The 43,306-nt window shown below is 65.2% G+C and carries 42 protein-coding genes and 3 tRNA genes; 20 read left to right on the top strand and 25 right to left on the bottom strand.

Annotated elements, in window-relative coordinates; translation table 11 throughout:
- Positions 1–391 precede the first annotated feature (391 nt).
- Positions 392–1,510 (top strand): M48 family metalloprotease, encoded by a 1,119-nt coding sequence (locus Aph01nite_RS31070; RefSeq protein ID WP_204044595.1) that lies wholly within the window; start codon positions 392–394, stop codon positions 1,508–1,510.
- A gap of 492 nt (positions 1,511–2,002) precedes the next feature.
- Here the strand turns inward: Aph01nite_RS31070 and Aph01nite_RS31065 are convergent, their stop codons facing one another.
- Positions 2,003–2,998, bottom strand: a complete 996-nt coding sequence (locus Aph01nite_RS31065; RefSeq protein WP_204044594.1) for a hypothetical protein — start codon at positions 2,996–2,998, stop codon at positions 2,003–2,005.
- Positions 2,999–3,200: 202 nt separating this feature from the next.
- Between Aph01nite_RS31065 and Aph01nite_RS31060 the strand changes: the two genes are divergently transcribed.
- The 4 genes from Aph01nite_RS31060 (at position 3,201) to fxsT (ending at position 11,084) form a co-directional block, all read left to right on the top strand.
- Complete coding sequence (locus Aph01nite_RS31060; protein ID WP_204044593.1) at positions 3,201–3,698, top strand: RNA polymerase sigma factor; 498 nt, start codon at positions 3,201–3,203, stop codon at positions 3,696–3,698.
- Positions 3,699–5,285: 1,587 nt separating this feature from the next.
- Positions 5,286–5,918: a TIR-like protein FxsC gene (locus tag Aph01nite_RS31055; RefSeq protein WP_204044592.1), complete on the top strand. Its 633-nt coding sequence runs from the start codon at positions 5,286–5,288 to the stop codon at positions 5,916–5,918.
- Between the two features lie 47 nt (positions 5,919–5,965).
- Positions 5,966–7,180: an FxsC protein gene (fsxC, locus tag Aph01nite_RS31050; protein ID WP_204044591.1), complete on the top strand. Its 1,215-nt coding sequence runs from the start codon at positions 5,966–5,968 to the stop codon at positions 7,178–7,180.
- On the top strand, positions 7,167–11,084 hold the full coding sequence (gene fxsT / locus Aph01nite_RS31045; RefSeq protein WP_204044590.1) for an FxSxx-COOH system tetratricopeptide repeat protein: 3,918 nt from the start codon (positions 7,167–7,169) through the stop codon (positions 11,082–11,084). The genes fsxC and fxsT overlap by 14 nt, the downstream gene beginning before the upstream one ends.
- Here fxsT and Aph01nite_RS31040 read toward each other — a convergent pair.
- The 3 genes from Aph01nite_RS31040 to Aph01nite_RS31030 form a co-directional block, all read right to left on the bottom strand.
- Positions 11,075–11,995 (bottom strand): alpha/beta fold hydrolase, encoded by a 921-nt coding sequence (locus Aph01nite_RS31040; RefSeq protein ID WP_239162114.1) that lies wholly within the window; start codon positions 11,993–11,995, stop codon positions 11,075–11,077. The two genes, fxsT and Aph01nite_RS31040, sit on opposite strands and share 10 nt — an antisense overlap.
- Positions 11,996–12,553: 558 nt before the next feature.
- Positions 12,554–13,045: a YajQ family cyclic di-GMP-binding protein gene (locus Aph01nite_RS31035; protein ID WP_204044588.1), complete on the bottom strand. Its 492-nt coding sequence runs from the start codon at positions 13,043–13,045 to the stop codon at positions 12,554–12,556.
- Positions 13,046–13,094: 49 nt separating this feature from the next.
- Positions 13,095–13,580, bottom strand: a complete 486-nt coding sequence (locus Aph01nite_RS31030) for a GNAT family N-acetyltransferase (protein WP_204044587.1) — start codon at positions 13,578–13,580, stop codon at positions 13,095–13,097.
- Positions 13,581–13,690: 110 nt separating this feature from the next.
- Between Aph01nite_RS31030 and Aph01nite_RS31025 the strand changes: the two genes are divergently transcribed.
- Positions 13,691–13,775: transfer RNA gene (locus Aph01nite_RS31025), tRNA-Tyr, on the top strand.
- A gap of 74 nt (positions 13,776–13,849) precedes the next feature.
- Here the strand turns inward: Aph01nite_RS31025 and Aph01nite_RS41760 are convergent.
- The 15 genes from Aph01nite_RS41760 to Aph01nite_RS30950 all read right to left on the bottom strand — a co-directional run bounded on the left by Aph01nite_RS41760 (position 13,850) and on the right by Aph01nite_RS30950 (position 25,949).
- Positions 13,850–15,277 (bottom strand): tyrosine-type recombinase/integrase, encoded by a 1,428-nt coding sequence (locus Aph01nite_RS41760; RefSeq protein ID WP_239162113.1) that lies wholly within the window; start codon positions 15,275–15,277, stop codon positions 13,850–13,852.
- Complete coding sequence (locus tag Aph01nite_RS31015) at positions 15,277–15,468, bottom strand: helix-turn-helix transcriptional regulator (RefSeq protein WP_204044586.1); 192 nt, start codon at positions 15,466–15,468, stop codon at positions 15,277–15,279. Before Aph01nite_RS31015 ends, Aph01nite_RS41760 begins: the two co-directional genes overlap by 1 nt.
- Positions 15,469–15,644: 176 nt before the next feature.
- Positions 15,645–16,856: a DUF3631 domain-containing protein gene (locus Aph01nite_RS31010; RefSeq protein ID WP_204044585.1), complete on the bottom strand. Its 1,212-nt coding sequence runs from the start codon at positions 16,854–16,856 to the stop codon at positions 15,645–15,647.
- Between the two features lie 109 nt (positions 16,857–16,965).
- Positions 16,966–17,877 carry a bifunctional DNA primase/polymerase gene (locus Aph01nite_RS31005; protein WP_204044584.1) on the bottom strand — a complete coding sequence of 304 codons (912 nt, stop codon included), beginning with the start codon at positions 17,875–17,877 and terminating at the stop codon, positions 16,966–16,968.
- 87 nt (positions 17,878–17,964) lie between these two features.
- Positions 17,965–18,444: a single-stranded DNA-binding protein gene (locus Aph01nite_RS31000; protein WP_204044583.1), complete on the bottom strand. Its 480-nt coding sequence runs from the start codon at positions 18,442–18,444 to the stop codon at positions 17,965–17,967.
- A gap of 180 nt (positions 18,445–18,624) precedes the next feature.
- Positions 18,625–19,662: a phosphoadenosine phosphosulfate reductase family protein gene (locus Aph01nite_RS30995; RefSeq protein ID WP_204044582.1), complete on the bottom strand. Its 1,038-nt coding sequence runs from the start codon at positions 19,660–19,662 to the stop codon at positions 18,625–18,627.
- A 28-nt stretch (positions 19,663–19,690) separates the two neighbouring features.
- Entirely contained in the window at positions 19,691–20,077 is a 387-nt protein-coding gene (locus Aph01nite_RS30990) for a hypothetical protein (protein ID WP_204044581.1), read from the bottom strand.
- 6 nt (positions 20,078–20,083) lie between these two features.
- Complete coding sequence (locus Aph01nite_RS30985) at positions 20,084–20,419, bottom strand: hypothetical protein (RefSeq protein ID WP_204044580.1); 336 nt, start codon at positions 20,417–20,419, stop codon at positions 20,084–20,086.
- A gap of 194 nt (positions 20,420–20,613) precedes the next feature.
- Positions 20,614–22,824, bottom strand: a complete 2,211-nt coding sequence (locus Aph01nite_RS30980; RefSeq protein WP_204044579.1) for a hypothetical protein — start codon at positions 22,822–22,824, stop codon at positions 20,614–20,616.
- Entirely contained in the window at positions 22,821–23,372 is a 552-nt protein-coding gene (locus tag Aph01nite_RS30975) for a hypothetical protein (RefSeq protein ID WP_204044578.1), read from the bottom strand. Before Aph01nite_RS30975 ends, Aph01nite_RS30980 begins: the two co-directional genes overlap by 4 nt.
- Complete coding sequence (locus Aph01nite_RS30970) at positions 23,369–23,599, bottom strand: hypothetical protein (protein WP_204044577.1); 231 nt, start codon at positions 23,597–23,599, stop codon at positions 23,369–23,371. The genes Aph01nite_RS30975 and Aph01nite_RS30970 overlap by 4 nt, the downstream gene beginning before the upstream one ends.
- 8 nt (positions 23,600–23,607) lie before the next feature.
- Positions 23,608–24,648 (bottom strand): hypothetical protein, encoded by a 1,041-nt coding sequence (locus Aph01nite_RS30965; RefSeq protein WP_204044576.1) that lies wholly within the window; start codon positions 24,646–24,648, stop codon positions 23,608–23,610.
- Positions 24,605–25,033, bottom strand: a complete 429-nt coding sequence (locus Aph01nite_RS30960; RefSeq protein ID WP_204044575.1) for an RRQRL motif-containing zinc-binding protein — start codon at positions 25,031–25,033, stop codon at positions 24,605–24,607. Before Aph01nite_RS30960 ends, Aph01nite_RS30965 begins: the two co-directional genes overlap by 44 nt.
- A complete protein-coding gene (locus tag Aph01nite_RS30955; protein WP_204044574.1) occupies positions 25,030–25,608 on the bottom strand; it encodes a hypothetical protein in 579 nt (192 codons plus the stop codon). Before Aph01nite_RS30955 ends, Aph01nite_RS30960 begins: the two co-directional genes overlap by 4 nt.
- A complete protein-coding gene (locus Aph01nite_RS30950) occupies positions 25,605–25,949 on the bottom strand; it encodes a WhiB family transcriptional regulator (protein WP_204044573.1) in 345 nt (114 codons plus the stop codon). The genes Aph01nite_RS30955 and Aph01nite_RS30950 overlap by 4 nt, the downstream gene beginning before the upstream one ends.
- Before the next feature lie 527 nt (positions 25,950–26,476).
- On the opposite strand from Aph01nite_RS30950, the gene Aph01nite_RS30945 reads away from it, so the two are divergent.
- The gene (locus Aph01nite_RS30945; RefSeq protein WP_204044572.1) at positions 26,477–27,241 is read left to right on the top strand and encodes a GntR family transcriptional regulator; all 765 of its coding nucleotides are present in this window, start codon (positions 26,477–26,479) and stop codon (positions 27,239–27,241) included.
- Between the two features lie 15 nt (positions 27,242–27,256).
- Positions 27,257–27,916, top strand: a complete 660-nt coding sequence (locus tag Aph01nite_RS30940) for a YdcF family protein (protein ID WP_204044571.1) — start codon at positions 27,257–27,259, stop codon at positions 27,914–27,916.
- 17 nt (positions 27,917–27,933) lie between these two features.
- Here the strand turns inward: Aph01nite_RS30940 and Aph01nite_RS30935 are convergent, their stop codons facing one another.
- The 3 genes from Aph01nite_RS30935 to Aph01nite_RS30925 form a co-directional block, all read right to left on the bottom strand.
- Positions 27,934–28,506, bottom strand: coding sequence for a hypothetical protein (locus Aph01nite_RS30935; RefSeq protein ID WP_204044570.1), 573 nt, complete (start codon positions 28,504–28,506; stop codon positions 27,934–27,936).
- A 19-nt stretch (positions 28,507–28,525) separates the two neighbouring features.
- A complete protein-coding gene (locus tag Aph01nite_RS30930; protein ID WP_204044569.1) occupies positions 28,526–29,413 on the bottom strand; it encodes a hypothetical protein in 888 nt (295 codons plus the stop codon).
- Between the two features lie 1,140 nt (positions 29,414–30,553).
- Positions 30,554–31,129, bottom strand: coding sequence for an RICIN domain-containing protein (locus Aph01nite_RS30925; protein ID WP_204044568.1), 576 nt, complete (start codon positions 31,127–31,129; stop codon positions 30,554–30,556).
- Positions 31,130–31,285: 156 nt separating this feature from the next.
- On the opposite strand from Aph01nite_RS30925, the gene Aph01nite_RS30920 reads away from it, so the two are divergent.
- Positions 31,286–31,834: a flavoprotein gene (locus tag Aph01nite_RS30920; RefSeq protein WP_204044567.1), complete on the top strand. Its 549-nt coding sequence runs from the start codon at positions 31,286–31,288 to the stop codon at positions 31,832–31,834.
- A 1-nt stretch (position 31,835) separates the two neighbouring features.
- On the opposite strand, the gene Aph01nite_RS30915 is transcribed toward Aph01nite_RS30920, so the two are convergent.
- Positions 31,836–32,153 carry a VHS/ENTH/ANTH domain-containing protein gene (locus tag Aph01nite_RS30915; protein ID WP_204044566.1) on the bottom strand — a complete coding sequence of 106 codons (318 nt, stop codon included), beginning with the start codon at positions 32,151–32,153 and terminating at the stop codon, positions 31,836–31,838.
- A gap of 40 nt (positions 32,154–32,193) precedes the next feature.
- Complete coding sequence (locus tag Aph01nite_RS30910; RefSeq protein WP_204044565.1) at positions 32,194–32,721, bottom strand: GrpB family protein; 528 nt, start codon at positions 32,719–32,721, stop codon at positions 32,194–32,196.
- A 57-nt stretch (positions 32,722–32,778) separates the two neighbouring features.
- On the opposite strand from Aph01nite_RS30910, the gene Aph01nite_RS30905 reads away from it, so the two are divergent.
- Positions 32,779–33,279, top strand: a complete 501-nt coding sequence (locus tag Aph01nite_RS30905) for a C40 family peptidase (protein ID WP_204044564.1) — start codon at positions 32,779–32,781, stop codon at positions 33,277–33,279.
- A 21-nt stretch (positions 33,280–33,300) separates the two neighbouring features.
- Positions 33,301–36,567, top strand: a complete 3,267-nt coding sequence (locus tag Aph01nite_RS30900) for an ATP-binding protein (protein WP_204044563.1) — start codon at positions 33,301–33,303, stop codon at positions 36,565–36,567.
- 8 nt (positions 36,568–36,575) lie between these two features.
- On the opposite strand, the gene Aph01nite_RS30895 is transcribed toward Aph01nite_RS30900, so the two are convergent.
- Positions 36,576–37,217, bottom strand: coding sequence for a hemerythrin domain-containing protein (locus tag Aph01nite_RS30895; protein ID WP_204044562.1), 642 nt, complete (start codon positions 37,215–37,217; stop codon positions 36,576–36,578).
- Positions 37,218–37,330: 113 nt separating this feature from the next.
- Between Aph01nite_RS30895 and Aph01nite_RS30890 the strand changes: the two genes are divergently transcribed.
- The 9 genes from Aph01nite_RS30890 to Aph01nite_RS30850 all read left to right on the top strand — a co-directional run.
- Positions 37,331–37,540 (top strand): transposase, encoded by a 210-nt coding sequence (locus Aph01nite_RS30890; protein WP_204044561.1) that lies wholly within the window; start codon positions 37,331–37,333, stop codon positions 37,538–37,540.
- A 58-nt stretch (positions 37,541–37,598) separates the two neighbouring features.
- Positions 37,599–38,054 carry a hypothetical protein gene (locus tag Aph01nite_RS30885; RefSeq protein WP_204044560.1) on the top strand — a complete coding sequence of 152 codons (456 nt, stop codon included), beginning with the start codon at positions 37,599–37,601 and terminating at the stop codon, positions 38,052–38,054.
- 110 nt (positions 38,055–38,164) lie between these two features.
- Positions 38,165–38,237: transfer RNA gene (locus Aph01nite_RS30880), tRNA-Thr, on the top strand.
- Positions 38,238–38,771: 534 nt separating this feature from the next.
- Positions 38,772–39,836: a S1 family peptidase gene (locus Aph01nite_RS30875; RefSeq protein ID WP_204044559.1), complete on the top strand. Its 1,065-nt coding sequence runs from the start codon at positions 38,772–38,774 to the stop codon at positions 39,834–39,836.
- Positions 39,837–40,256: 420 nt separating this feature from the next.
- Positions 40,257–40,330, top strand: a tRNA-Met gene (locus Aph01nite_RS30870).
- Positions 40,331–40,407: 77 nt separating this feature from the next.
- Complete coding sequence (gene rpmG / locus Aph01nite_RS30865) at positions 40,408–40,572, top strand: 50S ribosomal protein L33 (RefSeq protein WP_030921771.1); 165 nt, start codon at positions 40,408–40,410, stop codon at positions 40,570–40,572.
- Between the two features lie 537 nt (positions 40,573–41,109).
- Positions 41,110–41,559, top strand: coding sequence for a MaoC family dehydratase N-terminal domain-containing protein (locus Aph01nite_RS30860; RefSeq protein WP_204044558.1), 450 nt, complete (start codon positions 41,110–41,112; stop codon positions 41,557–41,559).
- A gap of 2 nt (positions 41,560–41,561) precedes the next feature.
- Positions 41,562–41,990 (top strand): MaoC family dehydratase, encoded by a 429-nt coding sequence (locus Aph01nite_RS30855; RefSeq protein WP_204044596.1) that lies wholly within the window; start codon positions 41,562–41,564, stop codon positions 41,988–41,990.
- Between the two features lie 510 nt (positions 41,991–42,500).
- The coding region (locus Aph01nite_RS30850) for a CysS/YqeB C-terminal domain-containing protein (RefSeq protein WP_444978695.1) at positions 42,501–43,306 on the top strand (806 nt) is incomplete at its 3' end.

Below are 43,306 nucleotides of genomic sequence, written 5' to 3'. Positions count from 1 at the left end.
GGTAGTTCGTTGAATCAAGGTGGCTGGTAGAGACATAGGCCGTGACCAACGTGAACTGTGTCGATCAATGCTTGCAGGTCAGCGGGTGGGGGCGCTGTTGACCAGGCTCGCCACCAGCGTGTGAGCGTAATGGCCGGGGTCAGCCAGCTGCGGACCGCGCGCAGCGTGTGGGGCCAGCTGGGGGCCGGTGAGAACGGCGGGACGGTTCGCGGCGGCCGTAGGGCACGGCGGTCGTGCCTGGCCGCGCTCCGTGATGTCCTCGGCCGCCCGGGTTGTTCGTCGAGCAGTCGCCGATCCCGTCCGCTCGCTCGCCGCGCGTCTGTCCGGGAACGTTCGGCCTCGGCGCGTGCGTTGGACGGTCGGCGGACCGGGCTGGGCGGGAGGAGGAAGCGTGCGTCGCAACTGTGTGCGTACTGCGGTGCTTCTGGGCGCTCTGTCCGGACTGATCCTGCTGGTGGGGGCGTGGTTCGGTGGCACCACGGGGGCTGGGGTTGCCCTCCTGGTCGCGCTCAGTGCCAGCGGCGTAGCGTTCCTCTTCTCGGATCGGATCGCCTTGGCCGCCATGCACGCGCGACCGGTGGGCGAGGTGGAACAGCCTGACTTGTACGGGATCGTTCGGGAGCTCTCGTGTGATGCCCGGCGTCCAATGCCCCGGTTGTACCTGTCGCCGACCAACCAGCCGAATGCCTTCGCGACCGGCCGCAATCCCCGCGATGCGGCTATCTGCGTCACGCGCGGGCTGCTCAATCTGCTGGATGAGCGGGAGCTGCGTGGGGTGATCGCCCATGAGCTGACGCATATCTACAAGCGAGACATCCTGCTGAACTCCGTCGCGGGTGCTTTGGCCACAATGATCACCTACTTCGGGTACTTAGGTGTGATCTTCCGGGGCAGCGACGGCTTCCGCCGCGGCGGGGGTTATCGCGGCGACGCTGATTTCGGTCGCAGCGACGATTTCGGCAGCGATGAGGGCTTCCGCCGCGGTGACGGGTTTCGCGGCGGTGATGTGTTTCGCGGCGGTGATGGGTTTCGCGACAAAGACGATTTCCATGGCGGCGATGGTCTCCGCGGGAGCGGCGGCATTCACGGCAGTGACGATGTCCGCGACAGCGGCGGTTTCCGCGGGAGCGGCGGTTTCCGCGGGAGCGCCGGGTTTCGCGGGAGGAGCAGAGGCGACGAACCGCCCGGCCTGGCGAGCACGCTCATCCTGCTCACCCTCGGTCCAATCACCGCCACGATGATCCGCCTCGCGGTCGCTCGCTCCCACGAGTTCGCCGCCGACGAGGCCGCAGCCCGGCTCACCGGCGACCCTGGCTCCCTGGCCAGCGCCCTCCGCAAGATCGACGCGGGTGTGCATCACCTGCCACTTCCCAGGAAGGCCCAGATCGTGGCCGCCGGCCACATGATGATCGCCAGCCCGTTCGCCGCCTGCAGCTGGTTCGCCACCCACCCGCCCACCACGGAGCGTGTGGCCCGCCTGGAGCGTATGGCGGGCCGCCAGCAACGCTGACAAACCAGGCCCGGCCCGCCGCCTCCCCTGAAGAGTCTCCGGCTTATGAGGTCGTTCAGCTCCGGGTCGCCTTGTCGTGGGCGGCCTTGTCCTTCTTAAGAATCTCCGCCTACCATTGTCGCCGGCTATCGCCGGTTGTCGCCGGATGGAGCGCGGCAGGCTTTCTCTTAGGAGTCTCTAGGATTCTCCGCGTTTTGGAAGTCTCCACGTCTCTTGGGAGTATCCGCCTCAGGCGCTTCCGCCCATCGAGCGCCTGATCCTGCGAACGGTGGCCGCTACCAAGCGTCCGCCTTCCTTTAGTAGGTCGGCGTCTCTTGGGGAGTTCGCTTCCCTTGGGATCCTCCGCCTCCTTGGGGAATCTTCACCGGACACACGTCCCGTGATCATCCGCGCTGGCGCCCAGCGCAGGTCCGGTAAGGTAGGTCCGCCCGGCAGGGCAAAGGGTGGGCGGGTGGGAACATCCACTCCACAGACAGCCCCCCGAGCGGGACCTCAATCCCCAGGCAACCGATAGTCCCAGACCTTGGACTTGATCGTGAACGAGTCGGTCCGCTTGGTCACCCCGGTCCCGGCCGACACCTCCCACGACGCATTCTGGGTAGCCGTGTAATCCGCCACATCATGGAACGTCCGCAGCGTAAGACGATCCCCCGAATCCCACTGCACGTGCTGCACAACCTCCCGCTTCGGAACCGACACGTCGATCTTTCCCCCCACCGTGTCATTCGCCAGGTCGTACAGCCGCAACGACGTACCCGCAATACCACTCACGACCACCGCCATCGTGGTCCCATCATCAGCCAGCGCCACCGGCGAATTGTTCGCCACAATCTGCGGCACCACCTGACTGTTCACCGCGTTCCCCGCCCTGTCGTACGCGGTATACGTCCACGTGTTCTCACTCGTGTACCGCGACGTGAGCACGTACTCCCCCCGAGCGCTGACCGAATCCACCGACTCGTTCCCCTTGAACGTACGAACGTCCCCGCTCGCCACATCCACGATCAGCGACTCCCGCCGAGCCGCCTCCTCCAGGTAATCGATCACCAACACCGCCCCATCACCCGACAGGAACGTTCCAACATCGGACATGTTCATGCCCGCCGGAACCTTCGCCGCCTTCGCCGGAAGGGCGATCACCTTGTTCGTAGACAGATCCCGAACAACGAGCTGCCGGTCGGCCTTACGGAAGTAGACGGCCCGCCGTCCATCACCACTCAGATGAATCGGCAGCGAAGACTCCTTGTCCACCTTGTTCCCCGTCACCTGGAAAACCTGAGCGTCCTCCAGTACCACCTTCTTGCCATCACGCAGGACCACGGTCCACGACCCGCACGGCACCCGATAATCCTTTTTCGGGCAACTTTGCAGCATCGCATAACGCGCACTCGCCTCCGCATTACGCGCCGTCCCGCTCTCCGCACCCGCAACAGCCGGTGTACCCGTGACGGAAACCACCGCGATCGCCAGAATCGCCAGTCTTTTCATCGCCATTTCCTTTCGTCACTTGAAGTAGATGCGGCCGTACGCCAAAAGGTTGTGTAACGAATCGATAACACAAGCTCGCGTACACACGACGAACGCGATCCGACAGAACCATGAAACCGAGACCAAGCACCCTGACTCTGTGAACACGTCACCACACACCGGACCCAACCAGCCGAACCGTACGACCTCCTGCCGCCGCGGCATGCTGGAACGCTTCCGCGCGGGTGACGAGGCCGCGTTCACCGAGATCGGGGCCCGTTACCGCCCTGCCCTCTTCCGTACCGCCCTGAATCTCCTCGGCGACGCCCACCTGGCCGACGAGGCCGTCCAGGACGCCCTCCTACGAGCCTGGCGCAACGCCTCCAGCTTCGACACCGACCGCGAAATCGCCCCCTGGCTCTACCAGATCGTCCGCCGCTGCGCCTACAGCGTCCACCGCCGCGCCAGCCGCTACCCCACCACCACCGAACTCCCCGACACCCTCCCCGCCCCAACCCCAGACACCGATATCTCCGATTCGGTCCGCCAGGCCGTACAGAATCTCGAACCAGACCACCGTCGGGTGGTCGAACTCATGTATTTCGAGGGCCTGACCCAGCAGGAAGTCGCCGCACGTCTCCGTGTGCCCATCGGCACAGTGAAATCACGCGCGGCACGGGCGCATAATCGCCTCGGCGAAATGCTGACACGCATTTCATGACATAAGTTTCCTGCGTCATCGGCGATTCTGCTGAATGATGGTGCGTCTGACCGAGTATTTGAGAAAGGTGGATAACGGTCCGGACGCCTGATCACCGCGCTGGACCGGTGCGGGGTGAGCATGGTGAGGTGCAGCGCGATCGCCGCTATCCCTCTGATCTGACCGACGCCCAGCAGGCCCTGATCGAGCCGCTGCCACCTGCCCCGAACAGCGGGTGGCCGGTCTGAAGCGCTCCCGCCGTGGCATCGTCGACGCCATCGCGTACGTGGTGCGAACTGGCTGCGCCTGGCGGCAACCATCAATCGACTCCCGCCCTGGCAGACCGTCTACTGATACTTCGCCGTCGGGAGGAGGCCAGGGCCACCGAACAGATCCTCGCTGTGCTACGCCGCCGCGTCCGCGCGCAGCAGGGCCGGGACGGCGAACCCTCGGGGGGATCAACGATTCTCAGAGCGTCAAGGGCGCCGATACCGTCGGCCGGGACTCGCCCGGCTATGGCGCGAACAAGAAGATCACCAGATGGAAGCGGTTCATCGTCACCGAAACCCTGGGCCTGCTGCTCGTGGGCTGCGTGATGGCCGCCTCAGTGCGGGGACCGCGACGGCGCCAAGACCACGCTGCTCTCGCTGTGCCCGGTCACGCTGGTTCGGTTTTGTCTACGCCGACGCAGGCTTCGCCGGACGGCTGGTGGAGCGCATTTGCGGACACACTGCATATCGTCCGCAAAGCGCCAGGACATGTGGGATTCTCCGTGATCGTCCGAGGGTGGCTGGTGGAACACTCGCTGGCCTGGTTGACTGCTCACCGGCGTCTGGCCCGCGACTATGAACACCATCCGGCGACATCCGGGGCGGTGATCCGCTGGGCCGCGATCTCCGGCATGGCACGCCGTCTCACCCCCGATCATTCCGCTAGACGCCAGCAAAAGCTGGCGCTCATCCGCCATCGTGATGTTCTCAAACACTCAGTCGGACGTTTCCTTCGTCGTGCCAATATCGGATTGCTGGTGGAAGCCTTCGATCTTGCGGCCGGCGGCGAAGCTATCGGTGATCATTTATCGACGCCCGTGTGTCCAGCGATGAATGGTCGCAGAGCCGGAGATCCATGCCGGTCTTCGATTATCGGACCCCGGGGCTTCCCTCCTAAAAGAGAGTTTCTCCTCCAGGTGGGGATACCGAGTGCGCGGGATTGACCTGCTGCGGTCAAATCACTTTTTTTGGTACACGTGTGCGAGAAATGGTCAGTCAATCGGAGTGGTGTTCAGCACATCTGCGAAGGTGAACTGAGGACGGCCTTGCCGGGTGATGAACCCATCGGCAGCCCATCTCAAGGGTCGATATCGGTCCGAACAAAACCCCAGCGAACCGAACACGGTTAGAGCTCGACTAGCCTCCAACTGGTCGGCTCATGTCACTATGAAGGGTCGTCTTGCGTCAGTGCTTCGGCGAGGTGCTAGGAGAAGATCATAAAGATGGCCGGGCATTCCCATGGACTCTCCCTACTCATGACATGCGACAGGCTCATCAGAGCGGGCGTCCGCGTTGCCGGAAGGGCACAGTCTTGAGCGGGGAAGTTGATCCTGTCGAGGTGATCAGGAAGTCCGACCCATACTTTTTCATCACCTACCCGAATCCAGGGCAGTTCCCTGGCCTTGAGGTGCGCCAGCATCTGGATGACGTCTTCAGCAGGCTCTGCGAACATCTTATGAATATGACGAGTTTTCCCAAAGGCCAGAAGGATCCCCCGGGGTACATCGACAAGATCTCGATCCCGTCGGGTCACGACTGGTGGAAAAACATTCTCTCCAAACTCGCGAGATGTCGGATTCTGCTGCCCCTGTACTCCGAGCGATATTTCACCAGCACCACCTGTGGGAAAGAATGGCATGCCTTCTCCATACGGCAGAGACTGCACGAAAAAGCAACCGGCGGCACTCCACACGCCATCCTGCCCATTTTGTGGACACCGATGGCCCCGGAAGACATGCCTAGGGTCGCGCAAGAGATCCAGTCGCACACCCTGGGCATGCCCGCGCTCTATCACAGCGAAGGGCTCTACGGGCTAGCCGTCAACCGTGCCTATCGAGACGAATATGAACTCGCACTGTGGGGGATTGCGAAAACCATAGTCAACAAAGCAAGAAGTACACAACTCCGCGCATGCGATCCGGAGATTTTCCAGGACCTGGAGAACATCTTTGACGAGGAGGACCCAAAGTGACCGCGATCGCGCGAACGATGGATCAGATCTGAGGAGCTGCTTGAGCGATGATCAGAACTGACCCTCGCCCGTTTTTCTTCATCAGCCACTCGACTGTCGACCCGTCTGTGCTCTTCCGCGTCTCTCGCGATCTCACTTCCCGCGTCGCCCAGGTGATCAGGAGTACGCAGGAGGCGGCACGGGGCTTCATCGAGTTCAGCACGGATGACCATGCGGACACCGCCTCCCTCCAGGCGGTCTCGGCCTGCCGCGTCCTCGTGCCGTTGCTTTCCCCTCGTTACCTCGAAGACAGACGATGCGCCATGGAATGGGGTGTCTTCAATCGCCGGCTCAACGACCTCCCCGTACGGACCGCCCCACCCATCGTCCCGGCGATGTGGGTCCCCATATGGCCGAGCGAGATACCGGAGGAGATTCTTGAGGTTCCGTTCGACCCTCTCGACGTCGGCGGCGCGTACGCGGAATTCGGCTTGTACGGGCTGGCGACTATGACACAGTATAAGAAGGACTACCGAAACGCGATAGACAATCTGGGAGAACGCATCGGCGCCGCCTCGCGGATCGATTTACCCGTGGGAGCCGATCAGCCCACGGGACTGCCCAGTTCTTTCTCCCGGTCGCCCGACCGGACTCCCTTCCGTATCTTCGTCGCCGCCTGGACGGCCGAAACCGCGCCGCCCGGCGTGGACTACGGCCAATATGGCGAATCGCCGTTGAACTGGGCTCCGTACGCCGACCAGTCCGCCAAACCGATCGGTGAATCGACCGCGCAGATCGTCGAGAACCTCAGGTACGAAGCACAGGTCATTTCCTTCGAGGACTCGCTGGACCAGATCATGGCCGAAGAGAGTCCGGCCGGGCCGGGGATCCTGTTATTGGACCCGGCGATGCTTTCCGATCCCGAAATGGCTGGAAAGCTTAAGCGACTGGACGCGCTACCCCGTCCCTGGATCCGCCTGGTGATCCCTTTACCGTCACGCGGCGCGGGCGCTTCCGATAGCGTGGTCGCGCTTGGGCGATGCATCGAAGAGGTGTTTCCCCAGCGGTCCAGGGAACAGCGCGCACGTGTCCAGGAAGCACTCACCGGAATCCGGGACATCGCAGACTTCGAAGTTATCCTCACTGCCCTGATCGATATCGCCGGCAGGCAGTACTTGAAGGCTCGGTCCCAAGCTTCTGGGCAGCCCCAACGGGAGCGATTCGAGCGCCCGCCACTGTTTGGTTCCGCGCATGATGATGGAGGTAGCAGTGGGCGACCATGACGGGCAAATCGTAACGTTCTACTCGTTCAATGGCGGAACGGGTCGAACCATGTCACTCGCGAACACGGCCTGGATCCTCGCGAGCAATGGCAAGCGTGTGCTCGTAGTGGACTGGGACCTCGACTCGCCTGGCCTCAATCGCTTCTTCCAGCCCTTCGTGGATCCAGAGGAAGTCGAATACGCGGATGGCGTCAGTGAGATGCTCGCGGACTACGCACGGGACGTCATCCGCAACTCGGATCCGCTGCCGCAGTTCCTCAGCGCCCAACTCGCCAAACTGAGTGTCCCTGTGCGCATTAACTGGGACCATTTTCCGGGGGCGGGATATCTTGATCTCATGTCCGCGGGACGGCAGAACCGCGCCTACACCTCCCAAGTCTCCAATTACCAGTGGGACGAGTTCTATTCTGACTGGTCCGGAGGTCAGTTCCTCAAGGCGCTGCGTGAACATTGGAAGTCCGCCTACGACTACGTCCTCATAGACAGCCGCACCGGTCTGAGTGATCTATCCGAAATCTGTACCGTAGATCTCCCGGACACGATCGTCGTCTGTTTTACCTTGAGCAACCAGAGCATCGAAGGCGCCGCACAACGGGCCAACGTGATCGACGATCGATTCACCAGAATCCGGGACATTCGCATCCTACCGGTCCCGATGCGCGTCGAAGAGAACGAGAAGGAGAAGGCCGACATAGGGCGGGCGTTCGCACAGAGCCGGTTCAGCCGATTCCCCCGTGGCGCCAACCCTCAGGAGGTCCGGAACTACTGGGGGTCTGTCCAGATTCCCTACCGGCCCTTCTACGCCTTCGAAGAGATCCTCGCTCCCTTCGGGGACCCGCCCGGTCAGCAGTACTCGATGCTCTCGGCCTTCGAAAGACTCACGGCGGAGATCACCCATCAGGAGATCACGTCACTGCCGCCAATGAAGGAGGAACTTCGCCTGCGTTACCGGCGGCAGTTCGTCCGGCACCCGGTGACGCACTCGACCAGCGTCGCGATCAGTTACGTGCCGGAGGACCGGCTCTGGGCCGAGTGGACCAAGGTCGTCTTGCAGAACGCGAACATGCAGGTCGAACTGCTCAACATCGAGCGGCTGGCCGACGACGAGATCGGGGTCGCCATGAGGGCCGTCGATCACACCGTGGCGATGGTGTCACCGGCCTACCTGCGATCGCAGAACGCACAGCACGTCGTCGATCTCGGCCGGGACCTTGATCCTACTGGTACCAAACGCTTCTTCACTTCCATCAGGATCAGCGACGTCGCGATCAGGAAAGGTCACACCGAACACGCCGTCGTCGACATCTTCAGGATCAGCGAAGCTCAGGCGGAATCGACCTTGTTGGACCTCTTCGGGCGGAACAACCTCCTGTTGTCCAGCGGACCGCGCCACAGCAGCCTTCCCCGCTACCCCGACAAGGCGCCCGACGTCTGGGAAGTGCCGACCCGGAACGCCTCCTTCACCGGCCGTGCCGACCTTCTGGAAACGATCAGAGATGAACTGACCGGCAACTCAGCCGGAAGGCCGCTGGCCCTGTACGGCCTGGGCGGGGTAGGAAAGACCCAGGTCGCCCTGGAGTACGCACACCGCTTCAAGTCGGACTACGACCTCATCTGCTGGGTCCCAGCCGAGCAGGTCGATGCCATCGCCTCCACCATGGGCGACCTGGTCCAGCACATGGACGCACAATCTCTCGACAACAGCCTGGAGCCCGCCCAGCGCGTCCGCGAGGCGCTGCGCAAGGGAGACACCTTCAAGAGATGGTTGCTGATCTTCGATAACGCCCGGGAGGCCGAGGAGATCGAGCGCTACATCCCGAGCGACAGCGGCCACGTGATCATCACTTCACGGGATCCTTCCTGGAACCAGCTGGCACGTCCGCTGGAAGTGGCCGTGTTCCAGCGCAGGGAGAGCGTGGCTCACCTGATGCGGCGGGCAGGTGAGTCGAACATCACGACCGCGGACGCGGAACTGCTCGCGGACGCCCTCGGGGACCTGCCGATCGCCATCGAACAGGCGGGCGCCTGGCTGCGAGAGACGGGCGCGAAGACCGCCGACTACGTCGACCAGCTGAAGGGGAGAGGGCTGGTCGTCCTCGACCTGAACCCTCCGCGCAACTACCCGACCTCCGTCGCCGCGACGTGGCAGGTCGCCTACGAACTCCTCCGTGAGCGGTCCCCCGCATCCGCACGGCTCCTTGAGCTCCTCAGCTTCTTCGCAGCCGAACCGGTAAACCTGGACCTGGTTAACAGCGCGGCGATGCGCCGTTGCCTGTTGCCGTACGACGAAGCCCTGCAGGAGCCCGTGGTCATGGGGCGGGTGATCCGGGAACTCGGCCGGCTGGCACTGGCGAAGGTCAACCCCAGCCAGAACTCGATCGAGGTGCACCGCCTCGTTCAGGCCGTTGTCCGGGAGACGATGGACAGTCAGCTCCAGAACGACACCATCCACGAAGTGCACCGGGTTCTGGTGGCCGCCCGCCCCAGCGGCGCACAGACCGACTCGCCGGGCAGCCGGGCAGCTTTCAACATGATCTGGCCGCATCTCTGCCCGTCGCAGGCTTGTGGATGTGACGAGGCCGAGACACGGCAGCTCCTCATCGATCGAGTCCGGTACCTGTGGCAACAGGGAGAGTACGAGGTCAGTCTGGAACTCGCCCGATCGGTCAAGAAGAACTGGGACGAGACTCTCGGTGTGGACGATCGGCAGACGTTGCACCTTCAGTCCCAGATGGCCAACGTACTCCGCTCCCAAGGCCATTACCGAGACGCCAGGGACCTCGACACAGTGCTGCTGGAGAAACAACGGGGGTTGGTGGGGAACTCTCATCCCCACACTCTCGCCACCGCCGCGGGACTGGCCGCTGACATCCGCGCGATGGGCGATATCGCAGTCGCCCTGAAAATGGAGATGGACACCTACAATCTATGGAAGGAAAACTACGGCGAGAACAACGCGAAGACCCTCGATGCCGCGAACAATCTGGCCGTCGGTTATCGCCATATGGGTGACTACAAGTCGGCCTACGAGATCGACCTCGACACTCTGGGCCGACGCAGAAACGTTCTGGAGAATTCGCATCCAAACATTCTTTCGTCGATCACCTCTCTGGCCAGAGACGTTCGAGAGCTCGGTGACTTCCGTAGAGCTGTCAAACTACTCCGAGACGGCGTCGCGGAGTACGAGGGGACGCTGACCCTCGACGACCCGTTCTTCCTTCGCGCTTCCAAGAGCCTCGCCGCGGCGCTTCGGGTCGCGGGGGAGTACGCGGAGGCGTACAAGGAAATTCAGAAGACATACCAGCACCTTGAAGGGCGTGTCTCCAAGAGTTCTCCCGACTGGTTGTCCTGCACGCTGGAACTCGCCTGCACGATGGCGACCAACCGGCGTATCAAGGAGGCGGTGCGGCAATGTGAGCAGGTGATGAGGCTGTACACCACGACGTTGGGAGCCGAGCATCCCTCCACGCTCACCGCGACGAACAACCTGGCGATCTACCTCGCCGCGGGGGGCGATGTGGGCGGTGCCCTCCGTATCGCGGATCGCGCTCTGCAGGCATTCCGCCACAACCTTCCGGAGAATCATCCGTTCACTCTGACGTGCGCGGTCAACGTGGGCGCCCTGCTCGTACGGCAGGAACAGCCGGCACAGGCGCGCGAGTTGCTGGCGCAGACGCTGGAGGCGATCAAGCAGACGCTGAGCGAGGACCACCCCGACCATCTGATCTGTGCCAGCAACCTGGCGATCGCGACGGAGCAGGCGGGGGCGTCGAAGGTCGCGCAGAACCTGCGGCAGGATCTACTGAGCCCGGCCGCTGCCGTGTTCGGTGACAGTCATCCCGACTACCTGGCGATCCGAGATGGCGGCCTTTGCAGTCGCCCACTCGAGCCTCATCAGTGGTGACTACCGGCCATCAGCGGTGAGGTTGCATATGTAGGCGGACTGGCGAACTCGGGTCCATCCGCCGTGAGCCAGAGGAGGAGGTCCGGGAGCGCGTCCAAAGCATGGAAATGGGCGGCTCTCGGCTCTCTCCGCACGACGGAATTTCGGATGCGCTGTTTCAGCCAGTTGGTGTGCGTGAGTGGAGAGAAGACATCGTCCATGCCATGCCACAGCATGGTGGGACAATCGATCGTGGAGACCTCGAAACCCCACGGCTGGACAAATGCCATGACGTCGTCGGCCCAGCCCGCCGCCTGCTGTTGTACTGCTTCGACGTAGCTCTTCTCGATGACCGTCCTCAGGGCTCCGTCGCGGAGAACTCTTCGGTCGGCGAGGGGCATTTCCGCGTACAGCGAGTCGATCAGTTTCCACGGATGCTCGGCGATCCTCATCGCTTCCGGCGTGAGTCTCTCCTCGACCACCTCACGCCCATCGGTTGAGGCCACTTTGTACTTCAGCTGATTGGACGCTGACATGTCCTGGTACCAGTCGAGTCCATCGGCGTCGTGGGGCGCCAGGCTGACAATCGCCGCCACGCTGGAGACCCTGTCAGGGAGAAGAGCCGCGCAGGCCAGGGCATGCGGACCGCCACCGGATCGGCCCACAACGGCGAAACGCTTGATGTCCAAGTACGCGGCGATGGTTTCTACGTCAGCTACGCAGTCGGCGACCCGACGACCTTCCCTGCGCGTGGACTTGCCGTAGCCGGGGCGATCGTAAGTGATCAGACGAATGCCGAGACGGTAGAGCAGGCTGTCACGCGGAAGCGGTCCCAGTCGGCCGCCGGGAGTTCCGTGAAACATGAAGACGGGACTCCCGTCCGGCATTCCCCGCTGCTGGAAGGCGAGAGAACGATCGCCATTCTCGATCACCTCGTCCAACGGTTGCCCCCTGCGGCACGACTCCACGCTTGGCCGACCAAGTGGCTGGGAAGGTGCACTCCAAAGAACATCACCAGGCAAGGCGGCTCGCCTACAAAAACCTATCCATAGCATATAGTCCGATACGTGATTATTCAACCATAAGGCCGAATTGCCGTATCGATGGTATTAGTGCTGACACGAAAGGCTTTCTGTTGCCCAATTCTGCTGATTTGAGAGAATATTCAGAAGGGGAGAGAGGGGACCCAATTCCTGGGCGACGAGAGCCTTGGGTGTACGCCTCACCTGGTATGGCCTGGACGAACCCAGGGCACAAGGCTGCCACAAGCATTGGCGGCCGTGTGCCCTGAGTGTGTTCTGTGATCCAAAGCCTGATCTTTAGCCGGCGGAGTAGTGCCCTGTGACCCGTTGGCCTGCCGAAGGTCATCGTAGATGGTCCGGCTTGATCAGCCCGCGGTTCAGTCCCGCAGCGATGTTCAGGGCGCGAATCCCCCAGGTTGAAGGTCGAACTAAGCCGGGACGAGATTGCCCTGTCCGAGCCCTGCGAATTCAGCGGTAGTTCTTGAACTGGAGGGCGATGTCGAGGTCCTTGCCCTTCAGCAGGGCGATGACCTCCTGCAACTCGTCCTTCTTCTTGGAGCTGACCCGCAGTTCCTCACCCTGGATCTGTGCCTTCACACCCTTGGGACCCTCATCCCGGATGAGCTTCGAGATCTTCTTGGCGTTCTCCTGATCGATGCCCTCCTTGAGCGCCACCGCCAGCCGGTACTCCTTACCGGACAGCTTCGGCTCCTCGGCGTCGAGCACCTTGAGCGAAAGCCCGCGCTTCACGAGCTTCTCCTTGAAAACATCGAGAACCGCGTTGGCGCGCTCCTCGCTGTTGGCCTTGATCTCGATCCCCTTCTGCCCCGACCAGGAGATGCTCGCGCCGGTCCCCTTGAAGTCGAACCGATGCCCGACCTCCTTGACGGTCTGGTTCAGGGCGTTGTCGACCTCCTGCCGGTCGATCTCGGAAACCACGTCAAAACTGCTGTCGGCCATCGCTGTCCGTATCCTCTCCTCGTTCTTTCCGACCTTAGTAGCCGCGAGCTCACACGTCCCTGCGCATGACCACACGCGGCGCAACCGCAATCCCCAGCTCCCGCTCATGCGCCACCAACGCGGCCATTTCAGGCCCCCACCGATCCGCTTCCACCACGGCGAACCCCCGCCGCTCGTACCACGGCGCATTCCACGGCACATCCCGGTACGTCGTCAGTGTCACCGCATCCGACACCACCGCCGCATGCTCACACAACGCCTCCACGAGCGCGCTCCCGATCCCCCGCCGCCCATGATCCGGATGTACGGCCAGCTGATCGAGGTGCACCACCCCATCAACCCACGCCAACAGCGCAAACCCCACCGCCGGCCGCCCCGCCACAATCACCCGCTCCGGCTCCGTGCACCCCTCGATCGAGGTCGTCCCCGCCGGAAAGGAGATCCCCACCTCAGCGAACAAGCCATCCGCGGCCAGCTCCACCCCCACCAGCTCCGGAAGCTCCCCCGCCTCAGCCCACCTGATCACGACCCCCATCCTCCCTCATTTCCCCCGCCGCCAGCCTCGTCGATCTTCCGCAAACCGGTGTCACGAGCACCCGCGAAGTCCGCTATTCTTCTACCTGTCACCGCGCAAGCGGAAGACAAGGCAGGTTGCCCGAGCGGCCAAAGGGAGCGGACTGTAAATCCGTCGGCTCAGCCTACCCAGGTTCGAATCCTGGACCTGCCACCAGCAGCAGAAACGGCCCTTGACCAGCGCGTACGCCGGTCAAGGGCCGTTCTCGTTCGTCCGGCTGTCTACGGCTGTCATCGGCCATCCACGGGTGGCCTTTCCCAATGCGTTCCCGTGATCAGTGGCGGGTAGCGTCCCAGATCCGGCGCATGGCTTCCGACTCCTGGCCATGGATGCACTTGGCGTAGACCCGAAGCAGAACGTCCACGCTGTGGCCAGCCCATGCAGCTACCTGGGGCGCCCGGGACTCCCGCGTTGAGCCAGGTGGACACGGCCGCATGCCGAAGTGCGTAGGGCACATCCATGAGCGGGGATGCAGCTTCCTCGGGTGTGAATGCCGCAGCCCTGGCCTCGTGGAACACCTTGAGGTAGGCACGATCGGTCATCTGACCGCCCCGGGGGCCGACGAATACGCGACCTTCCGGGCCGGTACCGAACTTCTCCAGGTGGACGCGAAGTAGGGTTGCCAGATCCGGGTGAATGGGAACGGGTCGCGTCTCACCATCTGCGCGATGTTTGAGGGCGCGACGTTCACGCGGCTTACCGCTGTTGGTCCAGCGACTTCCAGCGCGCGGTTCGGCGTTGGTTAACTGCATTTCCCCCCACCCGTCATCAGGCAGGCTTACCAGGTGTTCACTGCGCAGGTCCACGACTTCCTCCGGGCGTAGAGCAGCGAAGTACATGCACGCGAAGAATGCTTCCATTCGTTCTCCGCGCTGACCGCACTTACGGACGGCCGCGAGAAACCGTCTCGCCTGTTCGATGTTGATGACCGCGCGAGGGTCTACGGTGGTTAGCGTTCGGGGCTTGGTCCACTTGACGCCCTTCAGGGGATTCACCGGCAGGGCGCCAATCTCGCGCGCGTACTCCATCGCGTTGTTGAGTATGGCTCGCTTGCGATTGGCCGTGTTCGCCGCAGCCAAATCACCGGTCTTGGTGCGGCTCACCCTGTCGAGCACAGCACGGGCAACCGTGGCACCCTTCCCCGATTCGCTGAATACTCGAAGCTGAACAGTGTGCTGATCTAGCCAACGAATCGCTTCTTGTAGCTCAGTAGGCGGCTCCTTCTGGTCTCGGATTCGTGTGCTGTAGGACCATCGAAGAGCCGCACGACTTACCTCCCGTGGTGGGGCGCCTGTCTCGGACGTGAAGAGCGCTTCGGTGGCATCGGTTAGGGTTTCGGCTATCCCCCGCCGATGGTTCGGAGAAGCGTACGGCCATTTGGCGTCTGCGTAGGCGAGCGTAAAGGTGTACCAGCCCAGAGACGGCTCTTCCCTATCCCAAGAGACAGGGCGCCCCGTACTCGTGCTAAACGCCTCACCCTCACGGGTGGCGGTGACCAGCTTGGAACGAAATGCGTCAGCCAGAGCCGCCTTACTGAAACTCTCTTTCCAGAGTTCGTCACCTACTTTCCAGAGAACCCGGTACGAGGTGATAACGCCCTTGGCGTTCTTGCGCTTCTCCGTCTTGTAGACGCGGACACGAAACGTGGTTGCAGTCATCAGGCAGCGTCCTGTCGGGCGTCAAGCCAGCGCTCCAGGTCGGTCGGTCGGACGCGGAGCGACCCGTTCGGGAGAGTGATGCACTTGGGCGCCTTCCGCTTGGTGCGCCAGTCATAGAACGTGCTCGGGGAGATGCTGAGTTCGTCGCAGACCTGGCGAACGGTGAGCGGCTTGGAGCGGGGGTTGGTCATGGCGTGGCTGATCCTTCCGCTTCGGGTCGGTGAGGGCGGTCTCCGTGACTCGGCGCACGGCCAAACGGCTGGTGTCGAGCGCGGTTCTTGCACGATTTGAGGGGGGTAGCCGTACCAGCCGTCCCGGGCTCGTTTTGCCTGGTCAGGGCTGGTACGGCTTGTTTTGGTGGTACGGCTTAAGCCGTACCGGGACGGGAAGCCGTACCGTGCTGACCTGCGGAATTGGCGCTGCTACGGCTGGTACGGCTTCCCCTCCCGAACGGGACAACCTGGCCCGGAACAGGGTCGGAACGGGGCTGGATTGCGGGGATGTCGGGGTCGGGGCAGTAACGGCTCCAGGCGTCGGTGAAGTCGTTGCGTGCGTAGCCCTTGGCCTGCTGGCCGCTCGGGAATCGGATGGTGGCCGGTCGGATGTCGAACTCGCGGAGCAAGACGCCCAGTTTCATCGCGGTCAGTCCAGCGGGTCCGTGTTCGGCCCATTCGCCGTCCGGGTCAGCCTTCAGGCGTTCCAGCAGAACAGCGGTGGGGAGCGCGGTGTCGGCGCTGAAAGCGGTGCGGCAGTCGGCAAGCAGGCGCAATCTGGCGCTGGTGTGGGTGTTGTCGTCGGCCTCGCTGGTCAGGGTGAGGGCGGCCGTGCGGGCACGGTCGGGCCAGGGTGCCCCCGCGTAGTCGGCCACGGCTACCAGCGGTTCCCAGGTGTCGGCAGCGCGGTCTTCCAGCGGCATGGCAGGTTCCGCCTGCTCCAGTACCACGAGGTCGGCGCGTAGCCACGCTTGGAGTTCAGTGGCCAGTGTGCGTAGCGGTGGCCGGTCGCGGCGATGCCGGTACGGCGCGACGGTTTCCCCTGGTCCGCGACGTCGCATCCGGATCACCACTGCGCGGTCCTCGATGGTGTCGGGCATCGCGCCGATGCCTGCCAGCGCGGCCATGGCGAAGGTGGGGATGCTCTCGACCCTGTTGCTTGCGGCGTCGTACCGCTTGGCTGGACGGTTGCGCTGATGGCCAGCGTTGAGCAGGCCGCGCAGGTCCTCGTTGCCGTCGGCTTTCGGCCCGAAAATCGTGTCGGCTTCGTCCACGAGCATGGTCGGAGGGTCGTCGGTGATGGATCGGTAGACGGCGGCGGATGAGGAGTTGACGGTGATGAACGGCTGGTGGCAGGTGGCCTCCACTACGTCCAGCAGCCGGGATTTTCCGCAGCGCTTCTCCGGGCCGCGAATGACCAGGCGGGGGGCGTGCGCCCATGCGGGTTGAGCGTGGGTGGCGGCGATCCACAGCGTGACGGCGTCGGCAGCTTGCGGGGTGGGCAGGATGACATACCGGATCAGCGCGGCGTGGAGCCGGTCGAGCAGTGCGGCGCCGTCGATTCGGCGGGCTTGAGGTTGGGTCATCGGCGGTTTCTCCTGCGGGTCGGGTCTGGATAGGAGGGGGATCCGGTGGCTTATGCGGCAGCCTGATTCCGAGCAGGTCAGCCACGCGCACGGCCGTGCCAGCGGGTGGTTACGCGGCGATGGTTCGGGGTCGGCGAGCGCCGTTCCTGAGCCCGGACTTGATCGTGAGACGGGTTTCCGAAGGGGTCAGTCCGGCGTTGGCCCCTCCCTGTCCAAGCAGGTTTGTGACCTCTGATTCGGTCAGCGCGCCACCGGCGACGAGTTGCCCCAGGGCGGTGGCGGCCAGGTAAAGGGTGTGGTTCCGCTGGCCGACCGGCGCGGCGGCCAAGCGCTCCAGTTCGCCCGTGATGGCCGCGTGCAGGAACTTGCCGCGCCTGCCCTCGGGCAGGTTCAGGCGCATTGGTTTCCCCGACATGGGTGGTGGGGTTAAGAGCTGCTTGGACAGCCAGGGGGGCAACGGGGCGGGGGTGGTGTTGTAGATGACCTGGTAGGGGCCGGTGCCGTCCGGCAGGTCCACCCAGCTGCCGGGGCCGACGACGTATCCGCCGTGGGCGCGGGTGTCGATCAGCCAGCCCAGGCCGTTGCCCTTGTCGCCTTCGGTGTTGCGCAGGTGGTGACCGGCGGGGGCGGTGTAGTACAGGTGGAGTCCGCCGCGCCGGGTGCTGACCTGGAAGGTTTCTAGGGTGGGGAACGGGTGGCCGGTCTGTTCGCACAAGGCGGCCAGTACGTCCGCGCCGTCGCTCACCCCGGGCAGCGCCCACCGTGACGGCGGGTGCTCCCCCGGTTTGGGTTTGTCTAGGTCGATGACGACCAGGTTGGACGGGCCGCACGCGATGCCGATGTTGAATGACGCGCGCGCCCACCAGCGGCGGATGACCTGGGGGTCGGTGGTGGCACGGCGCTCCCACTCGGTGCTCCCGCGTGCGGGCTGCTTGTGGCCGGGGTTCAGGGGGAAGACGTGCCAGCCCCGGGCGGCGGCGGCCAGCGCGTAGCGCGCGAGTGTGGAGGCGGGAACGGCCATGAGGCAGCTCCTTTGGACGGCGTCCCAACTGGTGGCCCTGGCTGGGCAGTCGGCGGGGCCACCAGTTGGGGGCGGACGGTTGAGGGGTTAGAACGGGGGCTCGTCGCCGGTGTAGTTGCCGGTGAACGCGCTGTTGGAAGTGCTGGCCCACGGGTCGTTGCCGTCGCCGGACGGGCGGTTTCGGGTTCCCCCGCTATTGGTCCGGCCTGCCTTCTTGGCCTCGCAGTTGGCGAACCGCAGCGACGGACCGATCTCGTCAACGGTGAGTTCGACCACCGTCCGGTTCTCGCCCTCGGAGGTCTCGTAGGTGCGCTGCCGCAGACGGCCGGAAGCGATGACCCGGGACCCGCGCCGCAGCGACTCGCAGACGTGTTCCCCGAGGTCACGCCATGCCGAGCAGCGCAGGAACAGCGCGTCCCCGTCCTCCCACTTCTCGATCTGCTTGTTGTAGGTGCGGGCGGTGGAGGCGATGGTGAACCCCGCGACGGCCACGCCCTGTTGGGTGTAGTGCAGGTCAGGGTCGGCGGTCAGGTTGCCGATGATGGTGATCGTGGTCTCGCCGGACATGGGTGGCCTTCCTTTCAACTGGTTGAGGGGATGAGAGCCGTCCGAGGCGGCCTGAGAGCGCCGTAGGCGGCTTTTGATCTATGTCCTGATGTCATTACAAGCTCTTTGCTCAGACGAGCCCCTGCGGGACTCTCAGACGTTCCGCTGTCTCCCGGAGGGGGGATCAGAGCGGACGGCGCCTCATGCCGCCTTGCACGCCTGAGCGTTGGCGGGCGGCGAGCTGATCAGGCCCTTGCGCTGCCACAGATCCATCAAGTCGGTCTGACCAGGCAGAGGCGCCGGGCAGGAGGAACACAGCCGACCGGCGACGCTGCCTGGCTTGAGCTTGCTGCCAGGCGGGGCCTGTCCCCACTTGCAGGCGCTGATCCCGGCCTGCTTGACCTGCTGCTCCAGGGATCGGATGCGGTAGGCGACCCGGGGATAGAAGAACTCGATCTCGTCGAGTTCGCCGGGCTTGGCGTAGGCGCCGCACAGGCACTCACCGGACATGTGCAGATGGGCGGCCACCTCGTTACGGGGAACCAGGTAGCGACGCCGGTACTCGGCCATCTGCTCGTTGGTCCAATGCACGATCGGGCTGACCCAGATGATGCCGCCCTGCGGGTCGATCTCGCTGGCGTTCCGGAACCGCTGGTCCGACTCTCCCCAGCGCATCCCCGCCAGATACAAGACCTTCCGGGAGCGGCCGTGGGTGCCGATGATGGACGCGCGGTTGCGCTGCAACGGCTCGTCTTTGAGGCGCCGGTACATCACCCCGTGCCCGGCCGGGCCAGGGAAGCCCTTCCAAACCTGGCGCTGTCCGGCGTTCTTGCCGGTCCGGGCGATGATGCGTCCGAGCACCAGGTCTTCGTAGCTGTCGCGGGGGTGCAGTTCCCGCAGGGGCAGGCTCCAGGCGGCGGCCAGGTCACGGACGTACTGGGTGGTCTCGGGGATGCCGGTACCGGTGTTGACGTGCACCACAGAGTCGTGGGCGGAGGAGTCCAGGTAGTCGCGTACCAGGTGGAGAAGAATGGAGGAGTCGTTCCCGCCGGACACCAGCGCTTGCCGGGCAACGATCGGGTACCGGTCCAAGGCTTCGGCGATCAGCTCGTGGGAGCGTGCGATGGCCTGATCAAGCGTGCGCAGCGGCGGACGGCTCGCCGCTTTGGCGGGGCGCCCGTCCACTGCATCGGGCATGCCGGGCAGTACGGGCATGAGGAGGGGTTGGCGTCGGCCCATCACCGCTCCTCGGTCGTGGTTGAAGTGGTCATGCGGCTTCCTCTACGGGGCTGGTGAAGATGTCGGCGGGGTGGGTGGCGGTCAGGAGCTGGGCGGTGACGGCCAGCTCGAAACACCACTTGTGTGTGGGACGGCCGTTGGTGGGGGCCAGGTGGTGAGCGGTCTTGCCGCAGGTCTGGCACAGGTCAGGGCGGGTGCCACGCCAGCGGGGGCCGCAGTTGCCGCAGTCAGCGGGGTGGCGCAGCGGGGCGCCAGGTCGGGAGGCAACGCGGACGGTGCAGCACAGCAGGCAGCCCTGCCTGTGCCGCAGGAACGGCTGCTTCTCCCAGCTGAGGTAGATGTGGCCGTTCCATGGCCGGTAGCGCTCCCCCAGGTAGGTGACGATGTCCGGCAGGTCGCCGGGTGAGGCGGCCATGCCTGGTCACGCCCGTTTGCGCTGATCGGCGGTGAGGGTGTGCAGGTGGTTCCAGATCCGGCGCCCGACTCGGAGCCGGAGGCCGGTGGTGTCGCAGCGGCGGCACCAGGTCGAGCTCTTGGTGAGGGCGAACCGGCGGGGGTGTCTGCCTTCTCCGTTGCAGCGGCGGCACTTGCCGAACGGGAACAGGGCGCACGCGGTGGCGTAGCCGAGCAGCCACACGATCGCGGCCAGCACCAGCAGCGCCAAGGCGGGTCCGGCGATGTCGGCGAAAGCGATGTCCGGAAGTGCGGGCAGGGACGGGTCGGCGGGGGTCGCGGTCGCGGCCAGGTGAGGTCTCATGGGGGCTCCAGGGGTGGTTTTCACCGATGGCGGGCTGATGCCGCGACCCGCGACCGGCGACGATTGGGCCTGTTGGGAGGGTGTTTTCGGGGTCGCGGCAGCGGTTGCGGACGCGCGACCGGTCGCGGGTGATCCGCGACCCGGCGAACCCGGGAAAGGGGGTTCGCCGGGGGTGCCGTGAGGCTTGGCGGGGCCTATCCGGCGGCGTTGTCCCGCCTGTTGATGGCGGCAGTGACGGCGCTCTTCCTCGCGCCCTTGAGTGCCTTGCCGTCGCGCTTAACATCGACGCTGGGCACCCCGAGAGCGCGCAGCTGCGCGGAGATGGCCTCCGGGGCCAGGTCGGCGTAGTGCTGGGGGATACGTTCGGCCAGCCGGGCGGCCAGCAGCGTCCACGGCAACCCGGTGTCGCTCTGGAAGACCGACAGGGCATCGGCCAGCACGTCCCGGGTCTCCCGGACCAGGGTCTGTCCGGCGGCGTAGCCGGTCAACGTCCCGGCGCGTTCCCGCAGGGCGCGGGCGACGGTGAGGATCTTCTCGGCGTCGGCGGCGTCGGCCAGGAAGGTGCGGACGGTGGGGGTGTCGTCGGATGCCCCGTACAGGTAGCCGACGCCCCGGTACTCCTTGCCCACTGGCAGGGAGGATGCGTCGAACCCTTCGGCGTAGGCGTCTCCGCCCAAGATGGCGTCGGAGACGATCCGGTTGCCGCACTTGAGCGCGAACCGTACGGCGTGGTTGTCGCGGTAGCGGTTGAACAGCCGCTGCACGTCACCGGCGCCGACGCCGGACGGCTTCTGGGAGCTGGACAGGATGATGACGCCGGAGGAGGGGCCTACCGCCATGATGAAGCTGAGCAGGGAGGCGATCTCCTTGTTGTTCTCCTGGTCGTCCAGTTCGTAGTAGACCTGGAACTCCTCCATGACCAGCACCCACACCCGCAGGTTGGGGTAGGTGCGCGACAGTTGTTCGGTGAGTTTGCCGTCCGGGCATTCGGTGACCGGCAGCGTGGACAGGAACTGGTTGACCTGCTGGATGTGGGCCTTGATCTCGCGGAGCGCGTCGAGCAGCATCTCGACGGGGTCTCCGTCGCGGTTGGGCACGGTCCCGAACACGATGCGGTGGGCGATCAGGGCGAACTTGCGCCAGTCGGGCGAGTCCTTGCCGTCCACGACGGTCAGCTTCACATACGGGTCCATCGCGGCGTACAAAGCGAGCAGCCGGGCGGCGAAGGTCTTGCCCTTGCGGGGCTGGGCGCCCACCAGGATGGAGTTCCACAGCAGGGTCAGCAGGACCGGGCGGTTGCGTTCGTCCAGGCCGAACGGGGCGGGCTGCCAGATGTTGCGCGGCTTGCCGTCCAGCAGCGGGGTCCGGCCGGCCGGGATGGCCAGGGGGTCGCGGTCGGCGACGAACAGCTTGTGCCGCCGGTTGGAGCTCTTGTCGCGGGTCAGGTACACCTGCTGCTCGGTGAGGTCCAGCCCGGAGGCGATGGCGCCCCGGGCCTTGACCGCGTCGTCGAAGGTCTTGCCGTAAGGCAGATCGATCAGCACCTCCGACCCGGTACCGGCGGCATCACGTGCCATCGCCGAACCGAAGTCCACCCGCTGATGGGGCCGGTCCGGGTTGCCCAGCCCGGCGGCGTAGTAGGCGCGCAGCACGATGTCGTTGGTCAGCAGGCGAAACCGCGGAGTGGTCAGGACCGGCGGCACGATCGCCCGTCCGGCGGGTCGGCCCAGCCGGGCCAGCAGCATCACCGCCACCACGGCGCTGATCGCCCAGACCGGTCCGGGTACACGACCTGACCAGAACAGTGCCGCGACGGCGGCCAGCACGAGCAGCTGACCGAGCAGCGCCCAGAACCGCAGACGGCGGGTGGCCTTGCCCTCCCGGTGCAGCTTGAGCCACATCGCGGGGTCGTTGTCGCGGGCGGCCTGCTGGACCAGCGGGTAGGTTTCGGCCACCCACCACCAGCTGAGCTGACGGCCGATCAGCCGGACCAGCCCGACCAGCGCCCACCACAACGCCTGAACGGCGTACCAGGGAGAACGGACAGCGTGGAATCCCGCCACGTAGCCGTACTGGCGCGCCCTGCCCTTCAGGGTGTGCAGCCGGTTCCCGGACCGTAGACCGTCCGGGATGATGGGCGGCCGGTTGTCAGCGACAGGGAGCACGGCAGCGCCGTGCGGGCTGTCCACCGGTACCGGTCCGGTCACCTCGTCGATGTCGTCGAATGCCACCTCAAAACCGGTGTCCTGTCCCGGATCCTCCCCGGGTGCGGTGGTGCGCCAGATCCGGCGGTCCCGGATGGCATCCAAGTCCACCACCACCGGACCATCCGGGGTGCTCGGCCGGATGCTTCCGTCTTCCGTCCAGGGGCGGAGCGGGTCGTTCTCGTGCGGGTGTTGGGTCATGATGGCTGCACCTCGTTGTCGTTCGTGTTGGTGGCGGGGTGGCAGGGCGCGGCCGGAGTCTTGGCGGATGAGGCCGCGCCCTGTGCGTCGTTCACGGTGGTGGCGGTGAAGGCGGTGGGGAAGAGCTGGTCAAGGCCGTGCCAGGCGCCGGACCCGGCCTGGTGCGGGGTGCGGTCGAGTGCGGCCAGCCCGGTGGGGATGGCCAGCAGCAGGGCGACCGCGACGGTCAGCAGCAGAGCGGCCAGCCCGGCGGCCAGTCGCCAGCCTCCGGGGTAGTCGCACCGGGGGTCCGGTTCCATCTCCAGTTCGCGGCGCAGCTTGGCGATCCGCTTCCAGGTCTGGGAACGCGGGTGCGGGTTGGAGGCGTACGCCTCGGCCAGGCGCAGCGCGGTCATCGCCTGCTTCTGGGTGATCACAGCGCTGTGGGTGTCGCCCCAGGGGCAGGGCTGGCCGGTGGTGTAGGTCACCCGCCAGCCGGAGCCGTCGCGAAAGGCGTACTCGGAGGTCGCGTCAGAGATGATCCGGTCGGCCGTGACGTGCAGCGTCATGACCGGGTCTCCTGGTGATGGGTGCGGTTGCCGGGAGCGCAGCAGGTGCTGCGGTGACGGGCCATGTGCTCGTGGATCTCACCCAACGCCGAGCGGCGGGTCAGCAGGTAGCGCAGCCAGGTGCCGAACACCAGCACGGCGCACGCGGCGGCGGTGATGCCCGCGACGGCCAGGAACAGGGTGTAGGGGCCGGTCATGACCGGCTCCGGGAACATGGACAGCAACATCGGGGGCCTCATTTCGGGTCGGAGAGGTCGGACAGGAGGTTGTCGCGGACGGCACGGGCGGTGTCCATGCCCACGTGCGTCGCCTCACGGATGGCGTTGGCGCTGGGGTAGCGCGGCAGCGTCCCGGCGGCGATCAGCTGCCGGACGTGGGTGGTGACGGTCTCGATCCGCTGCTCGGGTGAGGGCCTACCGGCGCTGTCGGGTTCGGGGGTGTTTGCCCTGTACTCCGGGCCGGTAAGGGCGTCGGTAAGGAGGGCGGTGGGGGCGGGGGTGGAGGGGTGCGGGAGCGGTAGATCGGCCAGCACCGCCCACAGGGTCGGCAGGACCCAGATGGAGGTGACCGCAGCCACCGGACCCAGGCTGTGCACGATCAGCGTCAGCGGATCAAAAATGTCGGCGACGAAGGCAGGCCAGCAGTTCAGCACCAGCGTCAGCCCCAGAAGCAGGGCTTCGGTGCGGAACAACTTCTTGCCCGCCGGGCTCTTACGGTCCACGACATGGCCGCGCATGGCGCCGTATGCCTGCACCGCCACGGCGGCCAGCAGCGGCAGGGACAGCATGGGTTCCACGCCGAAAGCTGCCCACCAGCCCAGCGTGTGCGGAGCCAAGGACAGCGCCATCGCCACCGACGCCTGTACTCCGATGCTGGACACGGCCAGGGCGATGCAGGCGGCGGTCATGACCATGACGGTGACGGTCCGCCGTACCCGCTGGTCCCGGTAAGCCAGCGCGGCCGGGTCACCGGCCAGCCGGTGCAGCTGCGCAGCCTCTGCCGCGCGCTTACGGCGCTTGCGCACCTTGGCCGTGTCCAGCAGGAACGGCGTCTCGTCCTCGGCCAGTTCGGCCAGCTGGTGCGCTTCGGCCACCTCGGCGCGCAGCTGGCGAACTCTGCGGGTCTGCCCCGGCTCGACCGGCGTGTTGGTCGGCAGCTCGACCGGGCCGGTGGGGGCGGCGGGGGCTACCTCGGCGAGGTGGTGTTCCAGTGCGGCCAGCCCGCGAGCGAACTCATCGGGGTCCGGCGGCGGGGTGGGGGTCGGGGTGATGTTCATGCGGCAACCTCCTGGTTCCGTAGTGGCAGGTCAGGCAGACGCCCAGATGGCGGGGGATGACGTAACCGGCGTCCTGGCCGCAGGCCGGGCAAGTCCGGCGGGCGGTGTTGGCCTTGGCGAGCGCGGTCAGCTGGCGCGCGGTGGCGGTCCGCTTCGGGAGCGCGAACCGGATGTCGTAGAGGAAGGCAACCCGCACACCGGGGGCGCCGTGTCGGCGGGAACTCCACATCACCTGTGCCTGCACGTCCTGCCCACCAGGGCGCAGCCCTCGGGCGGCCAGCTGACGCAGCGTCAGCAGGTGCGGCGGGGCGAACCGCCATGGGTAGGTGGGGATGCTGTGCCGGACGCCGGTCGGGTCGAAAAACGCGGCGCGAATGCGGCTCATGCGCACGCACCGCCCTTCCCCCGTCGGGGAAGCTCGGCATACAGGCCCATCTGAACAGCCAGGACAACGACGATCAGCAGTTCCACCAGCGATACAGCGATGACCAGCGGGGAGGGTCGCCCTGCGATCCACACCAGGGTCAGACCCGTCAACGAGGGCAGGCAGAACGCGAACAGGTTCACCGTCAGCTGGAACCACTTGCGGGAGCGGCGGCGTACGTCGCGGTGGTGGTCGTGCTCCCAGCCGAACACGGCGCTGTCGTCGGTGCCGTCCAGGTCAGCGGCGGCGGTCAGGCGCGCGGTGAGGTCCTCGCGGATGTAACGGCCGATCATGGTGACCATGTGGTCGGCGCACAGGTGCGTCCAGCCGAGCACAACGCCCGTGATCGGAATCACGAGCAGCAGGTACAGCCGACCGGCGGAAGCGGCCACGGCAGCAATCGCGGCTACCGAGGTCAGCTGCGCGTACAGCAGGTTGTCACGGAAGCCGATGCGCGAGACCTGCTCGGCCTTGAGCCGGTCGTACTCGGCCATATGCAGCGTGATCGCATGCTCGGTGCGGGCGGTATCCATCACGCCGCGTCCCGTCTCTGGCCAGCGGCTTCCCGAGCCAACTCATCAGCGGTGTAGCCCGCCCACACGCCCACCTCGGGACGCACCTCCATGGCGTAGGCCAAGCAGTGGAGACGGGCAGGGCACTCAGCGCACACCGACTTCGCGACGTCCTCACGGGCGGCACGTTCGTCGGCGGGCTCGTCGGTGAATAGGTCCGGGCCGGTGTGCAGCTCCGGGTCTGAGGTGCACGCGGCGCCCTCAGCCAGCTCCAGAGGTAACCCGTCGATCAGGGCATCCCGGAGGGAGAGGTAGCCGAGACGTTGCCCGGAACTCGTCCGGGAGCGGGTAAGGGTACGTGCCATGGTGGCGGCTCCTTGGGAAGCGGAAGGGAGACGCCAGGGCGGGGTCTGGCTCGCAGCGACAGACCATCCACCCTGGCGTGGCGAAGAAGTGGATCATTCGGCGGGATCGTGCAGGTAGGCCACGAACGCATCCGCCTCATCCTCGAAATCGAGGTCCCGAACGTGCTGGGGGCAAGGCGCAGAGATTGGGCAGCAGGGGAACATAAAGCTCTCCTTGTGCGTGGTGGGGAGATACGCAGGTCATGGCCTGCGCGGGCCGCCTTTTCGGTGGGAGGCGGTGGCCCGGATGCAGTTGTCAAAGCAGCAGGTGCGACAGCCCGTCGGCGCGCGGCTGATGCCGCCTTCCCAGGTCTTCCGGCTGTGCGGGTGACTCGTCATCAGCGCTAAAGCGATCGGCCGATTAGAGCTACCTCTATTAGGCATCCTCGTCGCATGCCTGTCAATAGAGCTGGTTCTATCATCTAAACTGGTTGACCTGAGACTGATACCGGTACCCTTATTTCGGGTGCGGTGAGGGAGGAGATGACATGGCGATCGGCTATCGCGAGCTGGCCGAAGTCCTCCGTGAGGCCATCCGGCGGGAGGACTACACGGCAGGGGAGACGTTGCCGAAACAGGAGGAGATTGCAGAGCAGTACGGCGTCAACATCAAGACCGTCCGGCAGGCCGTCCGGCTTCTCGAATCCGAAGGGCTGGTCACGCCCGTACGTCGCAGGGGAACCGTGGTGCGGGCACGTCCGCCCATGAAGCGGCTAGGGGTGGAGCGCTACGCCAAGAGCAAGTGGAAGTTCGGGCTCGTCGCGTTCGCTGCTGACCGCGAAGCCTCAGGCCGAGCGTGGAGTCCAACCGACCAGACGCAGACGGTACGTCTGGTGGAGGCAGATGCCGAGGTGGCCGAGGCGTTCGGGCTCTCTATCGGCGCTCAAGTCTACGAGCGGGCACGGCTGGTCAAAGAGGGAGACTCGCCTACGCATACGCTGACGAGCTACTACCGGCCCGAGGACGTACAGGACACACCGCTCGCTGATCCAACGCCTGGCCCTGCGGGCCGTGGGGGAGGTTTCGCGGTCCTTACGCTCCAAGGCTTGGAGCCAGACAGCATGACGGAGACGATTCACGCGCGCATGCCTACACCAGATGAGGCTGAGCTGCTCGCGCTGCCAGCTGGCGAGCCGGTCATGATTCTCCAGCGGCGGACGTTCACCCGCGAGGGCCGACTAGTCGAGTTCGCCCGTGGTATTCACGCTGCGTCGCGTTTCTCATGGTCGTACACGTTCAAGATTCCCGACTGAGGACAGGTACACGACATGACCACCAATGCCCTTGTGCCCGATGTCCTTCGAGCTGACGTTGAGACCCTGTGGGACTACCACGACATGCATCATGTAGTCCGGCCGTCAGATGTCGGCATCGGCTTGGGGAGTCACGATCTCGGGGTTGCCACCTGTGCCACTGACCTCTACCACAGAGGGCTATTCCCGCTCATCGTCTTTACCGGCGCGAATGCTCCCACCACCGTCAGCAGGTTCCCCCGGGGAGAGGCCGTCCACTACAAGGAGCACGCCGTGGAACTGGGGGTTCCCGATGAGGCGGTTCTGATCGAGCCACGGGCAACGAACACCGGGGAGAACTTCTCCTACACACGTGCGCTGCTTGACCAGCATGGAATCTCCGTCACGTCGGCCGTGCTCATCTCGCGTCCCTACCAACAGCGACGCGCCTACGCCACATGCCGAAAGCTCTGGCCAGAGATTGAGATCACCTGCGCTTCGCTTCCGCTTTCGCTTGACGACTACGTGGAGAGCATCGGGGACGCCGACCGTGTGATCAACATGCTGGTAGGCGATACTCAGCGGATCACGGAGTATGCCCAAAAGGGCTTCGCGATCGAGCAAGAATTCCCGGATGAGGTTCGGGTGGCCTTCGAACGCTTGGTCAAGGTCGGTTATACAAGTCGCCTGATCTAGATATGTAGTAACATCAATCAGAATGCCGGATCTGCCGGTAAGGTCAGCTCGGCGTTTACGGCGTCAAGAAAGCGCCTACGAACTTCGTTGTAATCTTCCAAATGTACAAAAAGATCGCGGTTCCACTTCTCTTTATCGCTGCTAGGGCGAAAGCTGGTACCCGTCAACACGCAGGTGACTAATTCTTCGCTGGCGCGGCGAACCTCCGATGACCCCGAGATTAGTAGGACAGGGGTTTGGCTTCGTGTCATTTTCCTTGGGGAATCCGGACCGATACCCCCGTGCTCGACCAAAGGATTCGGAGACAAAACCATCTGTTCTGGATCGGAGAGCGTTGCCCTTTGCTGCTCGATAGCCTGGTGTAACATCCATCCGTGAGCATCATCCACCGAAGCGACGAACGTCGCGTACGTCTCGCGACGTGTCTCGTGAAATCTTGTCCGATCACGTTCGTCGGATTCTCGCCGAAATTTTAGCTCGTCTGAACGTTGTGTCAATCTTTGACTGATCACGGCGAAGCCGCCTGTTAGCAATCCACCCAGAAGCACGCCCAGGGCTCCTATCAGGGATACGGCAACCTCTGTTGTCATTCAGGCACTCCTCTCTGCGTCAGGCCGGGCTTTCTCCCGCCGTGAGGTGAGCTGAGAAAAGGAACTCAGCGACAGGCATTGAGAAAACCCAGTCGTGTTGCCCGTTTGAATCGGCTACCCACATTTCCTCACGTAGGTCAATGTGATCATCTAGGAAGTTTAATCTCCCTTCAAGTGTCGCGTTGTAGATGAGCATTTGAGTCGTAAACAGCAGGCTAGACGCGCCGTGTCTTGCCACACACGTTTGGTTTGTGCTCCCGTCTGTCCAGGATTCTCCGTCATGGTGAGGAGCAGGGGAGCGTAGTACCCCGTGCGCCAGGAAATGGCGAAGTTTTATTCCTGCCTGCATGGCGACAGATGGCCGTCCATGTGAGATCTCAAATTTTTTCAACATCTTCTTGAGGATTAGATCATTTGCGCAATGCCAATAAAAGTGCTCGATGATGCACCAGTAATGCGGAAGTCTGTCAACCGGGAAGTTTCTAATGTGAGGGATTATCCTGTGCTCAATCTTGCCGTCTTCTAGTAGTGTTGGCCAAAGCAATGCCCTTGCGACATTCTCTATGGCGCAATATGTATAAAGTAGTCGCGTGAGTTCAGTATGGTAGATGGAGGCGGTTTTGCTATGGGCGTCGTCGTACGGCCATGCCTGTGAACACAGATAACCGCTACCGTCCTTTGGTGACATATCGATAGTCACTTCTTTGAGACCTGCGGCCATGTCGAGCCAAGTGGCAGCCTGGCCCCAATGGGAATCTTCCTCGAAACCGGAGAGCTGTTCTACTTCGCGTGTATCCCTAAGTAGGCTCGCAAGTCGTCGAGCATGCTCCGGCGGTGCGAGGATATGTGGCGGACCAGGGCACGTAGGTGGACGACCCCAAGGCCTTCTAACGCGCATGGTGCTCATCAGCTGAGTATGGCACTGGGCCTAGGTTCTTGCTGAGGATTTTCGGCCCCATCCGAGCGGGTTGTATCGCACTCCTCGTTGAGGGGTGTGGCTTCAGCACTCTGCCAATCCGAGGCGCACCCGCTATGCGGTCATCGAAGGGGCGTGGCTGTGGGCCACTTGTGGGCCAACGTACCGTCCGGCGAAACGACCTCAGGTATAGGCCCTGGTCGGGGCACGGGCGCCATGAGAATCCGTAACGCACTCCGGAGACGGGAGCCTGTCGGCGCAAGGAGGTGACGGGGCACGTCAACACGTTTAGCGTGAGTTGGTGCGGCTTCTCTGGCTCGGACGACTTCGCGCATGGTGTACGGCCAAGGCACAGCGTCCTATCCTCCCTCGCCTGTACCTCACAACGCTTGTTGGAGTAGCGTGGCTTCTTTGGCTTCCCTGGGCCTTGGCATCCGCCGCGCGTAGTGGTGACTGGAATTACTACGTCGCACCCCTCTTCGTTGGCATTCTCCTCGCCGTTGAGGTCGTTCTTAGCTGGGCTCCTGTCAGCGAGAAGAAGTATCTAGCCAATAGGAGGTACCTAACGTGGTTGGCAGTGGGGCTACCGCTTATCTTCATGGCGTTGACCGGCTGGGAAGGTGGCCATGAGGTTGGAGGGGTAGTTCTCGCGCTGATCGGGGTCAGTCCTGCGGTGCTGGCAGGATGGGCGTCCCTTCTCCTGTGGCGGCATCGTCGGGCCGACTGGGATGAGCATGGGAAGCCGGGACCGGAAGCGTGATCTTTCCCAATGTGTTCCCGAATAGGCGTTGATCACCGCGAAGTCGCAGGTCGGAAGGCTGTAGACGCTGGTCTGTAAATCCGTCGGCTCAGCCTACCCAGGTTCGAATCCTGGACCTGCCACCAACAGGAAGAACGGCCCTTGACCAGCGTGTACGCCGGTCAGGGGCCGTTCTCGTCTGTCCGGCTGTCTACGGGACGTCAACAGCTTTCTGCGGCTTGGTGAATACGCGGGGGGGGGGGTCGCGGCTCGAGGCTCCTGATCTCATCGGAACCACGACGAAGTCCTTCCCCTGAAGCGAAGGGGAGGGGTCGCCTATCCCAGAGCTGGCCTTCAGGCAGCCGCCCGAACCCGGCTGTCGGGTCACGTCATCAGTAGATGTTCCAGCGCTGGTTCCAGTTCCTGCTGCAACGCCAGACCTGAAGCGGCGCGCCGTTGCTGTAACTGACACCCGTGACGTCGAGGCAGACGCGGTCGGGACCCAGCCCGGGCCCGGAGAGGTTGATGAGCTGAACCCACTTGTTCCCCGTCTCGACCGGCATCGCCAGCCAGCGCTGGTTCCAGCCGCCGTGGCAGTTCCACTGCTGCACGCGGACGCCGTTCCCCGCCGGCACATCGGTCGCCATGTCGAGGCATTTCTCGGAGAGCTGGTTCTTGATCTCGTAGTAGGTATAGCCCTGGAGCTGGCCCTTCGCGGTGACCCACCACCTCTGGTTCCTGAAGTCACCCGTGGTGAGCTTCTGCCACAGCTGAGCCCGACCCCCGTCGACCATGGACCATTCCCGCATGTCAAGCACCATCGGGACGCTGGCCGGCGTCCCACCGGAGGGCGGGTACACGCTGATGTAAATGGCGCTGGCGGCGTTCGCGGGCGTCTGGGCGATGAATCCGGTGGCCAACATGACGAGACCCGCAACCGCGGCCCTGAAGAACCTTCTGCTACGCACCCGAGCTCCTTTTCCGTGGTTCTGTTCGGCGCTGTTCGCCGGTGGCAGACGGAGCTTTAGACGGGCTGGTATAGAAGCGGTATAGGCAATGATCACGGGCCCTTTGCGGTTCGGGCATCAGGGAGCCAAGGGCTCTGTCCACAAGGAGGGGTTGTTTTGGGGTCCGCTGATACGGCCGGGAATGTCCTCTATGTCATCGTGTGCGCTGCCGGGCCCGCAGGAGATGTCGGTCGGCTGGTTGCCCTGGCTCAAGGGATCGGCTGGGTTGTTCAGATCGTTGCCACTCCGTCGGCGTTGGACTTCATCGATGTTCCGGCTTTGGAGGAGCAGACCGGTCGTGTCGTACGGAGCAGGTATCGGAAGCCACACGAGCCCAAGCCTCCGCGGGCGCATGCCATCATCGTGGCGCCGGCAACCTACAACACGATCAACAAGTTCGCGCAGGGCATCGCGGACACCTACGCCCTGGGGCTTCTCGCCGAAGCGCCCGGACTTGGAATACCCGTCGTCATGCTGCCTTTCGTCAATGCCGGACTGGCCGCTCGCACGCCCTTCCGCCGCGCAGTGGACGAACTGCGGGCGGAAGGCGTCAGTGTCCTCATCGGTCCGGGGGAGTTCGAGCCGCATTCCCTGGACTCGGATGTGGATCACATCGCGGAATTCCCGTGGGGCCGGACACTCGACGTACTAGCCGGCAGGGCTTGAGTTACCAGTCGCGCCACTCGTCGGTGAGGGAAGCCGTCGGATGGAGGCCGCGCCGGGAGGCCAGGGCTTCGACGTCGATCCCGGATTCCGTCAGGGCGTTTTCGATGTAGTCGCAGAGGTTCTCGCGGTCGATGGTGTCGTAGCTGGTCCCGGGATCGGATTCGGCGACCTCGTTCAGGGCCTCGACCACGCGTCGCACCGCGGCGAAGACGTCCTCGTCGCTGGGGTCGGCGAACTGGGCGATCTCCGCGTCGAAGGAGGCGAGCGCGTGTTCCGTGGCGGCCCGGAATTCTTCTGGGTGAACCTCGCTCAGCAGCATCGCGTCAGCGTACCGGTATTCGCGGGACGAGTCGCAAACGTCAGGTGTCGTTCAGGATGGTGTCCAGGCAGCGGATGAATTCGTTCTTCGCCCGGCTGTACGCCTTCGCGTCCCCACCGGAAAGATCCAGCAGCCACCTTTTCATGTGCGAGTACGCCAACGCCAGATCACGATTCTCCAGCAGGCGATCGCGGAATATGCGCTCGTGGCTGTTCCGCCACTGATCCTCGTCCACCACATGAATATGGAGATCCGGATTCCCGTCCGCCCCCCACCGGCGGTAGAACGTCCGCCCACCCAGCTCTTCGATGTTAAGCCTGGTCAGGCCCATTCCCGTGACGACCTGATCGACCTGATCCCGCGCCTCGTCCGGAACTCTGATCATGATGTCGAGCACCGGTTTGGACCACAACTCCGGCACCACCCGGCTCCCGACCGCCTCGATCTCGAAATCCACACCCGCGAGGGATTTGGCCAGGGTTTCGCTTGTCTCGTCGTACAGAGGTATCCAGTCGGAGGAATATTCCGTCAGGATGACCTCATATTCGTGCCGCTTCTTGTCGGTCAATTTTCCTCCGGAACATATCATCCCATCTCTGGATGAAAGTGGCTAGAGTTCTGGAACGTGAGGCGCTGGCGAGTGGTCGGGGTGGCGGCGCTCCTCGTCATTCCCGGGGCGGTTCCGGTGCAGGATGAACTGACGAGGTTGCTCGCGGCCGCGTACGCGATCAGGGGGACCATCCCCTACTCCTGGGGTGGCGGGCACGCGGCCCGTCCGGGTCCGTCCTTGGGCACCTGCGCCGGTTACAAGGGAAAGATCAAGCCTTGCCCGGCCAAGAAGACGCGCGGGCTCGACTGCTCGGGTCTGGCGCGCTGGGTCTACCACATCGGGTACGGCTGGGACGTCCTCGGCCCCGGAAACACCGACTCCCACCTGAAACGACTCAGCAAGATCAGCACTCCCCGCCCCGGTGACCTCGTCTTCTACGGCACGCGCAAACGCACCCACCACGTCGGCATCTATATCGGCCAGGGCAAGATGATCAACGCGTACGCGACGGGGACGACGGTCCGGGTGGACGACGTGAAAGTGCTTGACGATCTCCTGGGTTACTACCGGTACTGACCCGCCTATGCTTCTCCCACGATGGTTCGTTTACGAGTTTTGGGGCAGTTGACGGCCGAGGTGGCGGGCCAGCCTGTGGACCTCGGGACGTCCCTTCAGCGCGCCGTGGTGGCGAGGCTCGTCTCGGCTGCCGGACATATCGTCTCAACGGATCGGTTCATCGACGATCTCTGGCAGGGTCAGGCGCCGCCCAAGGCGCTCGCCGCCCTGCAGGTGTACGTATCCAACCTCCGCCGGATTCTCGAACCGGGACGATTACCGCGAACCCCCGCGACGGTCCTGGTGAGCGCGCCGCCGGGCTACCGGCTCCAGCTGGACCCCGACGCGGTCGACGCGTGGCGGTTCCCCCGGCTGATCGACGAAGCCGTACGGATGCTGAACGGGGGCAAACCCGCGGCCGCGATCGAGCTGATCGACGAGGCGCTCGGCCTGTGGACCGGGTCGGCGTACGCGGAGTTCGCCGAGGAGGAGTGGGCTGTCGCGGAGGCCGCGCAGCTGGAGGAGCTGAAGCTGGTCGCCGTCGAGTACCGGGCTGAGGCGGGGCTGGCGCTCGGGCGGCATGCGGAAGCCGTACCGGAATTGGAGCGGCATGTGGCCGCGCATCCGCTTCGGGAGAACGCGGTGCGGTTGCTGGCGCTTTCGTACTATCGCGCCGGGCGGCAGGGGGAGGCCCTGGCGGTGATCCGGCGTACGCGCGAGAAGCTCGCCGACGAGCTGGGCGTGGATCCGGGGCCGGCGCTGCGGACGATTGAGGGCGACATTCTCGCTCAGACCGAGACACTTCAGCTCACGCCGCTTCCGCCTGTGCAGGCCAAGCGCGCGGCCGCGCCCACGGCGCCGGAGATCGTCGGGCGTACGGCGGAACTCGCCCGACTGGCGACGGCGGCCAACCTGGCCCGCGGCGGCTTCCGGGTCGCCTGGCTGGGCGGGGACGCGGGCTTGGGCAAGAGCACTCTGGCCGAGGCACTGGCCCGGCAGCTGGCCTCCGCCGGCTGGACGACGGCTGTCGGGCGCTGCCCGGAGACGCTGGGAGGCGTGCCGCCCGCGTGGGCGTGGAGCGAGGTTCTGCAGCAGTTGATCGGGGTTCGTGCCCCCACGCCGGAGGTCGCGGCGCGACTGGCCCCGCTGCTCACCGACGACGCGCCGCAGGTGGGACAGTTCTGGCTGGCCCGGGCGGTCGGGGACTTCCTCGACGAGGTGCCGGGACCGCTGCTGATCGTCCTGGAGGACGTGCACCGCGCCGACGACGAGACCCTGCACCTGCTCCGGCACCTCGCGGCCCGGCTGGCCGAAACCCCGATGCTGGTGCTGCTCACGCACCGCCCGTCGGAGGCCACGGACGACCTGATGGCGACGGGGGCGGCGTTAGCCGTACAGGCGGTGGAGAACTTGACGTTGGACGGGCTGAGCGTGGCGGATGTGGCCACCCTTGTCCGGGAACGTTCCGGGGTGGAGGTCGGGCCGGCGACGATCGTCACGATCGCCGAGCGCACCGGCGGGAATCCGCTCTTCGTCAGCGAGATGGCGCGGCTACTGGGAGCGGAAGGGTTATCCGCGGCATATCGCCTGCCTCCGGGGGTCCGGGACGTGATCAGGCGGCGCCTGGCGCGCCTGCCGGCGACCGCGCAGACCACGCTCCGCAACGCGGCCGTGCTGGGCCGGGACGCCGACGCGGACGTCCTGATCGCGATGCCGGACGCCGACGAGGACACCGTGCTCGACGGCCTGGAGGCGGGCGTGCTGTCCGGACTGCTCACCGAGCCCGCCCCCGGAAAGGTGCGCTTCGCGCACGTCCTTGTACGCGAGACGCTTTACGAGGACATTCCCCGCCTGAGGCGTACCCGCCTCCACGAAAAAGTGGTCAACACCCTCGAGTCGGTACGGCCAGGCGATGTGGGCGCTCTCGGTCATCACGCCCTCGCGGCGGCCACCCCCGGCAGCGCGATTCGGGCGGCCGGATACGGCATGCGCGCCGCCGCGAAGGCGTCCAGCCTGTACGCGCACCGCGAAGCGGTCACCCTGCTGAAGAGCTCGCTGGACGCGCTCCGCCAGGCCGCCGACCCGGATGACGCGCTCACGCTGGACGTCATGTGCCGGTTGGTGTCGGCACTGGCCCACGCGGGCGACATCGTGGAAGCCGTGCGGATACGTGCCGAAGCGGTGGCCCTGGGCCGGCGGCTGGGCGACTCGCTGGGCATGGCCCGGGCGGCGGCATCCCTCGACGCACCCCTGATCTGGACGATCCGCCCGAGTAACGTCCTGGACGCGGCGATGGTCGCCACCATCCGGGAGTCGATTCCGCTGGCGGACCCGCCGCTGAGGTGCCGGTTGCTTGTCGCGTTATGTCACCAGCTGGAAGGGCATGACCATCCAGGCGTCGAGGTCGCGAGCGCGGAGGCGATACAGATCGCCCGTGACCTCCAGGACCCACTCCTGCTGTGCATGGCGCTCAACGGGTTCTATTGGGCGACCAACTATCCGCTGCGCCGCGCCGATCTGGAGTCGGTGGGCCGCCAGATGCTGGAGGTGTCGCAGGCGCACGGCCTGCCCGGCTACCAGGCGTTCGGGCACTATCTGATCGGACGGGTGGCCCTGGCGGACTGCGATCGAGCACTGGCGCGCTGGCATGCGGAACAGGCCACCCGGTACTGCACGAGCGGGCAACTCGGGCACATGCTGGGCATCATCGCGCTTCTCGACGCGCTGGATCTGGTGGTCGCGGGTGACTTCGACGCGGCGGAGGCGGCGTACCGGAGATTCGCCGCACAGATCGCCGAGATGGGCGGGATCAACGCCGCGGTGTTCGGAGCGGTCGCCCTCTTCACGGTCCGGCATCTCGCGGGGCGCGGCGGCGAGGTCCTGCAGGAGCTCAGCGATGTCATCCATATCTACGAGCAGGACATTCACGAAATGCATGCCCGCGCTCTGATCGCGGCGGGGCACGTGGACGAGGCCCGTGTCATCTGGCAGCCAGACCTGATCCCGAAGGAGGAGGTCTTCTGGTCGTGCTTCACCGTCCTACGCGCCGAAACCGCCATGCTCCTCGACAATCGTGACGTCGCCGCTGATTGCTATGACCTGCTTCAAGAGATGTCAGGGGAGTTCGCGGGCCTGCACAGCGGTTCCGTCACATTGGGCCCGGTCGACCAGACCCTCGCCGAACTGGCCGAATATCTCGGCGACCCGGAGGCGGCCCGGACCTGGTACGCCCGGGCCGTGGAGACGGCCAGCCGGATCGGCTCCGCCCATTTCGCCCGGCAGGCCACAGAGTCGTTGCGCCGCCTCTGAGCCCCGGCCTAGGCGGTCGTGCCGAAGATCAGCTTGTCGCGGCGGCGGTGGCCCGGGCGGATCATGGCGATCATCAGCGTGATGACGGGGCCCGCATTGGCGCGGAGGTGGGCCATTTCGGCCGGGGTGGCGTACTGGGTGACCCAGCCGAGGTCGAACTTGAAGTCGCCGCCCTTGCGGATCTCGTTCTCGGCCTTCTCCCAGTCGGCGGCCGTGACGTACTTCTGGATGACGGGGAAGATGCGGCGTTCCTCCTCTTCGATGTGCTCGTCCAGGAGTTCGGAGAGCTTGCGGATGGCGGCGGCCAGCGGGGCGACGGCGGTGCGGTCGGCGGCGAACGCGCGGCCCGTGGCGGCCATCTCCTCCAGCAGCGGGTCGAGGACCGAATGGTCGTCGGACAGGTCGGTGAGGTCCACCGCGGCGCCGGCCGAACGTTCGAGGAGCGGCCAGACGATGGTGTCCTCGCGGGTGTGGTGCATGTGGATGGTGTGCCGGATGGCGGCGACGAACTTGGCCAGGGCGGCGGCCCGGGCGGGGGAGACGTCGACGCTGCCCGCGCCGATCGCCTCGGTGAGGGCGACAAGACGGTGCAAGTCGCCACGCATGGCGCGGTGAATGATCCGGATTCCGGTGAGATCTGGCGTTGTCATGGGACCACGATGCGACCGGCCTCTTAAGGACGACATAGAGTCGACTTGGAGAAACGCGAGTGGCGGGTGTCATTGCCCGAAAATGACGGTGCTGAACGCTAGTTTGTCGAGCTATGGACAGTCGCTGGGTGGGACCGGACGGATACGACATCGTGCCCGCGTTTCTCGACGGCCGCCAGGTGCTGCGCGTCCGACGGCATGGGCAGGTCGTCGCCGACTGCTTCTCCGTCGAAGCGGTCGCCCGACATGTCGACCTTGCGGACCTCTGCGAGGTCATCCCACTGCCCCGCCGTACGGCTGACCGCTGGGCCGCCGTGCCATAGCCGCCACTGTTGCGTTGGATTCCGCGAATCCGCAGGCCACGCCATCTAACGTCGAGTCATGCGCCTTGTCATCGCCCTCGCCGCAGCCGTCCTGGCCACCGCCGCCTGCGGCACATCCACCTCATCCGGTACGCCTTCGCCCACCGCCCCCACCTCCAGCACGGTCACGACCACGCCATCCGCCGCCGGCCCCGTCTACGTGTTCAACCTGTTCGGGGACGAACAGGGCAAGCCGGACCAGCGGCCGGGCAATCTCGTGGTGTCGGAATTCAGCTCGCTCAAAGACGTGAACTGGCAGAGCTGGGGGCCGGACACGGCGGTCGGGTCCGGCAAGCTGAGCGGCAGCTGGTGCCTGCCGGAATGCCTGGACAAGCCCTATGACGCGACCGTGACACTGAGCGCGATCAAGCAGGCGGAGGGGCAGTCCTACTTCTCGAAATACGACATCCAAGTGGATCTTCCAGTGGCCCAGCAGGAGGGCGCGGACCTCAGCGGAACACTGGCGACGCCCTGAGGCGGGCTCCCCGCCGGCGTGGCGGGTTCGATGGCGGATTTGATTTCGCATCCGTCGCGGCGGACGTGTATGGTTGCACCTGTCCGGAGCGCGTAAGCGACACGGACGCCGCCCCTATAGCTCAGTCGGCAGAGCGTCTCCATGGTAAGGAGAAGGTCAACGGTTCGATTCCGTTTGGGGGCTCTCGCTCTACCTGCGTAACCAACCACCTCTGGATCCCAGGGGTGGTTTTTTGATCTCCTGAAGGCAAAGCCCCTTGGTCGCGCGCCCGCTCGCAGCTTCCTCGTGGCCTTTGCCCATCCCGGCTGGGATGCCTCCTGAGCAGCCCGCTACGGGAGGGAAGCGGTGGCGGCCCTCATCCCGTCACGGCGTCAGTGTTGGCGAGCAACCTCACAACGCCGTCGAGCGGGTCACCTCGCCTACTGTTCGGCCCTCTCCATCCGGCGGGTTCACAATCTGCCGAGTCGGCTCCCGATGCCAGGCCAGGTGGCCCGTCCCGTCCTCCTCGTATTCCAGATGCCATCCTCCCGGCCAGGCATAACGACCACTGACCTGTCCGCGTCGCCCGCCGCCACGCCAGGCGGATCTGTCGGCGGTAGACCGCGCTCCATGACGCCTGCGCGTTCGGGCGAAGGCCTATGCGATCGAAGCTGCTGAGTGATGATGTGGAACGGCATGGAACGTCGATAGAGAACGGTGTGGAACGCCGATAGGGGCATGAGACTCCTGCTGGAACGAGGGATCCGGCTGGCGATCGCGGGAGCGACCGTTGGCGCGTTGATCCTCATGGCGCCGAACTCGGCCCATGCGGTCCTTGCGGACCCAATCCCGGACCCGGAGCAGTCGATCATCGGAGGTACGGTGTCCGACTGGGCCGCCTACCCCTACATCGTGAAACTCTCCAATGGCTGCACGGCCACGCTCATCGCTCCGACGTCAGTGCTCACAGCCCAGCACTGCGTCGTCGGCCACGGCCCCCTCAGCGCCTACTTCAGCAACGGTCGTTCGGCGCCGGCCCCCGCATATTCGACCATGCCGGGCTTTAATCCGGACTCCCCCTGGCGGTACGACCTGGCGATCCTGTCGGTCCCGTCCGCGGAAACGGTGGGTGTTCCCATCGTGCAGGTGGGCTCGCCGTGGCGTACGGACATCTATCGGCCAGGTGTGATGGCCACCATCGCGGGAATCGGCGCGAACCGCGGGGACGGCACCGGCGGCGGTATTCTCCGGGCGGCCGACGTGCCCATCCTCAGTGACGACGCGATGGATGACGTCTACAACCCCTGGTACTGGTTCGACTACTGGATCGAGCATCTGATGATCGGCGCGGGTGGGTCCGCGCGGAGCATCTGCTACGGGGACAGCGGCGGGCCGTTGCTGGTCTGGGACCACGCCCGTGGGCGCGTCGTCCAGGTGGGCGTGACCTCCTGGACCACTGAGGGCTGCAACACGCCCGCCGCGTTCATGGAGTTGGCGGGGCCGAATCTGGCGTGGCTGGCGTCCATGCAGCCATCGGTGCGGAGCGGTTGGGGTTCGTGTACCGCGCCGGACGGGCAGCCTGGCGTGTCGGATGTGGGATGGGGTCAGACCTACCCCGGAGGGCCGAGCGAGAACGGCATCCAATGGCGCCTTCGCTGCATCGCGCAGCCGACGGGTCCGCTTCCGCCGGCTCCGGTCCCGGACCCGGAGGACAACCCGCCGCCTCCGCCCGGGTGCTACCCCGATCTGGCAGCCGGCCTGAAGCCTGACCTGGAGCCATCGGCTCGGCACTGCCCCAGGTAACGGAGGGCTGGATTTCTGGGCGCCCTGCGTTCCTGGCTTATGGGGTGGGACGTGGGGTGCCTCGTTGCACTGTGGTTCGGGGCGTGAAGCCACTTCCGGGTCTCCGGAGGTGGCTTTTGATCGTTTGAGGGTAGGGGTGGGACGGAGATCGTCATGTCGGGGCTGGGTGGAATCCTGAGGTTGTGGCGGGGTGAGCCGGGTGGATGTGCCTGGTGTCTCGACTTCGGTTCAGGTGGGTTAAGATGTCGGTTGGCAAAGGGGCGATGCCTGTTCAGGTGTCGGGTTCCCTGCCGAAAGCAGATGTGGGGGCTCCGGTGAAAGTCGTGGGCTTCTTGGCCCGATCTTGGCGATGTTCGCGTGTGCGTGACGGTCGTGCAGGTCGGGTATCCTTGCGTGGCCGGTGAGTTTCGTCGGCCTCCAGGCGGAGTAGCTCAGTCAGGCAGAGCAAACGGCTCATAATCGTTGTGTCGCCGGTTCAAGTCCGGCCTCCGCTACTACCCTGCCGGGTCCCCCTCCATAGGAGCCCGGTCCGGGTTCGTCCAGAGTCCCAAACGTAGAAAGGCACTCCCACGTGGCTGCCACAGACGTTAGGCCGAAGATCACGTTGGCCTGCCAGGAGTGCAAGCACCGCAACTACATCACGCGGAAGAACCGGCGTAACGACCCGGATCGGCTTGAGCTGAAGAAGTACTGCCCGAACTGCAAGACGCACCAGGCCCACCGCGAGACCCGCTAGCCCGTCCAGGGCCGCTGGCTCGGTGCCGCCTTCCCTCCTCACGGTTTCCGTTGAGATGTTCAGGGTCGGTACCGCGCCATTCGGCGGCATTGGCTGAAATGGACGTGGGGGTTCCCTCGCGGCGTACGCCTTAGTTGTGCGCCGCAGGCGAGCGGTTCTTTTGGTCATTGGGTTTTCTGCCGTGTACGCGGCTGCTTGCTCGCGGGGTATTCAGTTTCCCTGGGGCATTCAGGCAGGTTATCCGCTTATAGGCGGACTATTGGTGCATGTGCGAACCGGCGTACCCGGAATGGGGCGCCGGTTTGTTGTGTCCGGACTTTGTCATGTCCGGCTTTGTCGTGTCCCGACAGGGAGGTCGAGATGACCTTGGCGGGGCTCGACAGCGGGGTTTGCGGGCGCGGCTGGCTACTGTGAGTTCGTGGGCCGGTTCGTCGTCGTGAGTGCCGGTCTCGCAGGCAACGGAACCTTGTTCTGTTACGGTCGGCATTCTGTTACTGTCGGCCTGATATCTCCAGCCGCCGAAGGAGTACGGGCCCGATGGCTTTGAATCGCGATTTCCTCGGGCGGGCGTACGCCTCGTCCGTCCCCTACGAGGTCTCCCGTGTGAAGATCAAGGAGTTCGCGTCCGCGATCGGCGACCCGAACCCGATCTACCGGGACCGCGAGGCCGCGGCGGCCGCCGGGCACCCCGACGTGGTGGCTCCGCCGACCTTTCCCATCGAGTTCAGCCTGTCCGGCGCGGGAGAGGCGCTGTCCGACCCCGAGTTCGGGTTGAACTTCGCGATGGTCGTACACGGGGAGCAGCGGTTCTCCTACCAGCGGCCGATCTACGCCGGCGACGAGCTGATCTGCACGTCCACGATCGCGGAGATCCGCAGCGTCGGGCGCAACGAGTTCCTGACGGTCAAGAGCGACATCACGACCGTGGCCGGGGAACCGGTCTGCACGACCTACAACGTCATTGTCGAGCGTGGAGGGGCGGCGTGACCATGGCTGCGACGATCAAGTACGACGAGGTCGAGGCCGGGCAGGAGATTCCGGCGGTCGAATACCAGGTCCGGCGCGTCAACCTGGTCATGTACGCCGGGGCGTCCGGGGACTTCAACCCGATTCACTGGAACGAGCGTTTCGCGAAGTCGGTCGGGCTGCCTGATGTGATCGCGCACGGCATGTTCACCATGGCGGAGGCGGGCCGGTTCCTGACCGACTGGGCCGGGGATCCGGCGGCGGTCGTCGACTACGGGGTGCGGTTCTCGTCCATGGTCGTCGTGCCCGATGACGAGAACGGGGCCACGCTCGTGGTCAGCGGCGTGATCGAAGAAAAACTCGAAGACAAACGCGTCGTCGTCACGTTGACCGCCAAGTCGGGCGACTCCCGAGTCCTCTCCAAGGCCCGAGCCGTAGTCCAACTGGCCTAACCACGCCACCACCCAGAGCCACCGGGTCAACGCACGCCCCGCGAGCAACGGCGTCAACCCCCGCAGAGCCACCGCAACCCCCGCAGAGCCACCGCGCTGGCGCCTCTGCGAGCCCTCGCCGAGTTCGAGGGCTCGAGATGCTCGCTCTATGGCCGCAGCTCGCCCGGCTGCGGTTCGAGCGTCCGGGGTTCGGCCCACAAAGCCGTTCGGAGCCGGGATCGGGTGGGGCACGGAGGTGGGGTGTGATGCTGTTGCCCAAGCGGCTACGGCCATACTCCGCCGCGTAGCGGCATGGGCCAAGCCGCCGCGCAGCGGCAAAAGGGTGGGTGGGAGGGAGAACCACCGCAGCCAATGCCGGGCATGCCGACGAGCGCCGGAAAAGGGACGGAGCGCCAGCTCGACAAGGGGTGGGTGGGAGAGCCACCGCGACCAACGAAGCGACGAAGCCGAGCCTGGTGGTGTCGTGATTGGAAGTTTTGCCCGGTTGGCACCTGCTTCCGATAGTTTCCGATGTGGCTGGGTAGCGTCATTTACGTGACTGAACTTTCACGTGATGTTGTCGAGCTTGCCGAACGGCGGGCGCAGGCGCGCGCAGAGCGTGACTTCGTGTCTGCCGACCATTTGCGGGATGAGATCGCAGCGGCGGGGTGGGTCGTCCATGACACGCCCGGCGGCGGCTTCGATCTCACCGCGAAACCTCCGTTCGAGGTCTGGCCGACGGTGGAATCCATCCCGGTCGCCGTCGTCGTAGTGGACATTTCACGACTCGATCAGGGCGGGACGAAGGCCGGCCAGGCGCTCACCGGGGCTGACGAGCGTGCGCGTCAATGGGCACACGCTCGGGACGAGGCCGCCTCAGCCGAGAGCGCGGGCGATCGCCCGGAGCGCCAGCACAAGGCCGCCGGTCCAGCCCTCGCCTCGTCACGAGCCGAAACCGCCCGCGCCGCGACCGAAGCCAGCGGCGACACCGCCCCGATCGACCCCACAGCCCCCGGCGGAATGATCGAAACCGCCCTGACTCCCGCCGGCACCCCATCGATGGTCGCCTCACAGCTCCTGTGGGACGGCAGCAGCGCCACCAACAGAATCGACCAGGTCATCGCAGACCACGAGAAATCCACCGCCGCCCGCCAAGAGACGGCCCGCCAAGAGACGGCCCACGAGGGCACAACACGGCCGGACACCCCCGAAGAAGGGGCAACAAAGCCCCAGCCGACACAGCCTCCGCCACGCCAGGCCGCCAAAGCACCTACTGATCAGCCCCACCCCACCCAGCCGCCCTCCGACCGGGCCTCCAACCAGGAAGCCTCCGACCA

Source organism: Acrocarpospora phusangensis (assembly GCF_016862995.1).
GTDB classification, from domain to species: domain Bacteria; phylum Actinomycetota; class Actinomycetes; order Streptosporangiales; family Streptosporangiaceae; genus Acrocarpospora; species Acrocarpospora phusangensis.
The sequence above is the reverse complement of the archived record's forward strand: the minus strand, read 5'-3'. Positions and strand labels throughout refer to the sequence as shown.

Excerpts from the sequence above, each read along its gene's own strand:
- Aph01nite_RS31030 (WP_204044587.1), bottom strand. The coding sequence starts at position 13,580 with ATGGGGGTCGTGATCAGGTGGGCTGAGGCGGGGGAGCTTCCGGAGCTG.
- Aph01nite_RS31010 (WP_204044585.1), bottom strand. The coding sequence starts at position 16,856 with ATGACCCAACCTCAAGCCCGCCGAATCGACGGCGCCGCACTGCTCGAC.
- Aph01nite_RS30940 (WP_204044571.1), top strand. The coding sequence starts at position 27,257 with ATGACCACCAATGCCCTTGTGCCCGATGTCCTTCGAGCTGACGTTGAG.
- Aph01nite_RS30895 (WP_204044562.1), bottom strand. The coding sequence starts at position 37,217 with ATGACAACGCCAGATCTCACCGGAATCCGGATCATTCACCGCGCCATG.
- Aph01nite_RS31015 (WP_204044586.1), bottom strand. The coding sequence starts at position 15,468 with ATGACCAACCCCCGCTCCAAGCCGCTCACCGTTCGCCAGGTCTGCGAC.
- Aph01nite_RS31065 (WP_204044594.1), bottom strand. The coding sequence starts at position 2,998 with ATGAAAAGACTGGCGATTCTGGCGATCGCGGTGGTTTCCGTCACGGGT.
- Aph01nite_RS30980 (WP_204044579.1), bottom strand. The coding sequence starts at position 22,824 with ATGACCCAACACCCGCACGAGAACGACCCGCTCCGCCCCTGGACGGAA.
- Aph01nite_RS30890 (WP_204044561.1), top strand. The coding sequence starts at position 37,331 with ATGGACAGTCGCTGGGTGGGACCGGACGGATACGACATCGTGCCCGCG.
- Aph01nite_RS30990 (WP_204044581.1), bottom strand. The coding sequence starts at position 20,077 with ATGGCCGCCTCACCCGGCGACCTGCCGGACATCGTCACCTACCTGGGG.
- Aph01nite_RS30930 (WP_204044569.1), bottom strand. The coding sequence starts at position 29,413 with ATGAGCACCATGCGCGTTAGAAGGCCTTGGGGTCGTCCACCTACGTGC.
- Aph01nite_RS31000 (WP_204044583.1), bottom strand. The coding sequence starts at position 18,444 with ATGTCCGGCGAGACCACGATCACCATCATCGGCAACCTGACCGCCGAC.
- Aph01nite_RS31005 (WP_204044584.1), bottom strand. The coding sequence starts at position 17,877 with ATGGCCGTTCCCGCCTCCACACTCGCGCGCTACGCGCTGGCCGCCGCC.
- Aph01nite_RS31035 (WP_204044588.1), bottom strand. The coding sequence starts at position 13,045 with ATGGCCGACAGCAGTTTTGACGTGGTTTCCGAGATCGACCGGCAGGAG.
- Aph01nite_RS30855 (WP_204044596.1), top strand. The coding sequence starts at position 41,562 with ATGGCTGCGACGATCAAGTACGACGAGGTCGAGGCCGGGCAGGAGATT.
- Aph01nite_RS30875 (WP_204044559.1), top strand. The coding sequence starts at position 38,772 with ATGAGACTCCTGCTGGAACGAGGGATCCGGCTGGCGATCGCGGGAGCG.
- Aph01nite_RS30985 (WP_204044580.1), bottom strand. The coding sequence starts at position 20,419 with ATGAGACCTCACCTGGCCGCGACCGCGACCCCCGCCGACCCGTCCCTG.
- Aph01nite_RS30945 (WP_204044572.1), top strand. The coding sequence starts at position 26,477 with ATGGCGATCGGCTATCGCGAGCTGGCCGAAGTCCTCCGTGAGGCCATC.
- Aph01nite_RS30965 (WP_204044576.1), bottom strand. The coding sequence starts at position 24,648 with ATGAACATCACCCCGACCCCCACCCCGCCGCCGGACCCCGATGAGTTC.
- Aph01nite_RS41760 (WP_239162113.1), bottom strand. The coding sequence starts at position 15,277 with ATGACTGCAACCACGTTTCGTGTCCGCGTCTACAAGACGGAGAAGCGC.
- Aph01nite_RS30935 (WP_204044570.1), bottom strand. The coding sequence starts at position 28,506 with ATGACAACAGAGGTTGCCGTATCCCTGATAGGAGCCCTGGGCGTGCTT.
- Aph01nite_RS30995 (WP_204044582.1), bottom strand. The coding sequence starts at position 19,662 with ATGGGCCGACGCCAACCCCTCCTCATGCCCGTACTGCCCGGCATGCCC.
- Aph01nite_RS30900 (WP_204044563.1), top strand. The coding sequence starts at position 33,301 with ATGGTTCGTTTACGAGTTTTGGGGCAGTTGACGGCCGAGGTGGCGGGC.
- Aph01nite_RS30960 (WP_204044575.1), bottom strand. The coding sequence starts at position 25,033 with ATGAGCCGCATTCGCGCCGCGTTTTTCGACCCGACCGGCGTCCGGCAC.
- Aph01nite_RS31060 (WP_204044593.1), top strand. The coding sequence starts at position 3,201 with ATGCTGGAACGCTTCCGCGCGGGTGACGAGGCCGCGTTCACCGAGATC.
- Aph01nite_RS30915 (WP_204044566.1), bottom strand. The coding sequence starts at position 32,153 with ATGCTGCTGAGCGAGGTTCACCCAGAAGAATTCCGGGCCGCCACGGAA.
- Aph01nite_RS30885 (WP_204044560.1), top strand. The coding sequence starts at position 37,599 with ATGCGCCTTGTCATCGCCCTCGCCGCAGCCGTCCTGGCCACCGCCGCC.
- Aph01nite_RS30950 (WP_204044573.1), bottom strand. The coding sequence starts at position 25,949 with ATGGCACGTACCCTTACCCGCTCCCGGACGAGTTCCGGGCAACGTCTC.
- fsxC (WP_204044591.1), top strand. The coding sequence starts at position 5,966 with ATGATCAGAACTGACCCTCGCCCGTTTTTCTTCATCAGCCACTCGACT.
- Aph01nite_RS30970 (WP_204044577.1), bottom strand. The coding sequence starts at position 23,599 with ATGTTGCTGTCCATGTTCCCGGAGCCGGTCATGACCGGCCCCTACACC.
- Aph01nite_RS30860 (WP_204044558.1), top strand. The coding sequence starts at position 41,110 with ATGGCTTTGAATCGCGATTTCCTCGGGCGGGCGTACGCCTCGTCCGTC.
- Aph01nite_RS30975 (WP_204044578.1), bottom strand. The coding sequence starts at position 23,372 with ATGACGCTGCACGTCACGGCCGACCGGATCATCTCTGACGCGACCTCC.